This window comes from [Clostridium] ammoniilyticum, from assembly GCF_025566905.1.
GTDB classification, from domain to species: domain Bacteria; phylum Bacillota_I; class Bacilli_A; order Erysipelotrichales; family Coprobacillaceae; genus Faecalibacillus; species Faecalibacillus intestinalis.
This window is the reverse complement of the sequence record NZ_JAOQJR010000002.1, coordinates 253731-296982: the sequence shown is the minus strand read 5'-3', so window position 1 is coordinate 296982 and position 43252 is coordinate 253731. Positions and strand designations below refer to the sequence as shown.

40 protein-coding genes, 1 other RNA gene, 1 riboswitch and 1 other annotated feature (1 of these 43 running past the window's edge) are annotated in these 43252 nt (G+C 28.6%); of the genes, 35 read left to right on the top strand and 6 right to left on the bottom strand.

The genetic code is table 11. The features are described from left to right. Positions 1-103: 103 nt before the first annotated feature. Genes OCV55_RS03570 through rpmH form a run of 5 tightly spaced genes read right to left on the bottom strand, consistent with a single transcriptional unit; the run spans position 104 to position 3123 of the window. Positions 104-1048, bottom strand: a complete 945-nt coding sequence (locus tag OCV55_RS03570; RefSeq protein WP_147579815.1) for an AEC family transporter — start codon at positions 1046-1048, stop codon at positions 104-106. Between the two features lie 35 nt (positions 1049-1083). After that, positions 1084-1683 (bottom strand): Jag family protein, encoded by a 600-nt coding sequence (locus tag OCV55_RS03565; protein ID WP_032091104.1) that lies wholly within the window; start codon positions 1681-1683, stop codon positions 1084-1086. 14 nt (positions 1684-1697) lie between these two features. Then, positions 1698-2609: a YidC/Oxa1 family membrane protein insertase gene (locus tag OCV55_RS03560; RefSeq protein WP_032091105.1), complete on the bottom strand. Its 912-nt coding sequence runs from the start codon at positions 2607-2609 to the stop codon at positions 1698-1700. Continuing rightward, positions 2606-2947 carry a ribonuclease P protein component gene (gene rnpA, locus OCV55_RS03555; protein ID WP_032091106.1) on the bottom strand — a complete coding sequence of 114 codons (342 nt, stop codon included), beginning with the start codon at positions 2945-2947 and terminating at the stop codon, positions 2606-2608. Before rnpA ends, OCV55_RS03560 begins: the two co-directional genes overlap by 4 nt. A gap of 41 nt (positions 2948-2988) precedes the next feature. After that, complete coding sequence (gene rpmH, locus OCV55_RS03550) at positions 2989-3123, bottom strand: 50S ribosomal protein L34 (RefSeq protein WP_022002045.1); 135 nt, start codon at positions 3121-3123, stop codon at positions 2989-2991. A 1024-nt stretch (positions 3124-4147) separates the two neighbouring features. Between rpmH and dnaA the strand changes: the two genes are divergently transcribed. From dnaA to OCV55_RS03420, 26 genes are all read left to right on the top strand, one after another. Beyond that, positions 4148-5479 (top strand): chromosomal replication initiator protein DnaA, encoded by a 1332-nt coding sequence (dnaA, locus tag OCV55_RS03545; RefSeq protein ID WP_147579814.1) that lies wholly within the window; start codon positions 4148-4150, stop codon positions 5477-5479. Positions 5480-5622: 143 nt separating this feature from the next. Next, positions 5623-6732 carry a DNA polymerase III subunit beta gene (gene dnaN, locus OCV55_RS03540; RefSeq protein ID WP_147579813.1) on the top strand — a complete coding sequence of 370 codons (1110 nt, stop codon included), beginning with the start codon at positions 5623-5625 and terminating at the stop codon, positions 6730-6732. A gap of 199 nt (positions 6733-6931) precedes the next feature. Then, entirely contained in the window at positions 6932-7147 is a 216-nt protein-coding gene (gene yaaA, locus OCV55_RS03535) for a S4 domain-containing protein YaaA (RefSeq protein ID WP_022002042.1), read from the top strand. Continuing rightward, positions 7134-8222, top strand: coding sequence for a DNA replication/repair protein RecF (recF, locus tag OCV55_RS03530; RefSeq protein ID WP_147579812.1), 1089 nt, complete (start codon positions 7134-7136; stop codon positions 8220-8222). Before yaaA ends, recF begins: the two co-directional genes overlap by 14 nt. Beyond that, positions 8222-10150, top strand: a complete 1929-nt coding sequence (gyrB, locus tag OCV55_RS03525; RefSeq protein WP_032091110.1) for a DNA topoisomerase (ATP-hydrolyzing) subunit B — start codon at positions 8222-8224, stop codon at positions 10148-10150. Before recF ends, gyrB begins: the two co-directional genes overlap by 1 nt. Positions 10151-10162: 12 nt before the next feature. Continuing rightward, positions 10163-12631: a DNA gyrase subunit A gene (gyrA, locus tag OCV55_RS03520; RefSeq protein WP_032091111.1), complete on the top strand. Its 2469-nt coding sequence runs from the start codon at positions 10163-10165 to the stop codon at positions 12629-12631. Next, positions 12612-13013, top strand: coding sequence for a DUF4186 domain-containing protein (locus tag OCV55_RS03515; RefSeq protein ID WP_227351971.1), 402 nt, complete (start codon positions 12612-12614; stop codon positions 13011-13013). The genes gyrA and OCV55_RS03515 overlap by 20 nt, the downstream gene beginning before the upstream one ends. 48 nt (positions 13014-13061) lie before the next feature. Beyond that, positions 13062-14348 carry a serine--tRNA ligase gene (serS, locus tag OCV55_RS03510; protein ID WP_022002037.1) on the top strand — a complete coding sequence of 429 codons (1287 nt, stop codon included), beginning with the start codon at positions 13062-13064 and terminating at the stop codon, positions 14346-14348. Positions 14349-14388: 40 nt separating this feature from the next. Further along, positions 14389-14895, top strand: coding sequence for a GNAT family N-acetyltransferase (locus OCV55_RS03505; RefSeq protein ID WP_147579811.1), 507 nt, complete (start codon positions 14389-14391; stop codon positions 14893-14895). 25 nt (positions 14896-14920) lie between these two features. Continuing rightward, an RNA gene (ffs, locus tag OCV55_RS03500) (signal recognition particle sRNA small type) lies at positions 14921-15009 on the top strand. 16 nt (positions 15010-15025) lie between these two features. Next, on the top strand, positions 15026-15478 hold the full coding sequence (locus OCV55_RS03495) for a nucleoside deaminase (protein WP_032091114.1): 453 nt from the start codon (positions 15026-15028) through the stop codon (positions 15476-15478). 50 nt (positions 15479-15528) lie between these two features. Beyond that, a complete protein-coding gene (gene dnaX / locus OCV55_RS03490) occupies positions 15529-17331 on the top strand; it encodes a DNA polymerase III subunit gamma/tau (RefSeq protein ID WP_147579810.1) in 1803 nt (600 codons plus the stop codon). Between the two features lie 9 nt (positions 17332-17340). Further along, a complete protein-coding gene (gene recR, locus OCV55_RS03485) occupies positions 17341-17931 on the top strand; it encodes a recombination mediator RecR (protein ID WP_022002033.1) in 591 nt (196 codons plus the stop codon). A 74-nt stretch (positions 17932-18005) separates the two neighbouring features. After that, complete coding sequence (gene tmk, locus OCV55_RS03480) at positions 18006-18626, top strand: dTMP kinase (protein ID WP_147579809.1); 621 nt, start codon at positions 18006-18008, stop codon at positions 18624-18626. Then, complete coding sequence (locus OCV55_RS03475) at positions 18623-19567, top strand: AAA family ATPase (RefSeq protein WP_267309792.1); 945 nt, start codon at positions 18623-18625, stop codon at positions 19565-19567. The genes tmk and OCV55_RS03475 overlap by 4 nt, the downstream gene beginning before the upstream one ends. Positions 19568-19579: 12 nt before the next feature. Then, positions 19580-20422: a PSP1 domain-containing protein gene (locus tag OCV55_RS03470; protein ID WP_032091118.1), complete on the top strand. Its 843-nt coding sequence runs from the start codon at positions 19580-19582 to the stop codon at positions 20420-20422. Continuing rightward, the gene (locus OCV55_RS03465; protein WP_032091119.1) at positions 20400-21137 is read left to right on the top strand and encodes a tRNA1(Val) (adenine(37)-N6)-methyltransferase; all 738 of its coding nucleotides are present in this window, start codon (positions 20400-20402) and stop codon (positions 21135-21137) included. The genes OCV55_RS03470 and OCV55_RS03465 overlap by 23 nt, the downstream gene beginning before the upstream one ends. After that, the gene (gene rsmI, locus OCV55_RS03460) at positions 21130-21978 is read left to right on the top strand and encodes a 16S rRNA (cytidine(1402)-2'-O)-methyltransferase (RefSeq protein ID WP_147579808.1); all 849 of its coding nucleotides are present in this window, start codon (positions 21130-21132) and stop codon (positions 21976-21978) included. The genes OCV55_RS03465 and rsmI overlap by 8 nt, the downstream gene beginning before the upstream one ends. A 79-nt stretch (positions 21979-22057) precedes the next feature. Further along, positions 22058-23401 carry a polysaccharide deacetylase family protein gene (locus OCV55_RS03455; protein WP_147579807.1) on the top strand — a complete coding sequence of 448 codons (1344 nt, stop codon included), beginning with the start codon at positions 22058-22060 and terminating at the stop codon, positions 23399-23401. A 103-nt stretch (positions 23402-23504) separates the two neighbouring features. After that, positions 23505-23701: a binding site (T-box leader), on the top strand. Positions 23702-23738: 37 nt separating this feature from the next. Next, entirely contained in the window at positions 23739-25700 is a 1962-nt protein-coding gene (metG, locus tag OCV55_RS03450; RefSeq protein WP_147579806.1) for a methionine--tRNA ligase, read from the top strand. A gap of 88 nt (positions 25701-25788) precedes the next feature. Then, a riboswitch (cobalamin riboswitch) is annotated at positions 25789-25969 on the top strand. A gap of 92 nt (positions 25970-26061) precedes the next feature. Next, complete coding sequence (locus tag OCV55_RS03445) at positions 26062-27147, top strand: hypothetical protein (protein WP_147579805.1); 1086 nt, start codon at positions 26062-26064, stop codon at positions 27145-27147. Continuing rightward, positions 27131-27910, top strand: coding sequence for a DUF4430 domain-containing protein (locus OCV55_RS03440; RefSeq protein WP_147579804.1), 780 nt, complete (start codon positions 27131-27133; stop codon positions 27908-27910). Before OCV55_RS03445 ends, OCV55_RS03440 begins: the two co-directional genes overlap by 17 nt. A gap of 8 nt (positions 27911-27918) precedes the next feature. Then, on the top strand, positions 27919-28455 hold the full coding sequence (locus tag OCV55_RS03435; RefSeq protein WP_117782971.1) for an ECF transporter S component: 537 nt from the start codon (positions 27919-27921) through the stop codon (positions 28453-28455). Positions 28456-28520: 65 nt separating this feature from the next. Next, complete coding sequence (locus OCV55_RS03430) at positions 28521-29162, top strand: YggS family pyridoxal phosphate-dependent enzyme (protein ID WP_032091126.1); 642 nt, start codon at positions 28521-28523, stop codon at positions 29160-29162. Positions 29163-29268: 106 nt separating this feature from the next. Continuing rightward, complete coding sequence (locus tag OCV55_RS03425) at positions 29269-29706, top strand: MarR family winged helix-turn-helix transcriptional regulator (RefSeq protein ID WP_106987447.1); 438 nt, start codon at positions 29269-29271, stop codon at positions 29704-29706. After that, positions 29699-33928, top strand: a complete 4230-nt coding sequence (locus tag OCV55_RS03420) for a 2-hydroxyacyl-CoA dehydratase (RefSeq protein ID WP_147579803.1) — start codon at positions 29699-29701, stop codon at positions 33926-33928. The genes OCV55_RS03425 and OCV55_RS03420 overlap by 8 nt, the downstream gene beginning before the upstream one ends. Before the next feature lie 37 nt (positions 33929-33965). On the opposite strand, the gene OCV55_RS03415 is transcribed toward OCV55_RS03420, so the two are convergent. Then, positions 33966-34367, bottom strand: coding sequence for a helix-turn-helix domain-containing protein (locus OCV55_RS03415; RefSeq protein ID WP_032091128.1), 402 nt, complete (start codon positions 34365-34367; stop codon positions 33966-33968). A gap of 321 nt (positions 34368-34688) precedes the next feature. Between OCV55_RS03415 and OCV55_RS03410 the strand changes: the two genes are divergently transcribed. The 9 genes from OCV55_RS03410 to OCV55_RS03370 all read left to right on the top strand — a co-directional run. After that, a complete protein-coding gene (locus tag OCV55_RS03410) occupies positions 34689-35714 on the top strand; it encodes a transglutaminase domain-containing protein (RefSeq protein WP_147579802.1) in 1026 nt (341 codons plus the stop codon). A 4-nt stretch (positions 35715-35718) separates the two neighbouring features. After that, positions 35719-36255, top strand: coding sequence for a ribonuclease M5 (gene rnmV, locus OCV55_RS03405; protein WP_032091130.1), 537 nt, complete (start codon positions 35719-35721; stop codon positions 36253-36255). Further along, positions 36236-37054 carry a 16S rRNA (adenine(1518)-N(6)/adenine(1519)-N(6))-dimethyltransferase RsmA gene (rsmA, locus tag OCV55_RS03400; protein WP_022001672.1) on the top strand — a complete coding sequence of 273 codons (819 nt, stop codon included), beginning with the start codon at positions 36236-36238 and terminating at the stop codon, positions 37052-37054. Before rnmV ends, rsmA begins: the two co-directional genes overlap by 20 nt. Positions 37055-37064: 10 nt before the next feature. After that, the gene (locus tag OCV55_RS03395; RefSeq protein ID WP_032091131.1) at positions 37065-37802 is read left to right on the top strand and encodes a sporulation peptidase YabG; all 738 of its coding nucleotides are present in this window, start codon (positions 37065-37067) and stop codon (positions 37800-37802) included. Between the two features lie 6 nt (positions 37803-37808). Further along, complete coding sequence (gene ispE, locus OCV55_RS03390; RefSeq protein ID WP_147579801.1) at positions 37809-38666, top strand: 4-(cytidine 5'-diphospho)-2-C-methyl-D-erythritol kinase; 858 nt, start codon at positions 37809-37811, stop codon at positions 38664-38666. 108 nt (positions 38667-38774) lie between these two features. Next, positions 38775-40154, top strand: a complete 1380-nt coding sequence (glmU, locus tag OCV55_RS03385; protein WP_147579800.1) for a bifunctional UDP-N-acetylglucosamine diphosphorylase/glucosamine-1-phosphate N-acetyltransferase GlmU — start codon at positions 38775-38777, stop codon at positions 40152-40154. A gap of 14 nt (positions 40155-40168) precedes the next feature. Then, entirely contained in the window at positions 40169-41125 is a 957-nt protein-coding gene (locus OCV55_RS03380; RefSeq protein ID WP_032091133.1) for a ribose-phosphate diphosphokinase, read from the top strand. Positions 41126-41326: 201 nt separating this feature from the next. Next, on the top strand, positions 41327-42910 hold the full coding sequence (locus tag OCV55_RS03375; RefSeq protein WP_147579799.1) for an NEAT domain-containing protein: 1584 nt from the start codon (positions 41327-41329) through the stop codon (positions 42908-42910). A 28-nt stretch (positions 42911-42938) separates the two neighbouring features. Then, positions 42939-43252, top strand: partial view of a heme-binding Shp domain-containing protein gene (locus OCV55_RS03370; RefSeq protein WP_267309791.1) — the 5' portion only. 559 nt of this gene lie beyond the right edge of the window; the window shows 314 of its 873 coding nt (coding positions 1-314); it begins with the start codon at positions 42939-42941; its stop codon lies beyond the right edge, outside the window.

The window sequence follows — 43252 nt, the reverse complement described above, 5'->3', positions numbered from 1 at the left end:
TTGTAAATTTCAATTTTTTGTTCGTTTGTAAGTTTAGCCATAATAAAAAGTGAACCTCCTAAGTTGTCCAACTTTTTCAGTTCACTTCAAATCACTCATTTTTTTATAAGAATTGTAAAGTTTTTAAAATATAAAGCCACATAGTAATAGAAAAACCACTTATTAAAGTTGTCAACATGACCACTGTACTTGTAAGAACTCCTTCATGTCCCATGTTTTTAGCCATCACATAGCATGATACTGTGGTTGCTGAGCCAAGCATAACAAGAATAGCAATCAGTTGTTCTTGTCTAAATCCAAAGAATATAGCTAATGGTAAAAAGAGAGTACAGAAACCAAATAATTTAATGAAAGTAGCACAAAGGGCTGGTTTTAAATCTCCTAAAGCTTTTTTATAATTAAATGTAGCACCCATTGCCATTAAACCAAGAGGAGTAGCTACATTCCCAATCGAAGTGACTGTTTTATCTAACATTGTAGGCATTGGTAAATGAAGTAATGACCAACAAAGTCCAATCACAATTCCAATTAAAATAGGATTGGTGATAATACCTTTTAAAGTTTTCATCCACATTTCTTTACTTATTCCTTTTCTTTCAGGTGAAAAGAAAGAAAGGACAACGACAGCCATAATGTTATATAAAGGTACACTTCCAATAATCATTAAAGGCGCCATTGTTGCTTTTCCATATACATTTTGAATTAATGCAATTCCTAGTAATGCCGCTGAACTACGATAACTTGCTTGAATAAATTCTCCCTGATTCTTTTTATTTTTTAATAAAAAAGAAAGTATTGTTACTATTAAAATACTGAAAATGGTAATAAAAAAACAAAATAAGCCGAACTTCGTATCCCAAATTTCCTTAAAATCTAATGTCGCTAAGTCTTTAAATAGTAATACTGGTAATGGTATTAAAAAGACAAATTTATTCATTTTTGATGCAAAAACATCATCAATAATTCCTATTTTTTTAAATAACATCCCTAATATAATCATCGCAAAAACAGGAACCGTCGCATTTAAACTAAAAATTAAATTTTCCATTATTTCCTCCCTAAAGAAAAAACCGCATAAGCGGCTTAATCTACATATGAGATTGTCATATATCTATTTTTTCCTTCACCTTTAGATTCAGTTTTTAAATGATCCATCTTTGCAATCTCTTGATGCATCACTTTTCTTTCATCTGCAGGCATTGGATCTAATTTTAAATCAGCTTTTGTTCTTAAAACTGTTTTACCAAAACGTCTTGCCATACTTGCAACTTTTTTATAACGTTCTTCTTTATAACCATTGATATCAACGCTTACTTCTAAACGTTTTTTAAATGTTGTACTGACAGCGTTTTTAATAATTAAGTTAATTGCTCTTAAAATAACACCAGCTTTACCAATTAAAATAGAGTTATTGCTTGTATTAATATTGCAATAAATTCTACCATCTTGAACATAAGAAACAGTTTCTACTTCAAATTGCATATCTGTTAAGATTTTTCTTATAAGATTTTCAATATATTCTTGAACCATTTCTACTGTCCAACAAGCAATTTCAGCTTTTTTACTAAATAAACCTTTAGTTTCTAAAGTAACTTCATAATTTAATTGATCAATTGTTACACCTAAATCAAGGCATGCTTTACTAACAGCATCATCTACTGTTTTTCCAGTATAAGTTTTCATATAAATACCTCTATTTATTTTTTATTTTGTCTTTTTGTTAAATAATTTGTATTTGCTTGATCAACTTCTTTTTGTGCTTTTTCAACATGGTAAATATAAATATACCATGTTCTAACAATTGTAATAATGTTTGTTGTCATCCAATAAAGTGACATTGCTGCAGGCATAATTGCTGCAAAGTAAATGATAAATAATGTCATGAAATTATTCATCATGTTCATTGATTGCATTTGTGATGTTTCTCTATATTTTGGATTTCTTTTTGACATGATTGTATTGATTTTCATCGCAAAATATTGAGTTAAAGCAACAATGGCAAGTAATACAATATAGGCAATCTCGAATTTAAATACGTGATCGATTGGTTTAGCACCTAAGTTAATACCAAACATATTTGTTTGATATAAGATTTCAATACGTTGAACCGCTTGCCACATTGCAAACATAATTGGTAATGTTAAGAATGTTGTAAATGAAGCCAACATACTGACATCATTTTTCTTATATAAAGCTTGAATTTCTGCAGACATTCTCATTTGAGAAGTTTGATCTTTTCTACCTTTATATTTATTTTGAATTTTTTCCATTTCTGGTTGAATCAATTGCATCTTTTGTTGAGATACTGTCGATTTAATCATAATTGGTAAAATGATAATATTAATTAAAATAGTAATTAATACAACACCTAAAGCGATATTATTTAATAAAACATCTCCTAAATAAATAATACTTTTAGAAATAGGAATAACTAATAAGAAATCAAAAATTCCTGACTTCATAGACCATGGTGTGTTTAAATTAATTGCTCTTTTAGCAATCAGTTTACCACTTGAATCAAGATTTGCTGTACATCCAGTTAAGGCTACAACAAATAAAACTAAACAAATAATTTTAAAATATTTTTTAGTTTTGTTATCTAAGATCATTTGCTGATCTCCTTTCTCTTTACTTTTTTGTACAAATACTCTAATTCTTTTTTATTTTCTATATATGTATTATCTAAGAATCTTTTTCTTACAATTACTATATAGTCAACTTCTTCATCAAAATGAAAACATTCTTGAATCATCATGCGTAACTGTCTTTTGATTTTATTTCTAGTAACAGCATTTCCTAATTTCTTGCTTACAGAAATACCAACGCGTCCGTGGCCCATTTGATTTTCATCTTTATAAATAATAAAACAAGAATTCGCAAAACTCTTTTTTCTAGCAATAATCTTGCTAAAATCTTCATTTCTTTTTACTCTAAATTCTTTTTTCATAAAATTTTAGAAAAAAATCCACCGAAAAAGTGGATTTTACATTAAGCAGTTAATACTTTTCTTCCTCTTTTACGGCGACGTGCGATTACTTTTCTTCCTCCAACAGTTGCCATTCTAGCTCTAAAACCATGAGTTTTTGCTCTTTTTCTTTTATTTGGTTGATATGTTCTTTTCATATTTTACACCTCCAAAATTTTTATCTTTTTATACAAATAACATATGCTCCTATATCTTATAGGAATTATTGTGACAAGTCAATTCTAAATTCTATATTTCTACTCTTAAATTCATGATTTTTAATGATGACAAATAATAAGAATAACAATTTCTAATGATTATTTGCACATTTTTTTGTGAACTTTTTTAATTTAGAAAAATTCTCTTTATTGTGAATAAGTTTCCTTACTTTATTATTCACATCTTGTGATATATCGAAATAGATAGAAAATTGTATAAAAATAAGTACTTTTATCAAAAAAAGTACCATCACTAAGCATAACTCTTATTAAATGCACATTATTTGTGAACATTTTTCAATCAAGTACGTACGACAACATGTGAATTTCTTTAAAGCTCATAAAAAAACTTATTCACATTTTCCTCCAACTCCTTATAAATCCTTGTTTTTCCCCCTAAAATCAAGTGTACACTTCTAAGTATTTACGTACTTTTGTATCAAAATTCATACAATATATTCAAAATAGTCACTAATCTAATGTGAATAAACTCTTTATTTTAGATATTCACATCCTAAAGTGAATATTATTTCATCTTAACCTTTATCTTACATTTCTTCTATTTTTCTAGGAAAAATCGGATTTTTTCTTAAAATTCACATTGTGAATATTCATTTTTTGTTAAATTTTATGTTTTGACAAGTTTTGCACATGCTTATTCACGTGGTGAATCGAGTTATTCATATGGGTGAATTAGTAAAAAATATACTGATATCAGCGTATTTTTTATTGTGAACAGCTATGTGCACATTGTTTTTTATTCTATACAATATGCACTAAGTTCACATTTAATAAAATTCATAGCGAAAAACGAAGTTGTGAATAATGTGAATAAGTACTCTAAATGATTGATATTTCTCACATTTTTTGTGAATAAAATTGTGAAGCTATTGTGCAGACAGTATTTTTCCTTTAAAAGAGTTCACATCTTTTATATAATTGAGTCGAAAGGGAGTTGAAAATTGTGCAAGATTTAAACAAAATCTGGTCATCTTGTGTAGAAACTTTAGAAAAAAATAAAATAGTTGATGATAAGATCATCTTGGACTCACTATTTAAACCTGCAACTCTAGAAGAAATTGAAGATAATCAAGTTATTATCACCACTGAATTAAAATGGAATATTGATGCTATTTTAGAAAAACAAGCAGAAATAGAATCTATTCTTTCTAATTCTTTTTCTAAACCAATAAAAATCAAAGTATTAGAAGTAGAAGAATATAAAAAATCTAAACAAAAAAGGGTTCCTAAAATCGATAGTCATCTTCATCCTGATATGACATTTGCTAATTTTATCGTAGGAAATTCAAACCGTATGGCACAAAATGCTGCTTTACTTGTATCAACTAAACCTGGTATGAACTTTAATCCTTTATTTTTATATAGTCATCCAGGGCTTGGAAAAACACATTTATTAAATGCTATTGGAAATAAAGCAAAAGAAACAAATCCTAATTTATTAGTAAGATATATTACTTCTAAGGATTTTGTAGATGAAATTATTAATTCTATAAAAACAAATACAACAGATGAGATTTATAGTTATTATAGAAATCTTGATATTTTATTAATTGATGATATTCAATTTTTATTTGGAAAAGAAAAAAGTAGTGAGATGTTCTTCCATATATTTAATGAAATCATTAATAACAATCATCAAATTGTTATTACAAGTGATAAAATGCCTGATGAACTTCAAGGAATTGAAGAACGTTTAATTAGTCGTTTTAAATCAGGTCTATCTTTTGGAATAGATCCACCTGAATTTGAAACAGCAAAGGCAATTTTAGAGAAGAAAATAGAAAATCTAGGTAATACAGATTTAATTATTACAGATGATGTTTTAGACTTCATGGTTATGAATTATTGTAATGATATTCGTTCTTTAGAAGGTCAATTAAAACGACTATTCTTCTGTAGTATCATGGAATCAACTAATTACATAGATATGAATTTTGCATCTGAAGTCTTTAAAGATCAAAAAACTATAAAAAAAGCACAAGAACCACTAACAAAAGAATTCATTTTAAAAACAACCGCTGAATTCTATTATTTAACCATTAGTCAAATTATTTCTAAAAATAGAACGAGAAACTTGGTAACACCTCGTGAAATATGTATGTATTTAATGAGGGAACTTTTGGATATTACTTTTAGTGAAATTGGAACAACTTTTTCCAATCGAGACCATTCTACAGTTATGAAAGCTTGTAAAAGAGTAGAAACAAAAATCAAAAAAGATCCAGATTATAAACTCGCTGTAGATAAGCTTAAACAAAAGTTAGGCACAATATAGTGACTAATATCAACAATATGTGCACATTGATATTCATATAAAAAACATTGATAAAATCAACATATTTTATATTTATGCACATTGTTCACATGCTAATAGTAATAATGACTTATTTTTAAATATATAAATAACAGGAGGCAAATATGCATTTTAGAATTAAAAGAATCAAATTATTAAACGCACTTGCTAAAGCAACAAGAGCTGTATCTGTTCGTAGTCCTTTACCTGTTTTAACAGGGATTAAATTTGATTTACAAGCTCATCAACTTATCTTAACAGGAAGTGATAGTGATATCACTATTCAAACAATTATTGATGAAGATGATGACTTAGTAATCCTTAAAGAAGGAGCAGTTGTTTTAAATAGTCGTTATATCTTTGATATTGTAAGAAAGATCAATAGTGATGATATTGAAATTGAAATTATTGATGGTTTACTTACTCGTATTAAAGGAAGTCAAATTGAATACAGCTTAAATGGTACTGATGCTATTGAATATCCACGTATTGATTTAAGTAAAACAGGAACTCATTTTATGATGAATGCTCTTGTATTAAAAAATATTATTGGAGAAACAAAGTTTGCTGCTAGTGATAAAGAAACAAGACCTATTTTAACTGGTATCAATTTTAAAGCGCATGATCATGTTTTAGAAGTTGTTGCTACTGATAGTTATCGTTTAGCTAAAAAGATTATTTCTATTGATGAAGATGTGACTTTTAATATTACGATTCCTAAATTAAGTTTAGATGAAATTAGTAAGATTATTGAAAAAGATGAACTTATTGAATTATATGTATCTGAACGTAAAGTATTATTTGTGTTTGATAAAAATATTATTCAAACACGTTTAATTGATGGATCTTATCCTGATACAGCTCGATTGATTCCTTTAGAATTTGATTATGAATTAGATATTAATAGAGCTGATTTATTAAATGCGATTGACCGTGTTTCATTATTATTAAATGAACAAAATAATATTGTGAAATTAGATATGTCTAATGAACAAGTTATTTTATCTTCATATCAACAAGAAATTGGTTCAGTAGAAGAAAATTTAGCTTCTTCTTTCTATAAAGGAGAACCACTTACTATTTCATTTAGTTGTAAATATGCAAGTGATGCTATTAAATCATTTAGTGGTGATAAAATAAAAATATTATTCACTGGAGAAATGAAACCATTCATCGTTAAAGATTTTGATTCTGATGAATTATTACAACTTGTTTTACCAGTTAGAACATATTAAGAAGCGAAAGCTTCTTTTTTTTGTAAATTTTCCTTTTAATTGTTTATTTGGGGAGTAATTTTTATTTTAAGAGCTTTTTTATCAAAAAAGTATTTTTCTATTCATAAATAAAAATAGCGAATATAGCGCAATATTTTGAATTTTTATGATTTTTATGATATACTAACTTAGTACAATTATAGAGAAAAGAAGGTTAAGTATGAAAGAAATACCAATTAAAGATGAATATATTAAATTAGATCAATTTTTAAAATTTGTTAATCTTGTATCTAGTGGGATTGAAGCAAAAATGATTATTAAAGATGGTCAAGTAAAGGTCAATGGTGAAGTGGAACTTAGAAGAGGAAAAAAGCTTCATGATGGTGATCAAGTTGAATTTGAAGGAAATTTTTATTGTATAAATGCGCATCAATAATTTAGAACTGACTGATTTTAGAAATTATAATCATTTTTTTATTGAGTTTGATCAAGGAATTAATATTTTAATTGGTGGGAATGCTCAAGGGAAAACGAATATTATCGAAGCAATCTATTTATTATCTGTCTGTAAATCTTTTAGAACACATATCAATGATCAAATGATTCAATTTGATCATGACTTTGCAAAAGTAAAAGGAAATGTTTTTTCTAATGAAAGAATGCATCAATTAGAACTTATTTTATCTAAGGAATCCAAAAAAGCAAAAGTAGATGGAAAAGATATTTTAAAGATTTCAGATTATGTAGGTTATTTAAATGCGGTTGTCTTTGTACCAGATGATTTATCATTGGTTAAAGGTTCTCCGAGTATTAGAAGAAAGTTTTTAGATTTGGAGTTATCTAAAATCTCACCAATTTATGTTTTTTATCTTACTAAGTATAATCGATTATTAAAGGAAAGAAATCAGTATCTTAAATTATTGAATCAAAGAAGAGGTAAATATGATGAATATCTAGAAACTTTAGATGAGCAATTAGCTGAAGTTCAAATTAAGATTATTGAAAAAAGAAATAATTTTATCGAACGTTTATCTTTAAAAGTAAAAGATATTTATTTAAATATTGCAAATTGTCATGAGATCGTTGAATTGCAGTATGAATGTTTTATTAAAAATGTTAATAAAGAAGATATTTTAAAACTTTATCAAAAAGGATTTGAAAGAGATTCAAGATATTTAAGTACTTATTATGGAATTCATAAGGAAGATATGAAGATCTTTATTGATAATAAGAGTGCACATCAGTTTGCTTCTCAAGGTCAACAAAGAACAATTGTTTTAAGTATGAAAATAGCTTTAATAGAATTAATAAAAGAAGAAATTGGAGAATATCCTATTCTTTTATTAGATGATGTTTTATCAGAATTAGATGATCAAAGAAAAACAAAACTTTTAGATATTTTAAATAATCGTATTCAAACGTTTATTACAACAACATCAATAGATGGAATAGAACATCATGTTATTAAAGAAGCTAAGAAAATTAATATTAATCATAGGGAGGAAAAATGATGGCAGAAGAAAATAAAGTACAACATAGCTATGATGAGTCAGATATCCAAGTATTAGAAGGATTAGAAGCTGTTAGAAAAAGACCGGGTATGTATATTGGTACAACATCATCTAGAGGGTTACATCATTTGGTTTGGGAAATTGTTGATAACTCAATCGATGAAGCTTTAGCAGGGTATGCAAGTCATATTAAAGTGATTTTGAAAGATGACGATGTAGTTGAAGTTATTGATGATGGTCGTGGAATGCCAACTGGAAAACACGCTAAGACAGGTAAATCAACAGTTGAAACAATTTTTACTGTTTTACATGCTGGTGGTAAATTTGGTGGCGGAGGCTACAAAGTTTCCGGTGGATTGCATGGTGTAGGTGCTTCTGTTGTTAATGCCTTATCTTCATGGCTAGAAGTCAATGTTTATCGTGATGGAAAAGAATACTATCAAAGATTTGAAAATGGTGGGACACCAGTTGCACCATTAAAAGAATTAGGACATACTGATAAGCAAGGAACAAAGGTTACTTTTAAAGCAGATGCTGAAATCTTTAAAGAAACAACAACTTATGATTATGAAGTTTTAAGACAAAGAATTAGAGAACTTGCTTTCTTAAATAAGGGATTAAGAATTAGTTTAACTGATTTAAGAGATGGACAAAATCGTGAACATGATTATATGTATGAAGGTGGTATTAAGGAATATGTTGCTTATATCAACAAAAATAAAACACCAATTCATGATGAAATCATTTATGTAGAAGATATGCAAAATGATATTAAGATTGAAGTTTCAATGCAATATAATGATGGTTATCAAGAAAATATTTACTCTTTCTGTAATAATATTAATACACATGAAGGAGGAACACATGAAGAAGGTTTCCGTTTAGCTCTTACAAGGGTTATTAATAACTATGCAAGAAAAGGAAACTTCTTAAAAGAAAAAGATGATGCTTTATCAGGAGAAGATTGTCGTGAAGGTTTAACAGCGATTATTTCTGTTAAACATCCTGATCCTCAATATGAAGGACAAACAAAAACAAAATTAGGAAATGCAGAAGTAAGAAAAATTGCTTCAAATATTATTTCTAAATCATTGGATCAATTTTTATTAGAAAATCCGGATACTGCCAAAATTATTGTTGAAAAAGCAATCGTTGCTTCTCATGCACGTTTAGCAGCGAAAAAAGCACGTGAAATGACAAGAAGAAAAACAGGAATGGAAATTACATCATTGCCTGGGAAATTAGCTGACTGCTCATCAAGAGATGCTAGTGAATGTGAAATCTTCATTGTCGAAGGGGATTCTGCCGGAGGTAGTGCTAAGATGGGTAGAGATCGTCGTATTCAAGCTATCTTACCGCTTCGTGGTAAAATCTTAAATGTTGAAAAAGCGCGATTAGATCGTGTTTTATCAAGTGATACGATTCGTAGTATGATTACTGCTTTTGGTACAGGAATTGGTGAAGATTTTGATATTAATAAATTACGTTATCATAAAATCGTTATTATGACCGACGCCGATGTCGATGGAGGACATATTCGTATTTTAATGTTAACTTTCTTATATCGTTATTTAAAACCTTTAATTGAAGGTGGCTTTGTTTATGCGGCTCAACCTCCACTTTATTTATTAAAACATGGAAAAGAAGAACATTATTTATATAGTGATGAAGAATTAGATGATTTAAGAACAAAGTTAGGTGAAGGTGCAAAATATTCTATCCAAAGATATAAAGGGTTAGGAGAAATGAATGCGGATCAATTATGGGAAACAACAATGGATCCTGAACATCGTATTTTAAATCGTATTGAATTAGATGAAGCAATGGAAGCTGATATGATTTTTGATGTATTAATGGGAGAAAAAGTTGAACCTCGTAGAGAATTTATTCAAGAAAACGCAAAATATGTAACTGATTTAGATATTTAGAAGGAGTAGAAAATGGATAATCAAGAAAAAGGAATTAGAAAAATTCAATTAACATCAGAAATGAAAACTTCTTTCATGAATTATGCCATGTCAGTTATCGTAGCACGTGCATTACCTGATGTAAGAGATGGAATGAAACCAGTTCAAAGACGTATTGTTTATGGTATGAATGAACTTGGTTGTTATAGTGATAAAGCGTATAAGAAATCTGCGCGTATCGTTGGGGAAGTTATGGGGAAATATCACCCTCATGGAGATTCTTCAATTTATGAAGCCTTAGTGAGAATGGCACAAGATTTCTCATATCGTTATATGCTTGTAGATGGTCATGGAAACTTTGGTTCAATTGACGGTGACGGCGCTGCCGCTATGCGTTATACTGAAGCGAGAATGTCTAAAATTTCAATGGAATTAATGAGAGATATCAATAAAGATACGATTGATTTTATTCCAAACTATGATGGTGAAGAAAGAGAACCATCGGTATTACCTTGTCGTATTCCTAACTTATTGGTCAATGGGACAACAGGAATCGCTGTTGGGATGGCTACAAATATGCCACCTCATAATATTGGTGAAGTGATTGATGCCGTTATTGCGGTAAGTAAAAATCCTGATATTACTGTTTTAGAATTAATGGAAAATTATATTCAAGGACCTGATTTTCCAACTGGTGGATATATTTTAGGAAAGAGCGCTATTAAAAAAGCCTATGAAACAGGTAATGGTCTTATTGTTATGCGTGCTAAAACAGAAATTGAAGAACATAAGGGTAGACAAAGAATTGTTGCTTATGAAATTCCTTATCAAGTAAATAAAGCAAGATTAGTCGAAAAGATTGCGCATTTAGCACGTGATAAAGTTGTTGAAGGTATTAGTGATGTTCGTGATGAATCAAACCGTGAAGGAATTCGAATTGTCATTGAATTAAAGAGAGATGTTCAAGCAGAAGTTATTTTAAATCAATTATATAAATTAACTTCTTTACAAACAACATTTGGTGTCAATAATATTGCTTTAGTTAATAATGAACCTAAAACTTTAACACTTAAAGAATTAATTCAATATTATTTACAACATCAAGAAGAAGTTATTCGTCGTAGAACACAATTTGAATTAAATAAAGCAGAAGCAAGAGCACATATTTTAGAAGGTTTAAAGAAAGCCTTAGATCATATCGATGAAATTATTCAATTAATTCGTACAAGTAGAACAACTGAAATCATTCAACAAAGATTAATGGATGAATTTGGAATGTCTGATAAACAAGCTAAAGCTGTAAGAGAAATGCAATTACAACGTTTAGCTGGTTTGGAAAGAGAAAAGATTGAAGAAGAATTAAATAATTTATTAATTACAATTGCTGATTTAAAAGATATTCTTGCTAATGAAGAACGTATCTTAGAAATCATTAGAAATGAATTATTAGAAATGAAAGAAAAATATGGTGATAAACGTCGTACTGAAATTATTCAAGGTACATTTGATATTGAAGATGAAGATTTAATTCCAGTAGAAGATGTTATTATTTCACTTACTAATAATGGTTATGTAAAACGTATGCCAGTAGATACTTATAAATCTCAAAATAGAGGTGGACGTGGTGTCAAAGGTATGGCAACAACACAAGATGATGTCATTAGTTCACTTATTCATATGTCAACACATGATGATTTATTGATCTTTACAAATAAAGGAAAGGTATACCGTTTGAAAGGATATAATATTCCTGAATTTGGTAGAACTGCTAAGGGATTACCAATTGTTAATATTTTAAATCTTGATAAAGATGAAAGTGTTAAATCATTAATTAATATTAATAAGAAAATGATTGAAGAAGATAAACATTGGTATTTATTCTTTGCAACTGAACAAGGTTTAGTTAAACGTGTTGATATTTCAGAATTTGAAAACATTAGACAAACAGGTAAGATTGCTATTAAGTTAAAAGAAGATGATTCTTTAGTTGGTGTTAAATTAACTAAAGGGGATGATGAAATCTTAATTGCTGCTAGTAATGGTAAACTTGTAAGATTCTCTGAAGGTCATGTTAGACCAATGGGAAGAAGTGCAAGTGGTGTAAGAGGTATTAATGTTGATGGTTCTAAAGTTATTGGTATGACAACAAACCGTGAAGGACAATTAATTATGGTTGTTACGGAAAAAGGTTATGGTAAGATGTCACCAATTGATGAATATCGTGTTTCTAATCGTGGTGGAAAAGGTGTTAAAACAATTAATGTTACTGAACGTAATGGACAAATTGTAGCGATTAGAGCAGTAGAAGGTAATGAAGATTTATTAATTATTACAGATGATGGTATTGTGATTCGTTTACCTATGGAACAAGTTAAAACAGCAGGACGTGCGACTCAAGGTGTAAGACTTATTAAAGTACATGATAGCAAGGTTTCTTCTGTGGAAGTTGTTGCTAAAAATGAAGAAGAAGTTGTAGAAGAAGGTGAAGAAGAGTCAGAGTAATCTGACTCTTTTAGAAATGAATGGGGAAGAATTAAAAAGATTGTTTAATCGTTTAGATCATTCAAAGTTTAGAAGTTCTTTTCATCTTGCTAAAAAGTATAAAGATTATTGTAATGAAAAAGGCTTAGATGTTATAGAACAACACGCCAGAGATTTTATTTCTAAAAGAATAGCACCGGCTGTGATTTTAAATGATGGAAAGCAAACACCGATGAAAAATCATCCTGTGTTTATTGCTCAACATGCCACAGCTTCATGTTGTCGAGGGTGTTTATATAAGTGGTATCATATTAAGCCACATACACAGTTAAATGACAGTCAACAAGAGATGATTGTTCAAGTGATTATGGCTTGGATTAAAAGAGAATTGCAAAGAAAATAGCCTTGATGTATAATCAAGGCAGTTATTAATAATATAAGGGGAAAGAAAATGATTGATATTAATTTAATTAGAGAAAATCCTACTTTAGTCAAAGAAAATATGAAGAAAAAATTTCAAGATGAAAAAGTTGGATTAGTAGATGAAGCTTATAAATTAGATAAAGATTATCGTGAAGTTGTTACAAGAGCAAGTGAAATTAGAAGTTTAAGAAATAAATATTCTAAAGAAATTGGTGCTTTAATGAGAGAAGGCAAAAGAGATGAAGCTGAAGAAATTAAAGCAAAAGTAACTTCTATGGCAGAAGAATTAAAAGATTTAGAAGTTAAAGAAGAAGAATATGGTAAAGAATTAAAAGAAATCATGATGAAAATACCAAATATCATTCATGATTCAGTACCTATTGGAAAAGATGATTCAGAAAACGTAGAAATTCAAAAATACGGAGATCCAGTTGTACCTGAGTATGAAATTCCATATCATGCTGATATCATTGCTCGTTTTAATGGTTTAGATAAAGAAGCTTCAGGTAGAACAAGTGGAAATGGTTTCTATTATTTAATGGGAGATATCGCTCGTTTATCATCAGCAATGCTTTCATACGCTAGAGATTTCATGATTGATAAAGGATTTACTTATTGTATTCCACCATTCATGATTCGTAGTGATGTTGTTACAGGTGTTATGTCATTTGATGAAATGGATGCCATGATGTATAAAATTGAAGGTGAAGATTTATACTTAATTGGAACTTCTGAACATAGTATGATTGGTAAATTTAAAGATCAAATCGTTAAAGAAGAAGAATTACCAATTACAATGACTTCTTATTCACCATGTTTTAGAAAAGAAGTAGGTGCTCATGGTATTGAAGAACGTGGTATTTATCGTGTTCATCAATTTGAAAAACAAGAAATGGTTGTTTTATGTAAACCAGAAGAAGCTATGGAATGGTATGACAAAATGTGGTCATATACGGTTGAATTATTTAGAAGTTTAGATATTCCAGTAAGAACATTAGAATGTTGTTCTGGAGATTTAGCTGATTTAAAAGTTAAATCATGTGATGTTGAAGCTTGGTCACCAAGACAACAAAAATATTTTGAAGTTGGTTCTTGTTCAACATTAGGAGATGCACAAGCTAGACGTTTAGGTATTCGTGCTAAAGGTGAAAATGGAAATTATTATGTTTCTACTTTAAATAATACAGTTTTAGCTTCAACAAGAGCAGTTATTGCTTTTATTGAAAATAACTATAATGAAGATGGATCTATTAATATTCCAGAAGCGTTACGTCCTTATATGGGTGGTAAAGATATTATTATTCCTAAAAAATAGTCACTTCGGTGACTCTTTTTTATAGAAAGGTAAGAAAAAGATGAAATTATTTATAAGTGAAGCAGAAATTGAGGATGCTTCAATGATTATTGATTATTTAAATCAGGTTGGGGGAGAAAGTGATAACTTAACTTATGGTTTAAATGAATGTTATTTAAATGAATTTGAAGAAATGGAAGTTATTCAAGATTTTATTGATCAAGAGAATAGTTTACTTTTATGTGGTTTTATTGATGATGAACTTGTTTCTTTATTATCTATTCAAGGTGAACAAAAAGAAAGATTAAAGCATATTGGTCATTTTGCAATCACTGTTAAAAAAGAATATTGGAATATGGGGATTGCTTCAATGATGATGGAAGAAGCTTTAGAAATGATCAAAGAAACATCTTTAAAAGTTCTTGATTTAGAAGTGAAAGAGGATAATTTATCAGCTATTAATCTTTATAAAAAGTTTAATTTTCAAGAAATAGGGAGATATCCTCAAATGTTTAATGTCAATCAAAAGTATTATGATGCACTTTTAATGAATTTATATATTGATTAAAAATCTAAAATACGCTATAATCATATTTGCCATTACAATAGGCGGCTTCGAACCATGTCAGGACCGGAAGGTAGCAGCATTAAGAAGTACCGTCTATGTGTGATGGTCTTTATTTTTAGAGGAAAAAAAGATGAATGATGAAGAATATATGGAAATAGCTTATCAAGAAGCTTTAAAAGCATTAAAACATGATGATGTGCCAATTGGATGTATTATTGTAAAAGATGATCAAATTATTGCCCGTGCATATAATCAAAGAGAGTATTTAAATCAAACTTATGGTCATGCAGAAATGTTAGCTATTGAAGAAGCTTGTAAAAAAATAGAAAGATGGCGCTTAGATGAATGTACACTTTATACAACTTTAGAACCTTGTTTAATGTGTTCGGGAGCTATTATTCAAAGTCATATTCAAAGAGTTGTTTATGGTGCAAGTGATACAAGATGGATGTCTTTAGATAAATTGATTCATTTACCAGATCCTAAACTTAATTATATTCCCATGATTCAATCAGATATTTTAAAAGATAAATGTTCAAAGTTAATAAAAGACTATTTTAAAAAGAAACGTCAAAAGATATGATTACTCATATCTTTTTTTCGTGTATAATGTAGGAGATAGGAGTTGAGAATATGTCATATAAAGCCTTGTATCGTACTTATCGTCCGCAAACATTTGAAGATGTCGCTGGACAAAGTCATGTTACAATTACATTAAAAAATGCAATTAAAGAAAATAGAATAGCGCATGCTTATTTATTTGCTGGACCACGTGGAACAGGGAAAACAACGATTGCTAAAATATTAGCTAAAGCTATTAACTGTACAGGAGATCATCCTCCATGTAATGAATGTCCTAACTGTAAAGCAATTACTCAAGGAGATCATCCTGATGTTATTGAAATTGATGCAGCAAGTAATAATGGAGTCAATGAAGTTAGAGATTTGATAGATAAAGTAAAATATGCCCCTATTAATGCTAAATATAAAGTTTATATTATTGATGAAGTTCATATGATGACACCTGAAGCATTCAATGCTTTATTAAAAACATTAGAAGAACCTCCAGCACATATCGTATTTATTCTAGCAACAACAGAACCACATAAAATTTTGCCAACTATTATTTCACGTTGTCAAAGATTTGATTTCAAACGTGTGGATGAACATGATATTATTAGTCGTTTGGAATATGTATTAAAAGAAGAAAATGTAGAATATGATGAAGAATCTCTTGAAATTATTTCTAAGTTGGCTGATGGGGGAATGAGGGATGCTTTAAGTATTTTAGAACAATGTTTAGCGTATGATAGACATTTAACAGTAGAAAATATTAATAAAGTTTATGGTTTATTAGCAAATGATGAAAAAATACGTTTAATTAAATTATTACTGACAAAGGATATGAAGAATGTTTTAAAAACATTAGATCATATGATGTCTTTAAGTATTGATTTAAAGAGATTGACACAAGATTTAATAGATGTTTTAAAAGATGTTATTATTTTTAAAAACACGCAAGATTTATCTTTATTATTTGTTTTGCATAAAAACGATATCCAACAAATTGTTCCTTATATATTAGTAGAAGAAGCATTTCAAATGATTGATATTTTTATGGATGCAAGTAGTCATTATGGACAGGCTGTAGATTCATCAACATATTTTGAATTAGCTTTATTAAAGATATGTAATCAAATTGAAAATGAACATAAAGAAGTTGTTGTAGAAGAACCAAAAGTTATTGAAAATGTTTCACATGAAACATTGGTTGAAGTTCAACAAGAAGAAGTGGTTGAAAAACCAGTAGAAAAGATACAAGAACCAGTAATTGAACCTCAAGAAGATTTACAAGAAAAGGTAGAAGAAAAGAAAGAACCGAAAGTTGAACAAGTAGAAACTCCTGTGGAAGAAGCTAAAGAAGAGGTAAAAGAAGTAAAAACAACAGCTCAAATAGAAGTAGACTTTAATGACATTTTAAATATTTTAGTACAGGCGAAAAGAACAGTTTTAAATGATATTCAAGATAAATGGCCAGTTATTAGAAGATATTGTTATAATCTTAATACTGCTAAATATGCAAATATGTTATGTGATGCTAAACCTGTAGCTGCTGGCGAAAAAGGTTTTATTTTGACATTGAAATATCAACCAGAAGTGAATAGTATTAACTATACAGAAAATTATTATCCATTAAAAAATTTCTTAAAAGAAGTTTTAGGATCAGAATATGATTTTATTGCAGTAATGGAAGCAGATTGGCCAAATATGAGACAAAAATTTATTCAACTTAATAAAGAAAAAAAATTACCACAACCACAACCAATTGTTTTACATCATATTGATGAATATCATGAACCGGTTGTAGAACTTACAGAAGCTCAACAATATGCGATTGATATGTTTGGTGATGAGATTGTTGAATTTGAAGAATAGGAGTGTATTATGAATTATCCAAAGTCATTTACAGATTTAGTTGAATGTTTTAAAAGACTACCAGGAATAGGTGGTAAATCTGCAGAAAGATTAGCTTATCATGTTTTATCAATGGATAAAGAATATGTCCAAGAATTTGCAAATGTGTTAGCTCATTTTCAAGATAATATCCATTACTGTAAAAAATGTGGACATATTTGTGAAGGTGAACTTTGTGAAATTTGTAAAGATGAAACAAGGGATCAATCAGTTATTTGTGTTGTAGAAAGTCCTAAAGATGTTTTTGCTATGGAAAAGGTAAGAGAATATCATGGATTATATCATGTTTTACATGGGACGATTTCTATGATTGATGGTAAAACGATAGATGATTTAAATATTAATTCTTTATTTGAAAGACTTGATGGAGTTAAAGAAGTGATTATTGCAACGAATCCTACAAGAGAAGGTGAAACAACAGCATTGTTTCTAGCTAAGTTGTTAGCGAAAAAAGGAATAGAAACAAGTAGAATTGCTAATGGATTACCAATAGGAAGTAATATTGATTATGCAGATGAATTAACATTATTAAAATCTTTAGAAGGAAGAAAGAAAATATAAGACCTTGCAAGAGGTCTTTTCTTGTTTAAATAGAAAAATCAGTTATAATAATGAAGAAAGAGGAGAGAAGTATTATGACAGGAAAGTTTATTACATTAGAAGGACCAGAAGGTAGTGGAAAAACAACAGTTTCTAAAGAACTTGTAAAAATATTAAATGAATCAGGATATAAAGTCTTACTTACAAGAGAACCAGGTGGGGTTGATATTGCTGAACAAATAAGAAATGTTATTTTAGATAAGAAAAATACAAAAATGGATGCACGTACAGAAGCTTTATTATATGCAGCAGCAAGAAGACAACATCTTGTAGAAAAAGTATTACCAGCTTTAAAAGAAGGGTATATTGTATTATGTGATCGTTTTGTAGATAGTTCACTTGCTTATCAAGGTGTTGCTAGAAATCTAGGAATTGATGAAGTTTATAATATGAATTTATTTGCGATAAACGATGTTATGCCAGATAAAACTTTATTTTTTGATATTGATTATAAAAAAGGATTAGAAAGAATTAAAGTTAATCAAAGAGAAACCAACCGATTAGATTTAGAAAAAAGTGATTTTCATAAAAATGTTTATGAAGGTTATTTAACAATTTGTAAACAATATAGTAATCGTATTGTAAAAATCAATGCAGATCAAAAGGTTGAAGATGTTGTACAAGATGCCTTAAAGGAAATTAAGAAAATATTATGATCAAAGATTATTTAAAAGAAAATCAACCTTTATTCTATAGAATTATTGAAAATGAATTTAACTTAAAAAAAATACCACATGCATTCTTACTTGTTGGAAATAATACTGATCAACCATTACAGTTTCTAACAATGTCACTTATATGTAATGAAACCTTAGCTTGTGAACAATGTATAGATTGTCAAAAAGTATTAAACCATCAATATGCAGATATTATAGAAATTGATGGAGAAGAGGAAAGTATTAAAAAGAAACACATTGAAAATATACAAGAAACTTTCAAAAAGTCTTCTCTTGAAGGTAAGGCAAAAGTTTATATTTTAAAGAATGTTGAAAAAACAACCAAAGAAGCTATGAATGCTTTACTTAAAATATTAGAAGAACCAACAGAAGGTATTTATGCAATTTTTACAACTAAAAATATCAATCGTATTTTACCAACGATTATATCTAGATGTCAGGTTATAGAATTAAAACCAGATAATAAAGAAGTACTTAAAGAAAAATTGATTGCTAAAGGATATGAAGAAGAAAAAGCAAGTGTCTTATCTTATATTATTAAAGATGAAGATGATTTAGAAAATTTAAATCAGGATAATTTTGATGATATTATGTTACAAGCAATTAATTTTATTGAGGATTTATTTTTATATAGAGAAAATCTTATCATAAACACACAAATTCATATGCTTAAAGATCATAAAGAAAAGGAAAATATTAAATTATTTATTAATTTAATTATTCTTGCACTTAAGGATATGTTTCACGTGAAACAAAATGAAAAAGCTGTTTTTTGTAATCACGTAGAATTTTTTAATTCACTAACATATGATAACAATGATATAATAAAGAAAATTGAATTATTATTAGAAACATCATACTTATTAGATACAAATGCTAATATTCCATTACTTATGGATAGTATGATGTATAGAATATAGAAAGGAATTTATATGGAAGAAATTAAACTTGCAAGTGTAAAATTTAAAAGTGCTGGTAAGATCTATTATTTTTCCACAAATTTAAAATTAAAAAAAGATGACCGAGTAGTTGTAGAAACTGCTAGAGGATTAGAACTTGGAGAAATATCACAGGAATTAAAAGATATATCAGAATTTAATTTAGATACAGAATTAAAAAAGATAGTTAGAAAAGCTACAAAAAAAGATATAGAAAATTATCAAAAAAATGTTAGGGATGCAAAACAAGCATTAGTAACATGTAAAGAAATTGTTTCAAGATATGATGTTAATATGCAACTTACTAATTGTGAATATACATTAGATAAAGCAAAAGTTATTTTTATGTACACTTCCGATGATCGTGTTGATTTTAGGGAACTATTAAAGGAATTAGCTGTTGTTTTCAAATGCAGAATAGAGTTAAGACAAATTGGTCCAAGAGATAAAGCAAAAGTAATTGGTGGAATTGGAACATGTGGTTTACCATTATGTTGTTCAACTCTTTTAGGAGAATTTAATGGAGTTTCTATTAATATGGCTAAAAATCAAATGTTAGCAATTAATATAGAAAAAATATCAGGTGCATGTGGAAGATTAATGTGTTGTTTAAAATATGAAGATGAAATTTATTCTTTAGAAAAAGAACGTTTTCCCAAAATAGGATCACATGTAAAATATCAAGATAAAGATGTAAAAGTAACAGGATTAAATGTTATTAACGATCTTGTTAAAATTGAAACAAATAATGGAATTGTATTCGTTGGTTTAGACGAAATTAAATTTGATAAAAATAATCATGCAGGAAAGAAAAATGGAAAACCAAGAAGTCATTAATTATTTATTAGCACATAATGATTTGAAAATTATCCAAAGAAAAGATATGTTTAACTTTTCTTTGGATACTGTTTTATTATCACAGTTTTGTACAATCAATAAAGATGTAAAAAATATTGTTGATTTTGGTACAAATAATGCGGCTATTCCATTATTGCTTTCAAAAAGAACACTTAAAAAAATTATAGGTATAGAAATTCAAGATGAAGCGGTTGATCTTGCTAGAAGAAATGTTGAGATGAATGATTTAAATGACCAAATTGAAATCGTTCATGGAGATATTAAAGATGTTGTCAAAGAGTTACCAAAAGCACAGCTGATTGTTTGCAATCCACCGTTTTTTGAAGTAGGGGAAAATAGTAACTTAAATGATAATGAATATTTAACAATAGCACGTCATGAAATAAAAATTGATTTAGAAGGTATTATTTCAGCGGCAGCTTATTTATTAGATAACAAAGGAAGATTTGCAATTGTTCATCGACCTGATCGTATGATTGATATTTTAAATATTATGCAAAAATATGATATTGAACCTAAAAGAATACGTTTTGTATATCCTAAAATGAATAGAGATTCACATGTCTTATTAGTAGAAGGAATGTATAAAGGAAAAAAAGGATTAAAAATCGAACCACCATTATATGCACATAATGATGATGGAAGTTACAGTAATGAAGTAAGAAGAATGTTTGGAGAGAAGATAGATGAATAGACAAAAGAGTTTTGAAAATGAAAGACCAACATTATATTTAGTAGCAACACCTATTGGTAATTTAGATGAAATGACATATCGATCTATTAATACTTTAAAAAATGTAAAATATATTGCTGCAGAAGATACAAGAAATACTGTTAAGCTTTTAAATCATTTTGAAATTTCAACAAAACTTATTTCCCATCATGAACATAACATAAAACAATCAATTCCTAAACTTATACAATTATTAGAAGAAGGAAATGATATTGCTTTAGTAAGTGATGCCGGTTATCCTGCTATTTCTGATCCTGGATATGAATTAGTTAAAGAAGCAATAGAACATGAAATAAATGTTGTTCCTATTTCAGGATGTAATGCTTGTTTAGATGCTTTAGTTGTTTCAGGAATTGCACCACAACCATTTATGTTTTATGGCTTTTTAGATCATTTAGATAAGAAAAAGAAAAAAGAATTAATTGATTTAAAAAAATATAAAGAAACAATTGTTTTTTATGAATCACCACATAGAATTAAAAAAACATTAAATTTAATGTTAGATATTCTAGGAGATAGAAATATTGCTTTATGTAGAGAAATTACAAAAAAACATGAAGAAATCATTAGAGGTCTTATTTCTGAAATTATTTCTATTGTAGAAGAATTAAAAGGAGAAATGGTTATTGTTGTTGAAGGTAGTCAAGAAGTAGAAGAAGAAATAACTTTTGAAACAACAATCAAGGAAGACGTAGATATGTATATTGAAAAAGGAATGTCTACTAAAGATGCAATCAAAGAAGTTGCTAAACAAAGAAATCTTAATAAAAATAGTGTTTATCAAGAATACCATTCTAAATAATGGTATTTTTTGTTTCACGTGAAACAAAAGATAAAATTATATATTTGTGGTATACTATAAGCAGGAGGAACAAGGAAATATGTATAGTAAACAAAGCTACAATTATGGTAGACATGGAAGCAAAAGAAGATTAAAATCCATACCTGTAATTATTACATTATTGGTTGTGATATTAATATTGGGAGGTATTTATTTTTTACTATTTAATGAGAAAAATAAATATGAAGATTATAATACTTATAATGAAACAAATAAACAATATGGAACAGTACAACACTATGAAAAAGAAAATGATGATTTTTACATTTCATTATACTATCCTAAATTAAAAGAAAAGAATTTAAATAAAATTATTAAAGAATCATATAGCACATATTTAAAATCAGAAAAAAAGAAAAAGGATCAAAAAGATATATTATATCTAGATTACTCTTGTAAAAAGATTTATAAACAATATGTTGTTGTTGAATTAGATTATAAGCGTATTAATGAAGATGAGACAAAAACAAAAGCAACAAAATCTATAATGACATATGATTGTAAAACAAATCAATTGTTAACATTAAAAGATTGTTTACATGGTAAATATGGTGATTTATTAAATACTTTAGGAGTGAGTGAGTATGATAAAGAATCAACTTCTATTAAAGTAGATCAAGATAGTTTTACATATTTTACAGATCAAAAACTAAAAAATAAAATTACTATTAATTATAAAGAAAATAAAGATTACATAAAATTAGCAAATAAAAATATTCCATCTAATGCACCATTAGATGTCAAAGCACCTAAGTTAATGAAAGTAGATCCAAAGAAAAAAATGGTTGCTATTACATTGGATGATGGACCACATAAAACATTAACAGAAAGAGCAATGAATGCATTTGAAAAATATAATGGTCGAGGAACATTCTTCGAATTAGGTCAAAACATGAATCTTTATCCAGATATTGTTAAATCAGTTTATGAAAGAGGACATGAGGTAGCAAGTCATACATATCAACATGCACAACTTACAAAATTAGATGCTACTGCTTTAGATGAAGAAATTAAGAAAACACAAGAAGCATGTTTTAAAGCCTGTGGAACAGAACCAACATTAATAAGACCACCTTATGGAGCAAAAAATGATACAGTTAAATCTGCATTCTATTCTTATGGTTTAAGTATGATTCTATGGGATGGAGATACAGAAGATTGGCGTTATAGTAAAGTAACAAATGGTGCTCAAATTGTATGTGATAATATTATTAGAGATGCTAAGTCTAAAACTGGTGATGGTAATATTGTCTTGATTCATGATATTCATGAAAATTCTGTTGCTGGATTAGAAATGGCTTTAGATCAATTAAGTAAAGAAGGTTATCAATTCGTTACTGTATCAGATTTATTAAAATATAAAGGACATTCTGAATATAAATAGTATAGTTTAGGCTATACTATTTTTGTTTCACGTGAAACATATTTTCTTTCAATGAAACTCATTGACATTGATTTAAGGGTTTGATAAAGTTAATAAGGATACAATAAATACGAAGAATGGAAGATGTTAAAGCAAGACATTTAGAGAGCTGATGGCTGGTGAAAATCAGTATGTTAAACTTTAAGAGATGGCCCAGGAGTAGTTATTTCAAATAGTTAGAAATAATCGTTAACTGCGTTAAAGTTTTGAGTGACACAGCAATGTGTAAAAAAGGTGGTACCGCGATTATTCGTCCTTTTATAAGGGCGTTTTTTATTTTTATAAAGGAGATTAGAAGATGAAAGACGAAAAAGATTATTATCTTACAACAGCAATTACTTATACTTCAGGTAAACCTCATATTGGAAATACTTATGAAATTATTTTAGCTGATGCAATTGCTCGTTTTAAAAGACAAGAAGGGTACAATGTTCGATTCCAAACAGGAACAGATGAACATGGACAAAAAATTGAAATTAAAGCTAAAGAAGCAGGAATTGAACCTAAGCAATATGTAGATCAAGTTGCAGGTGTAGTTAAAAATATTTGGGATATGATGGATACATCATATGATCGATTCATAAGAACAACTGATGAATATCATGAAAAACAAGTACAAAAAATCTTTAAAAAATTATATGACAAAGGTGATATTTATTTAGGTCATTATGAAGGTAAATATTGTACAGCATGCGAATCATTCTTTACTGAATCACAATTAGTTGATGGTAAATGTCCTGATTGTGGGGGAGATGTACATGATGCTAAAGAAGAAGCATACTTCTTTAAATTATCTAAATATCAAGATCGTTTAATTAAACATATCGAAGATCATCCAGAATTTATTCAACCAGTTTCAAGAAAAAATGAAATGATGAATAACTTCTTAAAACCTGGATTACAAGATTTATGTGTTTCTAGAACATCATTTAAATGGTCTATTCCAGTTGATTTTGATCCTAAACATGTTGTTTATGTATGGATTGATGCCTTAACAAACTATATTACAGGACTTGGATATGATGCAGATGGAAATCATGGTGAATTATATAAAAAATACTGGCCTGCTGATTTACATTTAATTGGTAAAGATATCGTTCGATTCCACACAATTTATTGGCCAATTATGTTAATGGCATTAGATATTCCATTACCTAAACAAGTATTTGGACATCCATGGTTATTACAAGGTGAAAGTAAAATGTCTAAATCAAAAGGAAATGTTATCTATGCAGATGATTTAGTAGATATCTTTGGTGTTGATGCAGTAAGATATTTCGTATTACATGAAATTCCATATGATAATGATGGAAGTATTACATGGGATTTATTAGTAGAAAGAATTAATAGTGATCTTGCTAACGTTTTAGGAAACTTAGTTAATAGAACAATTGCTATGTCTAATAAATACTTTGGTGGTATTGTAGAAAACAAAAACGTATGTGAAGACGTAGATCAAGAATTAAAAGATTTAGCGTTAGCTATGCCAGCTAAATCTATTGCTAAAATGGATGAATTCAAAGCATCAAATGCATTAGATGAAATCTTCAACTTATTAAGAAGAACAAACAAATATATTGATGAAACAATGCCATGGGCATTAGCTAAAGATGAAACTAAAAAAGATCGTTTAGCTACAGTATTATATAACTTAATTGAATCAATTCGTTTCTCAGCAGTTATGCTATATCCATATATGCCTTCAACAGCTACAAAAATCTTAGATCAAATTAATACAGATCAACGTGATTTTGAAAGCTTAAAAGAATTTGGAAACTATGCATCAGGAACAAAAGTAGTTGAAAAACCAGAAATGTTATTTGCTAGATTAGATCCAAAAGAAGTTGCTAAAAAAGTAGAAGTTATTGAAGCAAAACAAAAAGCTTCTATCAAAGCTGTAAAAGAAAAGAAAGAAAAAGAAGCTAAAGAAACAAAAGAAGAAATTACAATTGATGACTTTTCTAAAATTCAATTAAAAGTAGGAAAAGTTATTAAATGTGAAAAACATCCAAATGCTGATAAATTATTAGTAAGCCAAATTGATGTTGGTGAAGAAACACCAAGACAAATCGTAAGTGGTATTGCTGATGTTTATTCACCAGAAGAATTCGTTGGTAAAAAAGTTATTGTTGTCACAAACTTAAAACTAGCTAAATTAAGAGGTGTAGAATCTCAAGGTATGGTTCTTGCCGGTGGAGATAAAAAAGTATTAGGTGTTGTAGATGCAGGAGAATTACCAGTAGGTACAACAATCAGATAATCTAAAATCGCATGATTTCATGCGATTTTTTTCTATTCTGTCTATATTTTTTTTATCAATTATAATATAATGTCCAAGTACAAAGTAAAATTGAATAATATTTATAGGTTTTGAATATTTTATATTTAAATTAAAAAGGAATCAGGTGTAAAACCTGGACGGTCCCGCCGCCGTAATGTGGAGAATAAGCATCAAAATCACTGGGAAACTGGGAAGACGCTTAAACAAAGAAACAGAGTCGGAATACTTGCCTATATCTAAGGATACACTTTACGGAGTATAAAGTAGTTCTTCTAGATAAACTAGGATAACTATGCCTAGTTTTTATTTAGAAGTTATTTAATTTGAAAGGGGAAAGAATATGAAAATGAGAAAAATTGTATGCAGTTTTATGATTTCAGTTGTATGTTTCATGACTGCCATTTCTGGTGTATCAGCAACATCATATGATACATCAAAAATTAACGCTGCTTATTCTAAAGTTGTTGAATATTATAAAAATAACAACAATTTAAATAATGCAGATAAAATTCTTGCTGTAGAATCTTTAGGATTAGAAGCTGAAAGCAATCAATTTGATACTTCTTCAGCAGATTTAAGTAGTACATCACTTTCTAAAAAAATTGTTACAGAAGTTTTATTAGGTGTTGATCCTACAGAAGATAAAAAAACATTAGAAAGTCAAATTGATGAAAATGGTAATGTTGAAGGTAGCTGGGGAGCTTCTTCAGATGTTTGGACATTATATGCTTTATATGTAACTTCATCAGAAAAGACAAATTTAATTGCTAATAAATTAAATGATGAATTAGCAGCATCTAGTGTTTGTGGTTATGAATGGGGCGGAACTTATTACGCTGATTATGATACTACAGGATGGGTTATTGAAGGTTTAGCAGTTGTGAATAAAGAAAAATATGCGACTACTATCAATAAAGCAATTGATTATATTAAAAATAATACAACAATGACAACAACAGGATGGGTTACTGCTGATAATGTAGATACTCAATCACAAGTATTAGAAGGAATGTTCGCATATGATACAAATGCTTTATTAAATGATAGTTATACTGTTCATCCAGTAGATTGTCTATTAAATACACAATTAAGTGATGGATCATTCCCAAGTGGTTATAATGCAGAATATACAACTGCAGAAGTAGCTAAAACATTAGGAACATATAAAAATGGATCAGTTATTATTAAAGCTAAAAAAGCTTATGATAAAATGATGAATCCAGAACAACCTGATAACACAAAACCAGCACAACCAACAGATACAAAAAAAGATAGCCAATCTACAAATAAAGTTGAAACAACAAATCAAAAAACAACTTCAGTAAAAACTGGAGATGAAACTAATGTTGTTATCTTTGTTTCATTATCAATGGTGTCTGGTGGATTATTCTTAGTATTAAGAAAAGAATATGAAAGAGTTCATTAATAAAATAAAAAATATGGATAAAACAAAAAGAATTGTAATATTATTTATTACAATTTCTTTTGTTTTTATTGGTAGTTTTTCTATTTATAATGGTGTTACTGGAAATTATAAAACCAATCAAGTAGCACAAGTAGACACTACAAAAAATAAGAAAGAAAAAAATACTAAGGAAACTAAAAAAGAAGAGAAACAAGAGACAACTGATCAAACACAAGAAACAAGTGAATCTACACAAAATGACAGTCAATCATCAACACAATCAACAGATGAAACAAAAACAAATGATAAAAATAAATCAAATAGTAAATCATCATCTACAACTCAAAGCAATAGTAAAAGTAGTAGTGCAGGTCATTCTCAAAGTTCTACGAATCAATCTCAATCAAATAGTGGACAAACAAGTAATAATCAGTCAAATAATTCATCAACCAATAGTTCATCGAATCAACAACCAACTAATGAAAAAATTACAATAAATATTCAAGTAATTGGAATGGGAAATACAATGATGGCTGGTACTTTAAATGTTGATAAAAATAGTAATGCTTTAAGTGTATTAAAAATTATAGCAGCTAAAAATGGTAAAGAAGTTGAGGGTAGTGATTATTATGTTTCAGGAATAGGTGGTTTAAAAGAAAAGCAACATGGGCCAATGTCTGGATGGATGTATAGTGTTAATGGTGTTGCCCCTAATATGGCAGCAATTAAATACAATTTAAAAGATGGCGATAAAGTTGTTTGGTATTATGTTAACTATGAATAGGAGACTATATGCATTCGAGTAAAGTAAAAGAAATTAGTCTAATAGGAATATTGGCAGCTGTTAATATTGCTTCACGTATATATCTACAAGCATTACCTAATATTAAACCTGTTACTTCTATCATTATTATTTCTGTCATGTTATTTGGATTAGGTTTTGGAGTTAAATTAAGTATTGTTACAACTGTTGTTTCTAATTTGTTTTTAGGTATGGGAACATGGACTTTTTTCCAAATTCTTGCATGGGTCGTTATTTGTTTGATTACACAGGTTTTATTAGATTTTTTAAAGAAAATACATAAAGAACCTAAGTTATTTCCAATGGCTATATTTTCCTTTTTGATGGGATATGTCTTTGGTATAGTTGTTTCTCTAGAACAATTAATGTTAGGTGGTCCTTCTTTATATATTGTTTATTATATGGCAGGATTGTTATTTGATACTTTTCATGCAGTAGGTAATTTTTGCTTTTATTTAATATGTGCACCTATTTTAATGAAAGTATTAAAAAAGGAATCAGAAAGAATAAGATTAAAACAAGACTAAGTTCTTGTTTTTCTTTTTGATTGAATTATAATAAAGTAAGAATTTATCATGAAAGGAAGAGTTTTATGATTGTAAATGAAGAAGCAGTTAAAAAAATATTAGAAGAAGTAAAACCAGCAAAATTAGTTGCTGCAACAAAATATGTAGATGTTAAAGAAATTGAAAAATTAGAAAAATTAGGAGTTACATGTTTTGGAGAAAATAGAGTACAAGCTTTTTTAGAAAAGTATGAAAATTATCATGGAAATGGTGAGTTTCAATTTATTGGAACACTTCAACCAAATAAAGTAAAATATATTATTGATAAAGTGACTTTAATTCATGCTGTTGATCGTTATTCTTTATTAAAAGAAATAGAAAAACAAGCAGCTAAAAGAGATTTAGAAATGCCAGTTTTAATTCAAGTAAATATTGCTAAAGAAGAAAGTAAACATGGTTTTGAAGTAGAAGAAATTGATGAAGTATTTAATAGTTTAAAAGATTATCCTCATGTCAAAGTAAGAGGACTTATGATGATGGCACCACATATTGAAAGTAGTGAAACTGAAAAGTATTTTAAAATGACACAAGAGCTTTTACAAAGACTTCAAAAAGATTATCCAATGTATCAATTGGATCAGTTATCAATGGGAATGTCTAATGATTATCATGAAGCTTTAAATCATGGTTCTACAATGATTCGTATAGGAAGTGCATTATTTAAATAGATATGAAAATATCTATTTTTTTTGTTTTAGTAATTAATTTCAAATAATTTGACATAGTGTGACAAAAGCGTATAATGTTAGCAGCCGAACAAAAAAGGAGACATTTATGGAACATCGAATAGGAATGGAAATACGTGTTTTGTCTAAATATATGGGACGTTATTTAGATGATATTCATGGTATTGATTGTATGTTATCAGGACCGCAGGGGTTAATTCTTATTTATTTATGTGAAAATGATGAAGAAATTTATCAAAAAGACATAGAAAAATATTTTAATATTAGAAGATCAACTGCAACAGGTCTTTTAAATTCTTTAGAAAAGAACGGATATATCACAAAAGAACCTGTTGAAAATGATAAACGTATGAAAAAAATCAAAGCAACTGAACATGCGTATAGTACAGTAGAAAAGATTGATAATCATGTTATTCAATTAGAAAAAATTATGTTAGATGGAATTGATGAAAAAGAAGTGAAACAATTTAGAAATACAATTTCTAAAATGACACTTAATTTAGTAAAGGAGTCAAAAAATGGATAAATTATATTACATGGGAATTGATGTTGGATCAACAACAGTAAAATTATATGTGGAAGATCAAGAACATCAATGTATCTATTCAAAATATCAAAGACACTATTCTGATGTTAAACCAGCAATAGAAAGTCTAATTAAAGAAGTTCAAGAACACTATGGAAACTTACCAGTTAAAGTAGTGATGACAGGATCAGGTGGTTTATCTTTATCAAAACATTTAAATGTAGAATTTGTTCAAGAAGTGATTGCTTGTACTAAAACAGTGGAAACTTATATTCCTGAATGTGATGTAGCAATTGAATTAGGTGGAGAAGATGCTAAAATCACTTACTTTGAATCAACTCTTGAACAAAGAATGAACGGGACTTGTGCAGGTGGTACAGGAGCATTTATTGATCAAATGGCTTCCTTATTACAAACAGATGCTGCTGGATTAAATGAACTTGCTAAAAACTATGAAACAATTTATCCAATTGCATCTCGTTGTGGTGTATTCGCTAAAACAGATATCCAACCATTAATCAATGAAGGGGCAGCTCGAGAAGATATCGCTATTTCTATTTTCCAAGCCGTTGTCAATCAAACAATTAGTGGTCTTGCTTGTGGTAAACCTATTCGTGGTAAAGTTGCTTTTCTAGGAGGACCTCTTTATTTCTTAGATCAATTACGTGCACGTTTTATTGATTCATTAAACTTAAAAGATGAAGATGTTATCTTTCCTCAAAACTCACAATTATTCGTAGCTATGGGAGCATGTTTACTTGCTAGAGAAGATAAAGTGAATAAAACAACAATTGATGAACTTGTATATATTTTAGATTCATTAAAAGATGGTATTTCTGATGAAACAGATACTTTGAAACCATTATTTGAAACAGAAGAAGATCGTATTGAATTTAGAAATAGACACTATCGTACAAAAGTAAAGAAAAGAGATTTAAATACATATCAAGGAAAAGCTTTCTTAGGTGTAGATGTTGGTTCGACAACATCTAAAGCTGTATTAGTTGATGAAGATGGTTCTGTATTATATACATTCTATTCATCTAATGAAGGAAATCCAATTGAAGTTGTTCGTAAGATTTTAAAAGAAATCTATGAAATCTTACCTAAAGGAGTAGAACTTGTTCATGCTGGGTCAACTGGATATGGTGAAGCTTTAATTAAATCTGCATTTAAAATGGATGTCAGTGAAGTAGAAACAATTTCTCACTTTACAGCCGCTAAATATTTTAAAGATGATGTTTCATTTATCTTAGATATCGGTGGACAAGATATGAAAGCTATCAAGATCGAAGATGGTATTATTCAAGATATTTTATTAAATGAAGCTTGTTCATCAGGATGTGGATCATTTATTGAAACATTCGCTAAATCATTAGGATACAATGTTGCTGATTTCGCTAATCTAGCTTTACAATCAACAGCACCAATTGATTTAGGATCACGTTGTACTGTATTTATGAACTCTAAAGTAAAACAAGCACAAAAAGAAGGAGCTAAGATTGAAGATATTTCTGCAGGTCTTGCTTATTCTGTTATTAAAAATGCTTTATATAAAGTTATTAAATTACGTTCGCCTGAAAGTATTGGTAAATCAGTATTAGTACAAGGTGGAACATTCTATAATGAATCTGTTTTAAGAGCTTTTGAACAAGAAACAGGAATCAAAGCGATTCGTCCAGATATCGCTGGATTAATGGGAGCCTTTGGTATTGCTTTAATTGCTAGAGAAAGATATCAAGGACAAGGAACAACATTACTTAATAAGGAACAAGTTGATGCTTTCGGTTATGAAAGTACAATTCGTTATTGTCAAAAATGTACAAATCATTGTATGTTAACAGTTTCTTCATTTAATGATGGTAGTGAACATATCAGTGGAAACAGATGTGAAAGAGGAGCAAACTTACCTCCTAAATCAAAACAATTACCAAACTTATATGATTATAAATATCGTCGAGTTTTCAATTATCGTTCATTAACGGCTAAAGAAGCAAAACGTGGAACAGTAGGGATTCCTCGTGTTTTAAATATGTATGAAAACTATCCTTTCTGGCATACATTATTTACTGATTTAAAATTCAGAGTAGTCTTATCACCACGTTCAAGTAAAAAAATCTATGAAAAAGGAATTGAATCTATTCCATCAGAAAGTGTATGTTATCCAGCTAAATTATCACACGGACATATTGAAAGCTTAATTGAAAAAGGAATTAAATATATTTTCTATCCTTCAGTTGCTTATGAAAGAAAAGAAAATGTTACTCAAGGAAATCATTACAACTGTCCAGTCGTAACTTCTTATCCAGAAGTTATTAGAAATAACGTAGATAACTTAGAAATAAATGAAATCATCTTTAGAAATCCATTCATAGATTTAAGTAATCGTAAAACAATGTTTACAAACTTAAAAGATGAATTTAAATCATTTGGTATTAGTGATAAAGAATTAAAAGCAGCGATTGAACATGCTTATGAAGAATTACAACAATGTCGTTTAGATATCCAAGGAGAAGGAGAAAAAGTCCTTGCTTACTTAAAAGAAAATAATATGACAGGGGTTGTTTTATCAGGTAGGCCATATCATGTCGATCCAGAAATCAACCATGGATTAGCTGATTTAATTACTGGTGAAGGCATGGCTGTTTTAACAGAAGACAGTGTTTGTCACTTAGATAAAGAATTAGAAGAATTACGTGTTGTGGATCAATGGACATATCACTCAAGAATGTACCATGCAGCATCCTTTGTTTCATCTCAACCAAACTTACAATTAATTCAATTAACATCATTTGGTTGTGGATTAGATGCTGTTACGGCTGATCAAGTGGCAGAAATCTTAAATGCGAGAAATAAAATCTATACACTTATTAAAATTGATGAAGGAAGTAACTTAGGAGCAATTCGTATTCGTATCCGTTCATTAAAAGCAACAATTGATAAACAAGAAAATAAAGAAATTGATTTATCTAAAAAATATAAACCAGTCAAAGTACCATTCACTAAAGAAATGAAAGATGATCGTTGGACAATCCTTTGTCCGCAAATGTCACCAATCCATTTCCAATTTGTTGAAAAGGCAATGCAAGAAAGTGGTTATAACTTAAAAGTTTTACCATCAGTAGATAAAGGAGCTACAGAAGCAGGATTAAAATATGTTAATAATGATGCATGTTACCCAAGTATCCTTGTCGCTGGACAAATGATGGAAGCTTTAACAAGTGGTGAATATGATGTCAACAAAACAGCCTTGATCATTTCTCAAACAGGTGGTGGATGTCGTGCGACAAACTATATCGGATTTATCCGTAAAGCTTTAAAAGATGCTGGTTTAGAACAAGTACCAGTAATTAGTGCCAATTTACAAGGTATCGAATCAAACCCAGGATTTAAAATTACCTACTCACTTGCAAAGAAAGTTATTATCGGTGCAATGTATGGAGATTTATTCATGAGAGTCCTTTATCGTGTAAGACCATATGAAAAAGAAAAAGGAAGTGCCAATAGACTTTACCAATCATGGGTAGAAAAATGTATGAAAAATATTGAAACAGGTAGCATGAAAGAATTTAAGAAAAATGTTTATCAAATCGTAAAAGATTTTGATGAATTACCTTTATTGGATGTCAAGAAACCAAGAGTTGGTTTAGTAGGAGAAATCCTTGTTAAATTCCATCCAACTGCTAATAATCAAATTGTTGATATTATTGAAAGAGAAGGTGGAGAAGCGGTTATGCCAGATTTAATTGATTTCTTCCAATATTGTTTCTATTCAACAACATTTGAAAGAAAACATTTCAATGCGACAGCTAAAGCTACTAAGCTATGTGAATTCGCAATTAAAGCCGTTGATTTCTTAAGAAAAGATATGATCAAAGCTTTAGAAAAATCAAAACGTTTTGATCCACCAGCTTCTATTGAACATCTTGCTGATAAAGCTAAAGAAGTTGTTTCAATTGGTAACCAAACAGGTGAAGGTTGGTTCTTAACTGGTGAAATGATTGAACTTATTGAAAGTGGAGCACCAAATATTGTATGTATGCAACCATTTGGATGTTTACCAAACCATGTTACAGGTAAAGGTGCTATTAAGGCTTTAAGAAAGAAATATCCTCAAAGTAACATTGTAGCTGTTGACTATGATCCAGGAGCTAGTGAAGTTAACCAATTAAATCGTATTAAATTAATGCTTTCAACAGCTTTTAAAAATTTAGATAAATAAAAAATAGTGGTTCGTATGAACCACTATTTTACTACCTTTATATTTTGACAAGATTGCAAGTTGATAACATGATATTTGTTTTATTGATTGAATAATGATTTTTAATTGAACAGATAATCAAACTATCACGGCTTTCTTTATAGGATAATGTTTCACATTCAGCAAGAGAAAGCATAAAGTTTGTTTTCTTTAAATCAATATTTAAAACTAAACTCATTTGAATAAGATCATCTCTTTGAGGTTGAATTTTTCCATTAAGAATACCATTCAAAGTATTTTCATCAATTTTTGTTTCATTATATAACTTGATTGTAGGAATACAGTAATATCCTAATAAAGCATAAAAATAAGTTAAAAAATCTAAATCTGGAAATTCGTGTTTTACTTCATCAATATTGGCACATGTATCAACAAGCATAAATAATCTATCGGCATTCATCATATCACCTACTTATTATAATTTTAACCCCTTTTAAATCATTGAACAAGTTTAAAAATATTTATTTTACTAATAATATTTTATAATAATAATTTTAAAAAGATTGTAGAAAAAAAGAAGTAAAAAAAGGATATAAAATCTAAATAATTTGCATAAAATAGTATAAAAGAGTATGATATGAATAAGAAGGGGATGTTTATTATGTGCTTAGGATTATTAATGATGCTCTTGGCAGGTAGTGTAGTTTATTTTGGTAAGAGTTATTTTGAATATAAATTGAGGGAAGAGTAATCTAGCATTCGCTAGATTATTTTTTTTAAAATGAAAAAACTGATTAGTCTACTTGTATTATTTTTATTATGTGGATGTTTTCCACAATCTTACCAAAGTATAGAAAATAAATTTAAACAAGATCAATGTTTTAAATATCATTATCAGCTTTTAAATAAAAAACAAAAACAACTCTATCAAATAATTTATAATATTGCTTATACAAGAACACAAAATATTTATATTAAAGAAAAAGAGATAGATAAAGTAAGTCAAATTGTTAATGCAGTTTTAAAGGATCATCCAGAGTTATTTTATATTAAGGAATGGTCCCTTAATACAAAAGGTCTTTTTAATTTTGAATATAGTATGAAAGAAAAAGAAATTCTTAAAGATCAAAAAAGGATAAAGAAAATTGTCAAACAACTAAAAGAGGATACACAAAATTTAAAATCCTATCAAAAAATAAAATATATTTATGATGACGTTATTACTCATTGTAAGTATAATGAACAAGCAAAATATAACCAAGAAATAATCAGTGTTCTTATTAATCATCAATCAGTTTGTAGTGGTTATGCAAAAACAATGCAATATCTACTCAATCAATTGCATTTTAAAGCAACATTTTTAACAGGGAAAACAATAAAAGGAAGAAGAGACAAACATGCAATAAATATGATAAAATATGACAATGATTATTATTATATAGATGCAACCTGGGGTGATTTAGTATTAGCTGATGATGAAATCATCAATAATAATTATTTAATGTTTGATAGTCAAACAATGAAACAAATGTATGATTTAGATGATCATTATAAAATAACTAAAAATGATAAACATACTTATTTTAAAGAAGAAGGGTTGTATTTTGATTTATATCAATTAAATACTTTAAAAGCTAAAATAAATAAAAATCAAAGAGAATGTTATTTGCAATTTTCAAATGAAGTATATAATGATGCTAAAGAAAGATTAACAAAAAAAGGAGATGCCTATCGTTTAATAGAAGGGGTAGATCATATTCAATATATCACGAATGATCAATTGAAGACGATTTATTTAAAATGGTAAAGTTATGAAAAGAATTAATGAAATAGTAGTTGTTGAAGGAAAAACAGATAGTCAATTATTAAAAGAATTATATGATGTTGATACTATTGAAACACATGGGCTAGGATTAGATGAAAAAACATTAGAACTTATTAAAGAAGCTAGTAAGACAAGAGGAGTTATTGTCTTAACAGATCCAGATTATCCAGGATTAAAGATTAGAAATCAAGTAGAAAAATATGTACAAAATTGTAAACATGCTTTTGTTGATAGAAAAGATGCTATTGGTAGAAAGAAATTAGGTATTGCTGAAGCAAATAAAGAAGCTGTAAAGAAAGCAATTGAAAATGTTGTTACATTTTCAAATCAAGAAGAAAGTATTTCTTGGAAAGAGTTTTTAGAATTAGATATTATTGGAGATAAAAAGAAAAGATTAAAGGTTTATGATTTATTTCATTTAGGATATGGCAATGCAAAGACTTTGTTTAAAAGATTAAATATGGTGGGTATTTCCAGGGAAATGATAGAGAAGGAGTTAGAGAATGAAGGATATAGCGACTAAAAGTACAACTCAATATATATTAGATAAATATGATTTATATCCTAAAAAGAAATATGGGCAAAACTTTTTAATTGATCCTCATGTCGTAGAAAAAATCGTTCGTTGTTCAAGTGTTAATGAAAAATGTGCAGTGATTGAAGTAGGACCTGGAATTGGTGCTTTAACTCAAGTATTAGCACGTTATGCAGGATATGTAAGAAGCTATGAAATAGATACACGTTTTAAAGGAGTCTATGAAGAGTTTTTAAATCAGGAAAATATTGAGATTGTTTTTGAAGATTTTTTAAAAGTAAATTTAGAGGATTTAATGACTTTAAAGGATAAGTATGAAAAAGTTATTTTAGTAGCTAATTTGCCTTATTATATTACAACTCAAATTATTGAAAAGGTTTTAACTGAAAGTAAAGTTATTGATGAAATTGTCGTGATGGTACAAAAAGAAGTGGCTTTAAAATATACAAGCGATTATAAAAGTCCACTGATGTATATGATTGAAGATATGGGTAAAATTGAATATATGTTTACAGTAAGTCAAAATGTTTTTATTCCTGCACCTCATATTGATAGTGCTATTTTAAAGATTACAATTAATAAGGAAGCTAATTTAGATTTATATAAAGTATTAAATAGTGCTTTTAAACAAAGAAGAAAAACGATTTATAATAATTTAAAACAAGAATATCAAAATGCATTAGATGTTTTAAATGAAAATCAAATAGATCAAAAATTAAGATGTGAACAACTTACATTAGAAGATTATCAGGCTATCACAAAATCATTATATAAACATACTATATAATGGTGATAGAATGAAGATAGGTGATATTGTAAGTAGAAAAAAATATCATCAAGATATTATTTTTGAAGTCATTGATATACAAGAAAATATTTGTTATTTAAGAGGAATAGAGTATCGTTTGATTGCGGATAGTGAAATAGATGATTTAGAGCTTGTTCAAGAGAAAAGAGTAATAGAAGATGTGCATTTACCACAAGAAAAATGTTTAAAGGGAAGTGTTTTACATTTAGATGGAGATCCTTCTTATTTAAAGATGTGTATGAAAAAATATCAAGAATATGGTATTAGAGCATATGGTTATTATTTTAAAGAAGAAGAGTTTGCTAGTAAAATAACCAACCTATTAAAAAAACATAATCCACATCTTTTAGTCATTACAGGACATGATGCTTTGAAAAAAAATGGACATAAAAGAAATAGTCAAGATTATTTGCACAGTTTAGATTTTGTAGAAGCAATCAAAAAGGCTAGAGAATATCAACCCGACAAAGATGCATTAGTAATCTTTGCAGGAGCGTGTCAGTCATACTATGAACTTCTAGTAGCGAGTGGTGCTAACTTTGCATCAAGTCCTTCAAGAAAAAATATTCATGCGTTAGATCCTGTTATTATCACAACTCAAATCGCAAGTACAAATATTAAAGAGTATGTTGATTTAGAAAAAGTTATAGAGAAAACCTCTTTTAAACAATTAGGTGTTGGTGGAATTGATACAAGAGGGGTTGCCAGAAATTTGTATCCGAGGTAATGAAAAATGAAAGTAAGAGCATATGCAAAAGTAAATTTAGCGTTAGATGTTGTAAGAAAAAGAGAAGATGGATATCATGATTTAGAAATGATCATGGCACCTATTACTTTACATGATCTCATTTATATTAATGTCATTGATGAAGGAATTGAAATTGAGTCAAATAGTAAGATCGTTCCTACCAATCAAAGAAATATTATGTATAAAGTTGCACAATTGATGCAAGAAAGATACGGATTAAAAAAAGGTGTTAAGATCTTTGTCTATAAGCATATTCCAACGCAAGCAGGATTAGCTGGTGGAAGTGCTGATGGAGCAGCAGTTATTAAAGCCATGAATAAATTATTTCATTTAAATTTATCTTATGAAGAAATGGCTGCTTTAGGAAAAGAAGTAGGAGCAGATATTCCATTTTGTATTTATGAAAAAACAGCTTTTGTTGAAGGTGTTGGTGAAAAACTACAATTTATTGATGAACCTTTTGAAGCTTATTTATTACTTGTAAAACCTAAAAAAGGTGTTTCAACTCAAAAAGCATTTACTTCATTAGATTTATCTAAAGTAAAACATCAAGATTGCAGAAAGATGAAAAAAGGAATTGAAATGAATGATTATCAAGCAGTTATTGATAATCTACAAAATACATTAGAACTTCCTTCTATTAAAATGGTGCCACAAATTAAAGAAATCAAAAAAGAAATGATGAAGTTAGGTTTTGATGGAGCTTTAATGTCAGGAAGTGGTTCATGTGTATTTGGTATTACTAGAAATCAAGAAATTATGAATAAAGGATATGAATTCTTTAGAAAACGTTATTTTTTTGTTAGAAAATCGAAAATTTTAAACAAGGAAGAAAATCTGTGATAAGATTTTCTTTTTTTGAAAAGATGTAGGAATTTGCAATAAATTGTCTTATTCATCTTTAATTATGAGTTATATTTTGTTAGAATGACGTCGTAGAGGGGTGTGACGATGAAAACTTACGCAGTAGTAATGGCTGCCGGAAAAGGTACAAGAATGAAATCCGACAAGCCTAAAGTAGTACATGAAGTTTTATATAAACCGATGGTTTGTCATATCGTTGATGAATTAAAAGGTTTAGGTGTTGATGGTATTTATGTTATTGTTGGACATAAAGCTGAAGAAGTCATGAAACTTGTTGATGGTGTTGAGTTCGTAATGCAAAAAGAACAATTAGGAACTGGACATGCATTGATGCAAGCAAAAGATGTTTTAGGAGATAAAGAAGGAACAACTATTGTTTTAAATGGTGATGCACCATTAATTACTAAAGAAACATTACAAGGGTTAATTCAATATCATAATGAACATCAAATGAAAGGAACAGTCATGACATGTGATTGTGACTTAAATAAGAAATTTGGTCGTATTATTAGAAAAAATGATCAAGTTAAAGGTATTGTTGAGTATAAAGATTGTACAGATGAACAAAGAAATATTTCTGAAATGAATGTTGGAGAATATTGCTTTGATAATGCTGCTTTATTTAAAGCATTAGAATCAGTAACAAATAACAATGCTCAAAATGAATACTATATTACAGATGTAATTGAAATTATGAATCATCAGAACTTAAATGTTGGTGGTTATAAAATTGATGACTTATCAGAAGTTGGTGGAATTAATGATAAGTTTGAATTACAAGAAGCAACAAAACAATTACAATATCGTATTAATAAAAAACATCTATTAGATGGTGTAAATATTGTAGATATGACAAATACTTATATTGGTAGAGATGTAGTGATTGGTCATGATACAACAATTGAACCAGGATGTATTATTAAAGGAAAAACAGTGATTGGTAATGGATGTCATATTGGACCTTATTGTGAATTTGATAATGTAGAAATCAAAGATAACGTAGAAATTAAATTCTCTGTTATTGCTGATTCGATTATTGAAAACGGTGTTGATATCGGGCCATATGCAAGACTTAGAAATCATTGTCATATCTTAGAAAATGTCCACATGGGTAACTTTGTGGAAATGAAAAAAGCAACTTTTGGTAAAGGAAGTAAAGCTGCGCACTTGAGCTATATTGGAGATGCGACAGTTGGTGAAAACGTAAATATTGGCTGCGGTACTATTACAAGCAACTATGATGGAAAAAATAAATTCCAAACAGTAATTGAAGACAACGTTTTCGTTGGCTGCAATTCTAATTTAGTTGCTCCTGTAACTGTTGGTAAAAATGCATTTATTGCTGCTGGATCAACAATTACAGATGAAGTTCATGAAGATGCTTTTGCAATTGCTAGAAGTAGACAAGTGAACAAAGAAGGTTATAGTAAAGTATTAGAAGAAAAAAGAAATAAAATAGGAAAATAGGGGTAAAAGAAAAAATGAAAAACAAAATTACAGTATTTGCTTTATCATCATCAGTAGAATTAGCACAAGACATTTGTGATAATTTAGGTTGTGAAATGGGAAAATCAAAAGTTCACCATTTCGCTGATGGAGAAATCTTAGTTGAAATTGATGAATCAGTTCGTGGAAAAGATGTTTTCATTGTCCAATCAACATCTAATCCTGTTACTGAAAACTTAATGGAAATCTTAGTTTTAGCAGATGCCTTAAAAAGAGCATCAGCTGGAGAAATTACAGCTATCATGCCATACTTTGGATATGCTAGACAAGATAGAAAAGCAAAACCTAGACAACCAATTACATCTAAATTAGTTGCTGATTTATTAACAACTGCTGGTGTTAATCGTGTTGTAACAATTGATTTACATGCTGCACAAATTCAAGGATTCTTCAATATTCCTGTAGATGATATGCAAGCATTACCATTAATCTGTAATTATTTCAAAAATAAAAACTTAGATGATATTTGTGTTGTTTCTCCAGACCATGGTGGAGCAACTCGTGCTCGTAAAATGGCAGTTGCTTTAGATTGTCCAGTAGCTATCATTGATAAAAGAAGACCAAAACCTAACGTTGCTGAAATCATGGGTGTTTTAGGTGATGTTGAAGGTAAAAACTGTGTCATGATTGATGATATGATCGATACAGGTGGAACTATTGTAGCAGGTATTGATATGTTACTTGAAAAAGGTGCAAAAAATGTTTTCGTTGCTTGTACACACCCAGTATTCTCAGGACCAGCTGTTGAAAGATTGAAAAACTGTTCAGCTAAAGAAGTCGTTGTTACAGATACAATTATTTTACCTAAAGAAAAACATTTCGATAAATTAAAAGTTGTTTCAGTAGCATCATTACTTGCTAAAACAATTGAAAGTATTGAAAATAATTTACCAGTAAGTGATGTTTTCCAAGAATTTGATTTCGAAAAATAATATAAAAAATAAAAGTCTTCCTTTGATGGAAGGCTTTTTTGTTTCACGTGTAAAACATTTATAAATTGAGATAAAATCATGATAATAAGACTAAAAATACTCATTTTGTTACAGATATGAAACAAAATTAGACATTGAAAAATAAAAGAGGCATGTTAAACTCCTTTTAGTTAGCAAAGACTAACTTTATAGGAGGAAAAAATGAAAAAATTATTAAAGATAACACTTGCTTTAATGATGGCTTTAGGATTACAACTGACATCATTAAAGGTAGTCAACGCATTAAATATTGATTTATCAAAAGCAGGGACATATCAAATTCCTGTTGAAAATTTAAAAAGTGCTGCACCACTTCCAGCAGTACAAAAAGCCTTTGCTGGTGCCTTTGGTGATACATTAGAAGTAACTGTTGATCAAGATGGTACAATACAAGCAGTTGCTACATTACAAAATATGATTATTAACATGGGATCAGAATATTATGCAAATGTTTTAACAATTGCTAATGGAACAACTCTTTCAACAAAAGTAGAAAAGTCTACACAAGGAATGGGTGGAGAAACATTAGAAGTAGAAGTACCAGAAAAAATTTCTTTTGAATTACCTCAATTAGATGAAAATAATTCAACAGTTTTATCAATTACAGTTGATTTTATGAATTATTTTATGGGACAAGGAAAGGATTATCCAACAAATGTAACTTTAACATTAGATTTAGATAATGCAAAAGAATTACAAAAAGAATATGTTTTAGAAGATGGTACATATGACGTTCCTGTAAATGTTTTAAAAGAAAATAGTGATGATCAATCAATGGCAGCACAAGCTGTTGAATCAGCACAAATCACTGTTCAAAACAATGAAGTTGTTGTTACTTTAAAATTAAAAGAAATGACAATGTATGGACAAACTGCTTCTGTTGATAAAATGGAATATCAATTAAAAGATGGAACATATAAAGAAGCAACTGTTATTGAGGAAGAAGATGGACATCCAAAAAAAGTACAATTCAAATTAGATGAAAATAAAGAACTTACAAATGTTAAGTTTTATTATGGTGGAAGCTCAAGAGGTGCTATTGCAAGATTACAATTAAAATTAGATGGTCTAACAAAAGTTGATCCTACACCAGAAACACCAAAAGATGATGAAGATAAAAAAGATGAAGAAAATACTTCTCGTTTTACAAAAGATGGAACATATAGTGTAGATGTTGCTTTATGGAATGCTACAAGTGATAAAGAATCAATGGCAGCTTCTGCTATCAATTCAAAAGCAAAAATTATTGTTAAAGATGGAAAAGCAACAATGTATCTTTCAACAAAAGAAATGTCATTTGGAAGTATTAAAGCAAGTTTACAAGAATTCTATATTGGAAGTGAACAAGAAGATTATAAAAATCATGGTGCTACAATCATTGAAAAAGATGCACAAGGGAATCCAACATTATGGGCCTTTGAATTACCTCATGAAAATGAATATATCAATGTAATGATGAATCCACATGTTGCTATGATGGGAAATATGGATTTAGCAGCAAGATTAAAAATTGATTATACTACTTTAACATATGTTTCAGATAAAACAGAATTAGAACCAAATACTAAAAAAGATGATCAACAAGAAAATACAAATAAAGATCAAACAGCAAATAAAGAGAATCAAATAAATGAAAATCAATCAGTTAAAACAGGTGATCAAACATCTATTCAGTTATTCATGACATTATTTATTATTTCTATAACAATGATTGGATTTATTTTAAGAAAGAAACATGAGGCATAAAAATGCCTCATGTTTTTATGGAGGAACTATGAAAAAAATATTACAAATAAATATCATTTTAATGATGCTATTCATGTTTATTTCACCAGTTAGTGCTTTAAATGATGGGGCATATCTTGTTAGTCGTTCTACAAGTTATACCAATCCTCTTACCGGTAAAACAGAAGACGGAGGAGAAAATATTGCTTTAGGTGAAAGTATGGTAAGTAATATTGTCGAAAGTCAATTATTGGTTGAACAAATTAATGGAAAGTATTATATCACTGTTGGTTTAGGGTTAGCTTCTAATGTCAGCAATGTACGATTTAAAGTGATGACATCAAGTGGATCAATGAGTTCAGT

Coding starts and splice junctions, on each gene's coding strand:
- rnpA (WP_032091106.1), bottom strand. CDS start 2,947: ATGAAAAAAGAATTTAGAGTAAAAAGAAATGAAGATTTTAGCAAGATT.
- OCV55_RS03475 (WP_267309792.1), top strand. CDS start 18,623: ATGATCAAAGATTATTTAAAAGAAAATCAACCTTTATTCTATAGAATT.
- OCV55_RS03505 (WP_147579811.1), top strand. CDS start 14,389: ATGAAATTATTTATAAGTGAAGCAGAAATTGAGGATGCTTCAATGATT.
- rpmH (WP_022002045.1), bottom strand. CDS start 3,123: ATGAAAAGAACATATCAACCAAATAAAAGAAAAAGAGCAAAAACTCAT.
- dnaN (WP_147579813.1), top strand. CDS start 5,623: ATGCATTTTAGAATTAAAAGAATCAAATTATTAAACGCACTTGCTAAA.
- OCV55_RS03470 (WP_032091118.1), top strand. CDS start 19,580: ATGGAAGAAATTAAACTTGCAAGTGTAAAATTTAAAAGTGCTGGTAAG.
- gyrA (WP_032091111.1), top strand. CDS start 10,163: ATGGATAATCAAGAAAAAGGAATTAGAAAAATTCAATTAACATCAGAA.
- OCV55_RS03455 (WP_147579807.1), top strand. CDS start 22,058: ATGTATAGTAAACAAAGCTACAATTATGGTAGACATGGAAGCAAAAGA.
- OCV55_RS03410 (WP_147579802.1), top strand. CDS start 34,689: ATGAAAAAACTGATTAGTCTACTTGTATTATTTTTATTATGTGGATGT.
- OCV55_RS03560 (WP_032091105.1), bottom strand. CDS start 2,609: ATGATCTTAGATAACAAAACTAAAAAATATTTTAAAATTATTTGTTTA.
- OCV55_RS03495 (WP_032091114.1), top strand. CDS start 15,026: ATGAATGATGAAGAATATATGGAAATAGCTTATCAAGAAGCTTTAAAA.
- recR (WP_022002033.1), top strand. CDS start 17,341: ATGAATTATCCAAAGTCATTTACAGATTTAGTTGAATGTTTTAAAAGA.
- rsmA (WP_022001672.1), top strand. CDS start 36,236: ATGAAGGATATAGCGACTAAAAGTACAACTCAATATATATTAGATAAA.
- ispE (WP_147579801.1), top strand. CDS start 37,809: ATGAAAGTAAGAGCATATGCAAAAGTAAATTTAGCGTTAGATGTTGTA.
- OCV55_RS03420 (WP_147579803.1), top strand. CDS start 29,699: ATGGATAAATTATATTACATGGGAATTGATGTTGGATCAACAACAGTA.
- OCV55_RS03395 (WP_032091131.1), top strand. CDS start 37,065: ATGAAGATAGGTGATATTGTAAGTAGAAAAAAATATCATCAAGATATT.
- OCV55_RS03415 (WP_032091128.1), bottom strand. CDS start 34,367: ATGAATGCCGATAGATTATTTATGCTTGTTGATACATGTGCCAATATT.
- rnmV (WP_032091130.1), top strand. CDS start 35,719: ATGAAAAGAATTAATGAAATAGTAGTTGTTGAAGGAAAAACAGATAGT.
- recF (WP_147579812.1), top strand. CDS start 7,134: ATGCGCATCAATAATTTAGAACTGACTGATTTTAGAAATTATAATCAT.
- gyrB (WP_032091110.1), top strand. CDS start 8,222: ATGGCAGAAGAAAATAAAGTACAACATAGCTATGATGAGTCAGATATC.
- serS (WP_022002037.1), top strand. CDS start 13,062: ATGATTGATATTAATTTAATTAGAGAAAATCCTACTTTAGTCAAAGAA.
- rsmI (WP_147579808.1), top strand. CDS start 21,130: ATGAATAGACAAAAGAGTTTTGAAAATGAAAGACCAACATTATATTTA.
- OCV55_RS03430 (WP_032091126.1), top strand. CDS start 28,521: ATGATTGTAAATGAAGAAGCAGTTAAAAAAATATTAGAAGAAGTAAAA.
- OCV55_RS03440 (WP_147579804.1), top strand. CDS start 27,131: ATGAAAGAGTTCATTAATAAAATAAAAAATATGGATAAAACAAAAAGA.
- OCV55_RS03380 (WP_032091133.1), top strand. CDS start 40,169: ATGAAAAACAAAATTACAGTATTTGCTTTATCATCATCAGTAGAATTA.
- tmk (WP_147579809.1), top strand. CDS start 18,006: ATGACAGGAAAGTTTATTACATTAGAAGGACCAGAAGGTAGTGGAAAA.
- dnaX (WP_147579810.1), top strand. CDS start 15,529: ATGTCATATAAAGCCTTGTATCGTACTTATCGTCCGCAAACATTTGAA.
- OCV55_RS03375 (WP_147579799.1), top strand. CDS start 41,327: ATGAAAAAATTATTAAAGATAACACTTGCTTTAATGATGGCTTTAGGA.
- OCV55_RS03465 (WP_032091119.1), top strand. CDS start 20,400: ATGGAAAACCAAGAAGTCATTAATTATTTATTAGCACATAATGATTTG.
- metG (WP_147579806.1), top strand. CDS start 23,739: ATGAAAGACGAAAAAGATTATTATCTTACAACAGCAATTACTTATACT.
- OCV55_RS03425 (WP_106987447.1), top strand. CDS start 29,269: ATGGAACATCGAATAGGAATGGAAATACGTGTTTTGTCTAAATATATG.
- OCV55_RS03570 (WP_147579815.1), bottom strand. CDS start 1,048: ATGGAAAATTTAATTTTTAGTTTAAATGCGACGGTTCCTGTTTTTGCG.
- OCV55_RS03445 (WP_147579805.1), top strand. CDS start 26,062: ATGAAAATGAGAAAAATTGTATGCAGTTTTATGATTTCAGTTGTATGT.
- yaaA (WP_022002042.1), top strand. CDS start 6,932: ATGAAAGAAATACCAATTAAAGATGAATATATTAAATTAGATCAATTT.
- OCV55_RS03565 (WP_032091104.1), bottom strand. CDS start 1,683: ATGAAAACTTATACTGGAAAAACAGTAGATGATGCTGTTAGTAAAGCA.
- glmU (WP_147579800.1), top strand. CDS start 38,775: ATGAAAACTTACGCAGTAGTAATGGCTGCCGGAAAAGGTACAAGAATG.
- OCV55_RS03435 (WP_117782971.1), top strand. CDS start 27,919: ATGCATTCGAGTAAAGTAAAAGAAATTAGTCTAATAGGAATATTGGCA.